General features: G+C 59.9%; 42 protein-coding genes (1 of these 42 running past the window's edge). 11 read left to right on the plus strand and 31 right to left on the minus strand.

The genetic code is table 11. The annotated features are described in order from the left end of the window. The first annotated feature begins 357 nt into the window (after positions 1-357). Together ilvC and pssA are read left to right on the plus strand one after the other, a co-directional pair. Positions 358-1374: a ketol-acid reductoisomerase gene (gene ilvC, locus GSF27_RS15355; RefSeq protein WP_160970749.1), complete on the plus strand. Its 1017-nt coding sequence runs from the start codon at positions 358-360 to the stop codon at positions 1372-1374. Positions 1375-1814: 440 nt separating this feature from the next. Next, complete coding sequence (pssA, locus tag GSF27_RS15360) at positions 1815-2651, plus strand: CDP-diacylglycerol--serine O-phosphatidyltransferase (RefSeq protein WP_160970751.1); 837 nt, start codon at positions 1815-1817, stop codon at positions 2649-2651. Positions 2652-3065: 414 nt separating this feature from the next. Here pssA and GSF27_RS15365 read toward each other — a convergent pair whose 3' ends face one another. The 5 genes from GSF27_RS15365 to GSF27_RS15385 all read right to left on the minus strand — a co-directional run bounded on the left by GSF27_RS15365 (position 3066) and on the right by GSF27_RS15385 (position 8795). Then, positions 3066-5642 (minus strand): TonB-dependent receptor, encoded by a 2577-nt coding sequence (locus tag GSF27_RS15365; RefSeq protein ID WP_160970753.1) that lies wholly within the window; start codon positions 5640-5642, stop codon positions 3066-3068. A gap of 151 nt (positions 5643-5793) precedes the next feature. Continuing rightward, a complete protein-coding gene (locus GSF27_RS15370) occupies positions 5794-7179 on the minus strand; it encodes an ATP-binding protein (protein WP_160970755.1) in 1386 nt (461 codons plus the stop codon). Further along, positions 7163-7837: a response regulator transcription factor gene (locus GSF27_RS15375; RefSeq protein WP_160970757.1), complete on the minus strand. Its 675-nt coding sequence runs from the start codon at positions 7835-7837 to the stop codon at positions 7163-7165. Before GSF27_RS15375 ends, GSF27_RS15370 begins: the two co-directional genes overlap by 17 nt. Before the next feature lie 32 nt (positions 7838-7869). Beyond that, on the minus strand, positions 7870-8145 hold the full coding sequence (locus GSF27_RS15380; RefSeq protein ID WP_160970759.1) for a PepSY domain-containing protein: 276 nt from the start codon (positions 8143-8145) through the stop codon (positions 7870-7872). Between the two features lie 59 nt (positions 8146-8204). Continuing rightward, positions 8205-8795 carry a glycine zipper 2TM domain-containing protein gene (locus GSF27_RS15385; protein WP_160970761.1) on the minus strand — a complete coding sequence of 197 codons (591 nt, stop codon included), beginning with the start codon at positions 8793-8795 and terminating at the stop codon, positions 8205-8207. A gap of 99 nt (positions 8796-8894) precedes the next feature. Between GSF27_RS15385 and GSF27_RS15390 the strand changes: the two genes are divergently transcribed. Beyond that, positions 8895-9485: an LON peptidase substrate-binding domain-containing protein gene (locus GSF27_RS15390; RefSeq protein WP_160970763.1), complete on the plus strand. Its 591-nt coding sequence runs from the start codon at positions 8895-8897 to the stop codon at positions 9483-9485. Between the two features lie 265 nt (positions 9486-9750). Here GSF27_RS15390 and GSF27_RS15395 read toward each other — a convergent pair whose 3' ends face one another. The 13 genes from GSF27_RS15395 to GSF27_RS15455 all read right to left on the minus strand — a co-directional run bounded on the left by GSF27_RS15395 (position 9751) and on the right by GSF27_RS15455 (position 28671). Beyond that, on the minus strand, positions 9751-10605 hold the full coding sequence (locus tag GSF27_RS15395; RefSeq protein WP_160970765.1) for a LysR family transcriptional regulator: 855 nt from the start codon (positions 10603-10605) through the stop codon (positions 9751-9753). A 298-nt stretch (positions 10606-10903) separates the two neighbouring features. Next, on the minus strand, positions 10904-13519 hold the full coding sequence (locus tag GSF27_RS15400) for a M4 family metallopeptidase (RefSeq protein WP_160970767.1): 2616 nt from the start codon (positions 13517-13519) through the stop codon (positions 10904-10906). Further along, positions 13516-15159 carry a PP2C family serine/threonine-protein phosphatase gene (locus GSF27_RS15405; RefSeq protein WP_160970769.1) on the minus strand — a complete coding sequence of 548 codons (1644 nt, stop codon included), beginning with the start codon at positions 15157-15159 and terminating at the stop codon, positions 13516-13518. The genes GSF27_RS15400 and GSF27_RS15405 overlap by 4 nt, the downstream gene beginning before the upstream one ends. Before the next feature lie 28 nt (positions 15160-15187). Continuing rightward, positions 15188-16096 (minus strand): serine/threonine-protein kinase, encoded by a 909-nt coding sequence (locus GSF27_RS15410; RefSeq protein WP_160970771.1) that lies wholly within the window; start codon positions 16094-16096, stop codon positions 15188-15190. An 8-nt stretch (positions 16097-16104) separates the two neighbouring features. Further along, the gene (locus tag GSF27_RS15415) at positions 16105-16926 is read right to left on the minus strand and encodes a VWA domain-containing protein (RefSeq protein ID WP_160970773.1); all 822 of its coding nucleotides are present in this window, start codon (positions 16924-16926) and stop codon (positions 16105-16107) included. 23 nt (positions 16927-16949) lie between these two features. Next, positions 16950-18440 (minus strand): FHA domain-containing protein, encoded by a 1491-nt coding sequence (locus tag GSF27_RS15420; RefSeq protein ID WP_160970775.1) that lies wholly within the window; start codon positions 18438-18440, stop codon positions 16950-16952. Positions 18441-18553: 113 nt separating this feature from the next. Continuing rightward, a complete protein-coding gene (locus tag GSF27_RS15425; protein ID WP_160970777.1) occupies positions 18554-19339 on the minus strand; it encodes a PP2C family serine/threonine-protein phosphatase in 786 nt (261 codons plus the stop codon). Between the two features lie 2 nt (positions 19340-19341). Further along, entirely contained in the window at positions 19342-20100 is a 759-nt protein-coding gene (locus GSF27_RS15430) for an FHA domain-containing protein (RefSeq protein ID WP_160970779.1), read from the minus strand. Between the two features lie 26 nt (positions 20101-20126). Beyond that, entirely contained in the window at positions 20127-20936 is an 810-nt protein-coding gene (locus tag GSF27_RS15435; protein ID WP_160970781.1) for a MotA/TolQ/ExbB proton channel family protein, read from the minus strand. A 60-nt stretch (positions 20937-20996) separates the two neighbouring features. Next, positions 20997-21287: an FHA domain-containing protein gene (locus GSF27_RS15440; RefSeq protein WP_160970783.1), complete on the minus strand. Its 291-nt coding sequence runs from the start codon at positions 21285-21287 to the stop codon at positions 20997-20999. Positions 21288-21306: 19 nt separating this feature from the next. Further along, positions 21307-23658 (minus strand): protein kinase, encoded by a 2352-nt coding sequence (locus GSF27_RS15445; RefSeq protein ID WP_160970785.1) that lies wholly within the window; start codon positions 23656-23658, stop codon positions 21307-21309. A 163-nt stretch (positions 23659-23821) separates the two neighbouring features. Continuing rightward, positions 23822-25498 (minus strand): serine/threonine-protein kinase, encoded by a 1677-nt coding sequence (locus GSF27_RS15450; protein ID WP_160970787.1) that lies wholly within the window; start codon positions 25496-25498, stop codon positions 23822-23824. A gap of 119 nt (positions 25499-25617) precedes the next feature. Next, positions 25618-28671 carry a protein kinase gene (locus GSF27_RS15455; RefSeq protein WP_160970789.1) on the minus strand — a complete coding sequence of 1018 codons (3054 nt, stop codon included), beginning with the start codon at positions 28669-28671 and terminating at the stop codon, positions 25618-25620. Positions 28672-29062: 391 nt separating this feature from the next. On the opposite strand from GSF27_RS15455, the gene gcvT reads away from it, so the two are divergent. From gcvT to GSF27_RS15470, 3 genes are all read left to right on the plus strand, one after another. Next, on the plus strand, positions 29063-30178 hold the full coding sequence (gcvT, locus tag GSF27_RS15460) for a glycine cleavage system aminomethyltransferase GcvT (RefSeq protein WP_160970791.1): 1116 nt from the start codon (positions 29063-29065) through the stop codon (positions 30176-30178). 183 nt (positions 30179-30361) lie between these two features. After that, entirely contained in the window at positions 30362-33181 is a 2820-nt protein-coding gene (gene gcvP / locus GSF27_RS15465; protein WP_160970793.1) for an aminomethyl-transferring glycine dehydrogenase, read from the plus strand. A 348-nt stretch (positions 33182-33529) separates the two neighbouring features. Next, positions 33530-34279 (plus strand): class I SAM-dependent methyltransferase, encoded by a 750-nt coding sequence (locus GSF27_RS15470; RefSeq protein ID WP_160970795.1) that lies wholly within the window; start codon positions 33530-33532, stop codon positions 34277-34279. A 7-nt stretch (positions 34280-34286) separates the two neighbouring features. Here GSF27_RS15470 and GSF27_RS15475 read toward each other — a convergent pair whose 3' ends face one another. Continuing rightward, a complete protein-coding gene (locus tag GSF27_RS15475; RefSeq protein WP_160970797.1) occupies positions 34287-35846 on the minus strand; it encodes an NAD(P)/FAD-dependent oxidoreductase in 1560 nt (519 codons plus the stop codon). 247 nt (positions 35847-36093) lie between these two features. Between GSF27_RS15475 and GSF27_RS15480 the strand changes: the two genes are divergently transcribed. From GSF27_RS15480 to GSF27_RS15500, 5 genes are all read left to right on the plus strand, one after another. Beyond that, positions 36094-37284: a phenylacetate--CoA ligase family protein gene (locus GSF27_RS15480; protein ID WP_160970799.1), complete on the plus strand. Its 1191-nt coding sequence runs from the start codon at positions 36094-36096 to the stop codon at positions 37282-37284. A gap of 225 nt (positions 37285-37509) precedes the next feature. Beyond that, entirely contained in the window at positions 37510-40695 is a 3186-nt protein-coding gene (locus GSF27_RS15485) for an autotransporter domain-containing protein (protein ID WP_160970801.1), read from the plus strand. A gap of 391 nt (positions 40696-41086) precedes the next feature. After that, positions 41087-42565 (plus strand): aldehyde dehydrogenase family protein, encoded by a 1479-nt coding sequence (locus tag GSF27_RS15490; RefSeq protein WP_160970803.1) that lies wholly within the window; start codon positions 41087-41089, stop codon positions 42563-42565. Positions 42566-42937: 372 nt separating this feature from the next. Further along, complete coding sequence (locus tag GSF27_RS15495) at positions 42938-44284, plus strand: MFS transporter (protein ID WP_160970805.1); 1347 nt, start codon at positions 42938-42940, stop codon at positions 44282-44284. Between the two features lie 142 nt (positions 44285-44426). Further along, positions 44427-44627, plus strand: a complete 201-nt coding sequence (locus tag GSF27_RS15500) for a hypothetical protein (RefSeq protein WP_160970807.1) — start codon at positions 44427-44429, stop codon at positions 44625-44627. Between the two features lie 22 nt (positions 44628-44649). Here the strand turns inward: GSF27_RS15500 and GSF27_RS15505 are convergent, their stop codons facing one another. The 12 genes from GSF27_RS15505 to glnT form a co-directional block, all read right to left on the minus strand. Continuing rightward, on the minus strand, positions 44650-45453 hold the full coding sequence (locus GSF27_RS15505) for a transporter (protein ID WP_160970809.1): 804 nt from the start codon (positions 45451-45453) through the stop codon (positions 44650-44652). A gap of 142 nt (positions 45454-45595) precedes the next feature. Then, positions 45596-46807 carry a cytochrome P450 gene (locus GSF27_RS15510; RefSeq protein ID WP_160970811.1) on the minus strand — a complete coding sequence of 404 codons (1212 nt, stop codon included), beginning with the start codon at positions 46805-46807 and terminating at the stop codon, positions 45596-45598. Positions 46808-47080: 273 nt separating this feature from the next. Then, positions 47081-47782, minus strand: coding sequence for a sarcosine oxidase (locus tag GSF27_RS15515; protein ID WP_160970813.1), 702 nt, complete (start codon positions 47780-47782; stop codon positions 47081-47083). A 3-nt stretch (positions 47783-47785) separates the two neighbouring features. Next, entirely contained in the window at positions 47786-50686 is a 2901-nt protein-coding gene (locus GSF27_RS18030; protein ID WP_202410489.1) for a 2Fe-2S iron-sulfur cluster-binding protein, read from the minus strand. Then, positions 50683-50985, minus strand: a complete 303-nt coding sequence (locus GSF27_RS15525; RefSeq protein WP_160970815.1) for a sarcosine oxidase subunit delta — start codon at positions 50983-50985, stop codon at positions 50683-50685. The genes GSF27_RS18030 and GSF27_RS15525 overlap by 4 nt, the downstream gene beginning before the upstream one ends. A 25-nt stretch (positions 50986-51010) precedes the next feature. Beyond that, on the minus strand, positions 51011-52258 hold the full coding sequence (locus tag GSF27_RS15530) for an FAD-dependent oxidoreductase (RefSeq protein WP_160970817.1): 1248 nt from the start codon (positions 52256-52258) through the stop codon (positions 51011-51013). Position 52259: 1 nt separating this feature from the next. Beyond that, entirely contained in the window at positions 52260-53129 is an 870-nt protein-coding gene (folD, locus tag GSF27_RS15535) for a bifunctional methylenetetrahydrofolate dehydrogenase/methenyltetrahydrofolate cyclohydrolase FolD (protein ID WP_160970819.1), read from the minus strand. A 10-nt stretch (positions 53130-53139) separates the two neighbouring features. After that, on the minus strand, positions 53140-54012 hold the full coding sequence (gene purU, locus GSF27_RS15540) for a formyltetrahydrofolate deformylase (protein WP_160970821.1): 873 nt from the start codon (positions 54010-54012) through the stop codon (positions 53140-53142). 349 nt (positions 54013-54361) lie between these two features. Continuing rightward, positions 54362-55690: an FMN-binding glutamate synthase family protein gene (locus tag GSF27_RS15545; RefSeq protein WP_160970823.1), complete on the minus strand. Its 1329-nt coding sequence runs from the start codon at positions 55688-55690 to the stop codon at positions 54362-54364. Positions 55691-55719: 29 nt separating this feature from the next. Then, entirely contained in the window at positions 55720-56403 is a 684-nt protein-coding gene (locus GSF27_RS15550) for a protein glxC (protein WP_160970825.1), read from the minus strand. Positions 56404-56421: 18 nt separating this feature from the next. Further along, positions 56422-57324 carry a glutamine amidotransferase family protein gene (locus GSF27_RS15555; protein WP_160970827.1) on the minus strand — a complete coding sequence of 301 codons (903 nt, stop codon included), beginning with the start codon at positions 57322-57324 and terminating at the stop codon, positions 56422-56424. Between the two features lie 36 nt (positions 57325-57360). Continuing rightward, positions 57361-57671: the end of a type III glutamate--ammonia ligase gene (glnT, locus tag GSF27_RS15560; RefSeq protein WP_160970829.1), read on the minus strand. Its footprint extends 1021 nt past the window's final position; 311 of the gene's 1332 nt are visible here — the last part of the coding sequence; its start codon lies off the right edge, out of view; its stop codon occupies positions 57361-57363.

Below are 57671 nucleotides of genomic sequence, written 5' to 3' on the forward strand. Positions count from 1 at the left end.
GCGCAGCGTGGCGACCCATGTCTGGCACAGCTTGGCTACATCGTGCTGTACATGGATGATCCACATCACCCTCTCTTGCCCGTTGGGCAATTCACCTTGTTGCTTCGGGGCAAACCCCGCCCCTCGCAATGACGGTTCAGGGGGTGTTAGCGCTCGTAATTATGCCGCTTACCGCTTCTGTGTTGCAAAATTGTAAACGTAGTATTGCAAATAGTTCATTTTACGCAACATGAAGGATGGCGTACACTGCGCGCCGTCAAACTGTCCCCTGGTGGCTCCTGAGCCATTCCCGGCGACAGTATCAGGCTTATAGAGCGGGCTGCACGGGCGGCCCGCGTTTACTCCGAGAGGTGCATCATGCAAGTTTATTACGATAAGGACTGTAACCTGTCCATTATCCAGGGCAAGAAAGTTGCCGTTATCGGCTACGGCTCCCAGGGCCACGCCCACGCCTGTAACCTGAAAGATTCCGGTGTTGACGTGACCGTTGGTCTGCGTCCTTCTTCCAGCTCTGTGCGCAAGGCTGAAGCTCACGGTCTGAAAGTTGCTGATGTACCTACCGCTGTTGCCCAGGCTGACCTGGTTATGATCCTGACTCCTGACGAGTTCCAGGGCCAGCTGTACCGCGAAGAGATCGAGCCAAACATCAAGCAGGGCGCTACCCTGGCTTTCGCTCACGGTTTCTCCATTTTCTACAACCAGGTTGTGCCACGCGCTGACCTGGACGTGATCATGATCGCTCCTAAAGCCCCAGGCCACACCGTACGTAACGAGTTCGTTAACGGCGGCGGTATCCCTGACCTGATCGCTATCTGGCAGGACGTTTCCGGCAAGGCTAAAGAAGTTGCCCTGTCTTACGCCATGGGCGTGGGCGGCGGCCGCTCCGGTATCATCGAAACCACTTTCAAAGACGAAACCGAAACTGACCTGTTTGGTGAGCAAGCGGTTCTGTGTGGCGGCTGTGTTGAGCTGGTTAAAGCGGGCTTCGAAACCCTGACTGAAGCCGGTTACGCCCCTGAAATGGCCTACTTCGAGTGTCTGCACGAGCTGAAGCTGATCGTTGACCTGATGTACGAAGGCGGTATCGCCAACATGAACTACTCCATCTCCAACAACGCGGAGTACGGTGAGTACGTGACTGGTCCAGAGGTAATCAACGAGCAGTCCAAGCAGGCTATGCGCAACGCCCTGAAGCGTATTCAGGACGGTGAGTACGCCAAGATGTTCATCGCTGAAGGTCAGACCAACTACCCATCCATGACCGCTCGTCGTCGCAACAACGCTGCGCACCCAATCGAGCAAGTGGGTGAGAAGCTGCGTGGCATGATGCCATGGATCGAAGCGAACAAAATCATCGACAAAACCAAGAACTAAGTTTTTCTTAAATTCGGTTTAAAACGATGCGAAACGCGGCCTCCGGGCCGCGTTTTTTGTTTATGGAGGGCAGGACGCTTCGCTACAGGACGCATTGCTACAGGGCTTGAGGACGCTTCGCTACAGGACACTGCGCCCCGCCCTGTAGGAGCGCAGTCCCCCGCGCGATCCTTTTTCGTAGGCGTGCAGTGGCCCAGACCATCTCATCTTCCGGTTGCACCGGAATTCACCTTATCCCCTGCGCGATCTTTTAACGCGGTCAATGATCGCCCGGAGGACCGGGCTCCTACGATAAATCACGCACCAGCGTTCGCAATCCTGTAGCGAAGCGTCCTGGCCCCTGTAGCGTAAGCGTCCTAATCTCCATAGCGGGCTGGGCTCCCCCGGTGAGAACAAGTATGATGCTGCCCCTGATATGCCAGTTCTGACCCAGAGGTTGTATGAGCGATCACAAGCAGGAAAACGATAAATCCACGCCGGAGGGCAAGCCACGCAGCAGCAGTCTGCTGGATGAGACGCTGTTGCCGGTGGATGAGCATGTGGAAGAGGTGCAGGAGAACGGTGAGAAGGTACGCCGCAAGGGCATTTACCTGCTGCCAAACCTGTTTACCACGGCGGCGCTGTTCAGTGGTTTCTACGCCATTATGTCTGCCATGCAGGGCCATTTTGAATTTGCGGCGCTGGCGATCTTTGCGGCGATGATTTTTGACGGTCTCGATGGCCGTGTGGCGCGTCTGACCAACACTACCAGTGAATTTGGTGTGCAGTATGACAGCCTCTCGGACATGGTCTCCTTTGGTGTGGCGCCTGCATTGGTGATGTACCAGTGGGCGCTGGTGGATCTGGGCAAGTTCGGTATCGGTGCGGCGTTTGTTTATGTGGCTGGCGCGGCCCTGCGGCTGGCTCGTTTTAACACCCAGGTGGGTACGGTGGACAGCCGTTACTTCGTTGGCCTGGCCAGCCCGGCTGCGGCTGCAGTGGTGGCGGGTATGGTTTGGGCCGGGTACGACGTGGGCATGTCCGGCCGGCCTTCCATTGTGGCGGGTGTTATCACCGCGCTGATGGGGCTGCTGATGGTCTCCAACGTCAAATACAGCAGTTTCAAGAAGCTGGACCTGCGTGGCCGGGTACCGTTTGTGATGATGCTGGTGGTGGTACTGGTGTTCGGCGTGGTGTCGATTGACCCACCGCGTATCCTGCTGGCACTGTTTGGTCTGTATGCGGCGTCCGGGCTGGTGATGTGGGGCTGGTCGCTGCGGAATAAAAAGAGCGGGTGATCAGAAGGTTGTTATCCGCCAATAAAAAACCGGCCATTGGCCGGTTTTTTATTGGCGGAACGCGGTGGTTGTCTGTGGGAGTCCATTCTTAGCGCTCTGTCATTCCCGCGCAGGCGGGAATCCAGTCTCTCTTGCATTGTCATTCCCGCGTAGGTAGGGATACCATCCCTCTTGTTATGTCATTCCCGCGCAGGCGGGAACCCAGTTGGCTGTATATTATTCCCGCTCGACCCAATGGATCCCCGCCTTCGCGGGGGTGACGGGGGGGAGGTCAATGGATCCCCGCCCACCCCAGAGTGCCCTCTCTTGCAGCCACACTGCAATTCACCTTGTGCGCGGGGATGACAAGGTATGGATCAGCGGAATCCCGTACTGCTTGGGGACGACAGGAGCTTTAGCGTCGTGCAACTGGCGTCAGAACCGCACGCTCAAATCCACCCCATACATCCTTGGAGGCATACGCCACACGGTATGCGAACCAATGGCGCTGGCGGGGCCGATATAACCGCCGATGATCTCTTCATCGGTGAGGTTGTTGACCCAGGCGGACAGGGCCCAGCGGTTGCCGGTGGGGGTGAAGGTGGCGCGGGCGTTCCACAGTTGGTAGTCATCCACCGCCTGGTAGCTCACCTGCGAAAGGCGCTCGTCGGTCCAGTTGCCATCCACCCGTGTCACCAGCTCGCCCAGGTCGCTGAGCGGCAGGGTGTACTGCGCCACCAGGTTGATCTTGTGTTGCGGGGTGTCCGCCAACGGCTGGCCGCTGCGGTCCTGGGCGGTGATGGCGGCGCTGTGGTCGTTGGTGATCTCGGTGTCCAGGTAGCTGTAGTTGGCACCCAACAGCCAGCGGTCGGTGGCGCTCCACATCAGCTCCAGTTCGGCGCCGCTGCCCCTGGCGTCCACCAGTGCTACGTAATAAGTGGCTACCGGCTCGCCGGCCAGGATCAGGTCCTGTTTGTTGTCGTACTCGTAGAAGTAGGTGGCGGCGTTGAGGCGCAGCTGGCCATCCAGCCAGTCACTCTTCACGCCCAGTTCGTAGCTGATAACGGTCTCTTCATCGAAGGAGGGGTCGATACCGCTGCCGATGTTGAGGCTGTTAAAACCGCCGGACTTGAAGCCGCTGGCCACCGAACCGTAGACCATAGCGTCATCGGACAGCGCGTAATCCAGCACCAGTCGGCCGGAGACCGCATCCCAGTTGTCCTTGTACTTCACCGGCACAAAGTTGTGGTTGATGCCGTCGGCGTAGAAGGAGAAGCCCACCAGCAGCGGATCGCCATTGATGTCGTTGAAGAAGTAGTTGTTGGGGTTGTAGCCGGTGGCGATGGTGAACTCTTTGCGATCGTAGGTATAGCGGGCACCGGCGCTGAGGTTGAGTTTCTTCGTCAGCGCGTAAGTGAAGTCGCCGTAGAGGGCACTGCTCTCAAAGGTGCCGGTGTTGCGAACCGTCTCCTGCCAGGGATCTTCCGTCAGGCGCGCCTGGATCATGGGCAGCACCGCACAGCCGACTGCGGTGCTGGGGCTGGTGGCTCCCATCACGGCCAGCAGGTTGGTGTCGCTGGCGGGCAGGCCGCAACCACTGGCCACCGCTGCGGGTACCAGGATGTTGTTCAGCTGGAAGTTCTGCGGATTGCCGTAGTAGCTGCTGCCCACCAGGAAGCTGCTGATAAACAGGCCGTCGATGTTGTAGCCGTTTGGAAACAGTGTGCCGTTGAAGCCGGGGTTGGCACCGGCCTGGTTGAGGGAGCGGATCAGGTTGGTGCGCTCGGCAATGTCGAAGGGCTCTGCGTCCGGCCCCAGTCCCACCAGCGCCGGGTTCGCCAGTGCACCCTGGTAGAGGGCGAAGGTTTCAAAGGTGGTGTAGTTGTATTCGGTAAGGGTGGTGTGATCCACATGCTCACGGTTGTAGACCGCACCCAGTGTCCACTTCAGACGCTCGGTCTCGCCGCTGAAACGAAACTCCTGCGACAGCTGGTCCTGGTCGTCGGTGTTGTTGGAGTGGAAGCGGTGCTGGATATCGGCAGAGCCATCCTCGTCGTTGATAAAACCGGCGTTCATGGTGCGATAGCCGGTGAGGGAGGTGAGGCGGAAGTGTTCAAAGTCGTGCTGGATTTCCAGCGAGGTGCCGAACAGTTCGCGCTGCTCCACCGAGTCCAGGTCGACGGCGATATCACCGAAGGGATCGAACGGTTCATTCACGCCGCCGGCGTCATACACACTCCCGGTGGTGGTGTAGACGGCGCCGGAGTTCTGGTCCATGTGGCTGTAGTCCGCCCGCCAGGTGACATCGGTGCGGTCGTTGGGCTGCCAGCGCAGTGACAGGCGCAGGTTCTGGTCGTCGACGCTGTTCATGTCGGCGCCGGTGAGGTTGTTGAGGTAGCCATTGCGACGGTTGATGGCACCGCTGACCCGCATGGCGATGGTGTCTGTCAGGGGCGTGTTGTAGACGAAGTCGACATTGCGCTGCTGGTAGTTGCCGATAGACAGGGTGGCGCTGCCGCTGGTCTCCTGCACCGGTTTGTTGGTGATCAGGTGGATGGCGCCGCCGGTGGCGTTGCGGCCAAACAGGGTGCCCTGCGGTCCCTTGAGGATTTCCACCCGTTCCAGGTCGTTGAAGATCAGCTCGGCACCGGCACCGCGGGCGGAGTAGATGCCGTCCACATAGACCGCTACCGCCGGTTCGGAGCCAACGGTGAAGTCGGTGGTGTGAATACCACGGATGCTGTATTCGGGCTGGGTGGAGGAGTCGTTGTGCATCTCCGCCCCGGGGGTGAACTTGCCCAGGTCAGTTAGGCTGCGGGCACCGAGGTCGCGGATGGTACTGGTGCTGAACGCCGAGATGGCAATGGGCACCTGCTGCAGGTTCTCGTCGCGCTTCTGGGCGCTGACGGTGATCTCTTCCAGCAGGGCAGCCGGGTGTGCCGCCTGTGCAAAAATCAGTGGCACAGCGAAGGCCACCACCCGCACAGGGGCGTGTATTTGTCGAAACTTCATTGGGTGTGCTCGGCTCTTATGTCCCCGTTGTGGGGAGCGGCTCTTTGTGCAGCGGCCCTGCTGGCTATTCGTGTCCCGTTAGTGACGTTAATCCTAAACTTTCGTCGTAGTTAAGAAAAGGAGAATCAGTTCACGCTGGTGGCACTTTACATTACTGGTGGTTGGTGAGAGGCAGGCGCACCTGAAATTCGGCCCCGCCAAGGCTTTTACTGCGGGTGATATCAAGGCTGCCGCGATAGGCGCTGATGATGTCGGTGGCCACCGCCAGGCCAATGCCCTGGCCGGGTTGGGCGGTGTCGGCGCGGGCGCCGCGCTGGAGGATGGTGTGACGCTGCTCGCTGGCCACCCCGGGACCGTTGTCCGCCACGGTGATCAGCAGGCTCTCCGCCAGGGTGGCGGCACGGATGGTGACCTGGTCCTGACCGTACTTGCAGGCGTTCTCGATGAGGTTGCCGAGCATTTCGAACAGGTCCTGGCTTTCGATGGGGTAACGGGTGTTGGCCAGTATGTCGATGTCGAAGTGGATGTTCTTGTCCCGGTAGACCTTGCTCATGGCGGCACACAGGCGCTCCGCTATCGGGGCGATGTCGATGTCGCTGTGGCGCTTCTGGTCGGTCTGCAGCACCGCGCGCTGCAGTTGGTGGCGGATGATGGCGCCCATCCGTTCCAGCTGCTCACGCATCAGGGGCAGGTTTTGCTGTTGCTGCTGTACCTCGCCCTGGAGGATGGCCAGAGGGGTCTTGAGGCTGTGGGCCAGGTCGCCCAGGGTGTTCTTGTAGCGCTCGCGCTGCTGCTGTTCACTGCCGAGCAGGTCGTTGAGACTGTCGGTGAGGGGGCGGATCTCATCCGGGTAGCGGCCGCTGAGGCGTTGCCGGGGGGTGCCGGGCAGGCGCCGTATCTGCCGGGTCAGGCGCCGCAATGGGCGCAGGCCCCAGGCGAGGATCGCCAGCTGGATCAGCAACAACCCCATGGAGAGCAGTGCCAGTCCGTACCAGAGTTGCTGGCGGTAGGTTTTCAGTTGCTGCTTGTAGCTGTCGCGGCTGTGGAATATCTCCACCCGCAATGAGATGGGGCGATCATCAGCGTCCAGCCACTGCAGGTCGCGGGTAAAGCGGAACAGCTTCTTGTCGGAGCTCAGGCGTTTGTAATTGAGCCGGTAGGGGGCCTTGCTCACTGGCAGGGGCTGGTCCAGCAGGCGGGCAGAGCCGGATTGCCACTGCACTTGCCAGACCGGCTCGCCGCCGGTGGCTATGGCGATCTGTCCGTAGAGTCCGGAGTTGATATTGCTGTAGCGGGGATCCGGCAATTGCTCGGGCATATAGAGCTCGCCGTCCTGCAGCTCGGCGGCCCCCAGCAGCACATAAAACTGGCTCTGCAGCTGTTCCAGCTCGCCGGCAATCAGGCTGTCCTTGAAGGCCCGCTCCAGCAGCAGGCCGCTGGCACCGGTAAACAGTGGCAGGGTCAGCAGGCTGGCGGCAATCAGGCGGCCGCGCAGCGAGTTGAGAAAGCCGAAAGGCGAATCAGGCCTGCGGCTCAAAACGGTAGCCCTGACCGCGAATGGTGTGGATAAAGCCCATGCCTTCGCCGTTCTCCAGTTTCTTGCGCAGGCGGCCGATAAAGACCTCAATGGTGTTGCTGTCGCGCTCGAAATCCTGGGCGTAGATGTACTCGGTAAGTTCCGATTTGGAGATCACCTTGCCCTGGTTGCGGGCCAGGTACTCCAGCACATTGAATTCGTAGCTGGTGAGGTCGACGGTCTGCCCCTGCAGTTGCACCAGTTTCTTGTCGTAATTGATGGTCAGCGGGCCGAACTGCCAGCTGTTGCTGGCCTGGCCGGCGGAGCGGCGTACCAGCGCCTGCACCCGTGCGCGCAGCTCCTCCTGGTGAAAGGGCTTGGTGAGGTAGTCGTCGGCACCGGCCTCCAGACCCTCCACCTTGTCCTGCCAGTCACCGCGGGCGGTGAGAATGAGGATGGGCATCTCCTTGCCGCTCTCGCGCAGCTGGCGAATCAGCTCGATGCCGTTTATGTGTGGCAGACCCAGGTCAATGATGGCCAGGTCGTAGCGGTACTCTTCGCCAAAGTAGAGGCCTTCGCGGCCGTCGCTGGCGCTGTCTACGGTAAAGCCCAGCGCCTCCATCTGGCGGCGGATCTGCAGTTGCAACTGGGTTTCGTCTTCAACAATCAGCAGGTGCATGGCGGTTCCTGTTATTCGGGGTGGCGGTCGGCTTACTTGCGGGCACTGATGGTGACGACGCGCACCTGGCCTTCGTGCAGCAGCTTGACCTTGTAGCTGCCATTGTTGCGCTTCACGCTCACCACCTTGCCGGGGTAGCGTTGCTGGGCAATGGCCGCTGCCTGTGAGGGGCTGATCTCGGCACCCTTGTTGGACTGAGCCTGAACACTGCCGGCACACAATGTCAGCAGAAGTAAAAGCGCCAAAACACGACCGCTGTGGCGGCGGATGGCGCTGAAGCTGCTGAACAATTTATCGACTGCCGTCATGGCTCACTCCGTTACGGGTATTGCTTGTGGGGTATTGAATTCGGGTGAGCGGTGCTGATTCAGCGCATCGGTCTCACGTTTACCGCCACCTTGATTCTCTTGCCGGGATCGTAGTCCGTCTGTGTGCGGTAGTCATGACCCTGGTAGCGGTAGTCGACATTGTAACCAACAATACGCTGCTCGTGCTCGGTACGGTATTGGGTTTCACACACTTCCTCTTCCACAACCCGGGTGTGACCGCTGTCGCGATTGCGTGAGTTGCCTATATCACGACCAATGCTGCCGCCGAGGATACCGCCTACCGCGGCGCCCACTTTTTTGTTGCTGCTGTTGTGGCCCAGTTCATTACCCAGGGCGCCGCCGATGATGGCGCCGAGGATCATGGGGGTGTGGGAGCGGGACTGCTCGACTGGCACGTAGCGGGTCTCGATGTAGCAGCTCTGCTCCGGAATACGGTGGGCGATGGTTTCGTAAATGGGCTCGACGTGAGTCACGCGGGCGAAGTCTTCGCGATGATTGCTGTAACCCTTGTCCTTGTAGTGGCCATAGGCGTGTCCGGGAGGAGTTGCCAGTGCCGGGGTCGCCATTGCCAGGCTCAGCAGTGAGGCGCTGACGGCGGTTGCAATGCGGGATTTCAGTTGGCTTTTCATAACAGGGCTCCTTGCGGTGCTGTTCTCTGACTGTTGGTGACAGCTTAAGCCCGTTAAACTGAACCTTGTCTGAAGCAAACCACCGAAGCCGGAAAACTCATGTCTGCCACCACCGACTACCCATTGTTTCCCCTGTCACAGCCGCTGTTCCCGCAGCAGGTCATCCCGCTGAAGATCTTTGAGCCGCGCTACCTGGACCTCATCAGCCGCTGTTTGAAGGAAGACAGTACCTTCGGTGTGGTGCAGATCCGCGAGGGCAAAGAGGTGGGCAACGTGCCGCTGATCTTCCAGGTGGGGGTGGAGGCCCGTATCGTCGACTGGAGCCAGATGCCCAACGGCCTGCTGGGTATCCAGATCCGCGGCGAGCGCAAGTTCTCCGTCACCGGCACCCGCATCGGTGAGCGCAACCTCACCCTGGCGGAAGTGGAGTGGTTGCCCGATGAGCCGGAGCTGCCCATTCCCCCACACTTCGACGGTCTGGTGGAGCTGCAGCAACAACTGACCCAACACCCGGTTGTACAGGCCATGAACCTGCCGTCACTCACCGATTCCCGCACCCTCGGCTGGCAACTGGCCATGCTGCTGCCCATGAGCATGCCCGAGCGGGTCAACCTGCTCTCGCTCAGTGACCCGTTACTGCGGCTGGAGAAGCTGGCGGTGATTGTGGAAAGGTTGGGGGAGGGGGAGTAGGGGCAGGACGCTTCGCTACAGGACGCTGGCGCTACAGGCTTTAGGACGCTTCGCTACAGGACGCGTTGCTACAGGATTCAGGACGCTTCGCTACAGGGGGGGCCTACAAGGGCGGCGCTTCGTTAAAGGTTCCATTTTTTTCCTGTAGCGAAGCGTCCTGTAGCGTCAGCGTCCTCCCCCACTGTAGCGAAGCGTCCTGAATCCTGTAGCAACGCGTCCTGTAGCGAAGCGTCCTGAATCCTGTAGCGCAGCGTCCTTTCCCCTATCAATTCAAAGAAGCCGACAAATACTCCGCCAACCGATCCACTGCCTGGCTGGAGGCTGGCTGCGGTTTCACCAGGCTGATGGCCATCTGTCCCAGCTTGGGGTAGCGGTCGCTGACGGGCAGTACGCGGAGGTTGGCAGGTACGGTGCTCTTGGCCAGCACGGTTACTCCCAGCCCCTCTTCGATGGCGGAGCGGATGCCGGCCAGGTCGGGGTTGGTGTAGACCAGTCGCCAGGGGATGTGGCTGTGGCGCAGGGTGTCGATGGCTCGCGCCCGGTAGATGCAGCCGTCCGGGGCGACGATCAACGGGGTGGGGGTCTGCAGGTAGGTGTCGTGGCTGGCGCTGGTGACCCATACCAGCTCGTCCAGCTTGACCCGGTCTTCTGCGGCAATTTGTTCCGGGTCGCGGTGCAGTCCGAGGATCAGGTCGAAATCCAGTCGTCGCCGCTCGTGCAGCAGGTTTTTGCTCAGGTCGCTGGTCACCTCCAGGGTGACGTTAGGGTAGGAGTGGGAAAACAGGCCGACGATCTTGGGCAGCAGGGTGGAGGCGAACTCGCTGGGAATGCCCAGCCGCACCTTGCCCGCCAGCAACTCCTCGTTAAACAGGTCGATGGCCTCATCGTTGAGGTTGAGGATCTGTCGCGCGTAGGGTTTGAACGACTGCCCTGCCTTGGTCAGGGTGACGGAACTGCCGCGGCGCACCAGCAGGGTCTGCCCCAGCAACTGTTCCAGTTTTTTGATCTGCTGGCTGATGGCGGGCTGGGTGCGACCCAGCACTTCGCCGGCCTGGGTAAAGCCGCCCAGTTCGCTGACGGTGATAAAGGCGCGCAGGGCGTCGATGGATAGGTTTTTCATGGTAGGGGTGAGTAAGGACGCTTCGCTACAGGGTTGAGGACGCTGGCGCTACAGGACGCTTCGCTTCTAGGAGCTAGGACGCTTCGCTACAGGGTCGAGGACGCTGGCGCTACAGGGGGGGCTCCTACAAGGGCGGCGCTTCGTTAAAGGTTTTGGTTTTCCCCTGTAGCGAAGCGTCCTGAATCCTGTAGCAACGCGTCCTGTAGCGCAGCGTCCTATTAAAATTCCTAATCCCGGAAGCATACCCATTAGATTCGGTAATCTCCAGACCCGGATGCCCAGCGCCGGTCTCCGCCCCTCACCCCACCTCCTCAACCGTGATCAGGTAATCCGACAGGTGCAGCCTGGTGCCCGGAGCGATACGAATCGGCTTGCCCTCGACGACCGGGACCTGGGTGGAGGATTCACCGCCAGTCTGGGCGCTGGAGCCGTAGGAGGAGCCCAGGTCCTCGTAGTACCAGTGACCCAGCCGGAAGGTGATCTTGCCGTGGGTTGAGGATACCGACGGGTGTTGCACCACCAGGTCGGCGTTGGCGCCGCGTCCCAGGGTGTAGCCACCGCCCACGTTGGCGGAGCTGAGTTTGGCCCGCAGGCCTTCTCCGGTTAACAGAATCTTGCGGGTGTCGCCGGTGGGTTTCTGACGGCTGGGAGCATCGCTGGAGTGGCTGGCATCGCCCTGCTGTGGGCCGGAGACCTTGAACCGGTGATCAGACAGGCTGAATTCACAGGGGAGGGCGATAGACAGCGGTTGGCCGCTGGGGATCTTACTGCCGTTAATGGAGGTGCCGTAGCTGGAACCGAGATCCTCCAGGTAGCAGCTGGAGCCATTGGTGGTCAGGCGCGCGTGCATGCTGGAGACCGACGGGTTGTCGATAACGATATCGCAGCGATCTGAGCGACCGATCACCACGCCCTTGCCGGACAGTTTGGCCGCGTCGAGCTTGTGTGTGCGGCCGGACTCTTCCAGTAGCAGCGCGATGCCCGCCGGACGCTTGTCGGCGGCGGGAGTGGCTGGTTGATGGAAAGGCGCTGCCGATGCTGGTTGGGAATGATCATAAGCCGTGTTGGTGGCTGCTTCGGGGCGTGCCCGGCGGATGATGGTAACAATCCCCAGGATCATCAGACCGGCGGCAATGGCGGCGGCCAGCGCCAGCGTCGGGGAGGGGCCGGTAGGCTCCGGCTCCGGCTTGGGTTCCTTCACCGGCGGCTTGGGCGCGGGTGGCTTGACCTCCGGCTCAGGCTTCACTTCCGGAGCAGGTTTCACTTCAGGGGCCGGTTTAACCGGCGGTTTGGCCACGGGTGGTTTAGGCGGCAGGCTCCAGTTGCCGGGCACACCGACGGCATCCATGGCTTCATGCACGGCTTGCCACTCGGTGCCGTGCTTGCCATAGAGGCGCTCGGCGGCCTTGGCAAACATCATGCGGGCATTGGCAAAGTTGGTGGTGGGGGTGAAGTGTTCAGTAACCGCCAGAAACCAGATGTTGAGGGCTTTCTCTACACCGATACCGGTGACGGCCTTGCCGCCCAGGCGCCTGTGTGGGCCCCCTTCGGCCAGCAGGTAGTAGGCGTGGTTAATAATGGAGGAATTGATGTGCACGCCGCCATGATCCTCCCGCCCCTGATAACGCTCCCGGTAGTGATCCGGGTAAGGTCTGGGAGAGCGGAGGTCGGGCAGGCGGTAGGTCAGTCTGGCGGGCTCCTTGAAATCCCGGGAGGTCCCCTTGCGCCAATCCCCGCGAGCCGGGCTGCTTTCACGACCGTTCAGCCAGATTTTGAACGACACTCCCACCGCATCGGAAAAGGCCTCGTTCAGGGCTCCGGATTCCTTGCGGTAGATCAGCCCGGAAGAGTAATCCACTACCCCATGGGAATACTCGTGCATGATGGTGTCAGGGTGATCAAGCTGTGCGTGGGGGATGTGCATGTAGCCATAGGCGCGGCCATTGATCTTGATGTTGGTCCACATGGCATTAAAGCCGTTGCCCGAGCAATTGACGCCGGTTGCCTCAGGGTGGCTGCTCCACCAACTGCCCGATGCCACGGCGAAGGGAACCGGACCTCCGGCAGACAAGCCCTGATGAAACTTCGTATTCAGGAAAGCATCGATCTTTTCAAACAGGTCGGCAAGTTTGCGGGGCTTGGGATTGGTCGTGCCGCTGGTGGAGGTGATCGCGCGTTTACCGAGGATCTGTTTCTCCACCAGGAATGCCAGTTCCTCGAACAGGATCAGGCCACCGGTACGGTTGTATTGCTGGCAGAGTTTATCCACGTCGACAATATGGTATTGGTCGCTGTACTCGCGGGTAAATTCGTCCAGCTGCTCGCCGTTGGTGTCGATGACATATTCCGTAATCAACCCGGACTGCGGTGATTTTAATTCGCCGCTGACGCGAATGGCTGCGAGAAGCTTTTCACCCTGACGCCAATAGATCTTTTCCGCCTGCCACTGGCCGTTACTGTTGATATCGTGTTGTTGCAGGAAACGTCCCGCTATGGAATGGTAATCGATACTGTCGCTGTAACTTTCAAAATCGGCATCACTGGCATTCAGGTAAAAACTGTCCGGTTGCCCCTGTCGGGTCACCAGCACCGATTGCTGCAGGTAGACGGGAATGCCCTGCAGCGTTTGCTGGATGCGGAAGCTGCGGTAACCGCCGGCGTCTGTTTGACCACTGCTGTTGGCCGGGGTAACCACCAGCTCCGAATCCGGGTGAAAACCGTACTCCTGTTTATTGTCCTGTAACCAGCGCGCTACGGCCTGCTTGTCATGCAGTGGCGTGGAAGCCGCTGGCAGATCGTTCAGAGTCAGGGGAGCCTTTAGCGCAGTGGACTGGCCTTCGCCATCGTCTGCGGCGTAGAGGCTGCCGCTGGCCAGCAAGCCCAGTCCGAGCAGTGGGTACAGCCAGGGTTTCATGGAGTCTCTCCGCCTGAGATTGTGAGAGGTTCGGTCAACTCCACGGAGCAATCGGCGGCCAGCAGGTAGTAGCGGGCCGGCTCATTGTTAATGACCAGCTCATCCACCCACAGAAAATCCTGGTGGGCGGCGCTCACAAGCAGGGTGGGCTCCGGTGTCTGGCGCTGGCCAGCCGGCACGGCATTGTGTTGTTGCAGACAGTCGGCAAAGGAGTGGGCCGGCGCTTCGGGCAGCTGCTGCAGTTGCGGGATCTGACCGGATAACACTTCCACCTCGGTTACGGTAGTGCCGTCCACCAGCAGGCGTACCTTGAGTTCACCGCCCAGTACCGGCGCCAGTTTGTATAAAAATTTAACCGTGGCGATCCACTCGCCGGTGAGCTCAGACGGGGAGCCTTTGCCCAGCCACAACTTGTCCTGCTGGCGCATATAGCCATGGCTGACCAGGTAATCCTTGATGGCATCCACCACATCCGGTTCGCCGGCGGGAACCGGAATACGAATACCCTCCACATACAGCAGTCCCTGGTTGAGACCCTCTTCGCCTTCGAAGCCCGGGGCGGTTGCAGGGCTGTCTTCGCTATTACTGTCGTTGCCGGGCTGGGTGGCAGGGCTGCCTTCGCCTGCCTGTTCGCTGTTGCCTTGATTGTCATCGCCGCCGTTTTCTTCCCCGGCTGCAGTGCTGGCGGTGGAGGGCGCAGTGGCTGCGTTTCCACTATTGTCCGGGGAGAGGCTGCGCCAGGCGCTGTAGCCCAGTAGGAGGGCGGTCATGATCAACACTCCCGCCAGCAAGGCGCGGTGTTTTGGGGGAGTCTTGCGCACGACCACCACCTGATTCCGGGTCCCGGTGTCGGTAGCGGAGATGGCGGCAGGCTCTGTGGTGACCGGCTCTGTGGCGACTGGTTCTGCGACGGCGGGCATCAACAGCAGGGCACTGGTGTTGTCGTGGCCGGGATGGGCGGCAATATAGTCATCAACGCGATTAAGAATCTGCGCTTCGCAATTGCGCTCGCGCACCAAAGCAGGCAGTTCGGCATCGGTAAAAATGTCCCAGAAACCATCGCTGCAAACCAGGTAGCCAGCGTCGCTGTCAGCGTCCCAGTGATGAACGTCGAACATACTCTCGGCGCGGCCATCAATGCAGTTCAGTAACTGGTTGCGGGCCGGGTGGGTGGCCAGCTCTTCCTGCTTCAGTGCACCCAACAGGAACTGCGCGTAGACCCAGGAGTGGTCGCGACTGTGTTCTGCAGTGTCGCTGCGCAGTTGATAGATACGGCTGTCCCCGGCGTGTACGGACCAGGCCTGGCCGTCGCTCAGGTAGAGGGCAGCGAGGGTGGATTGGCTGCGGTGGCCGCTGGAGGACTGCACCTCGCCAACACGATCGTTGCAGCGTTGGGCAAAGGCTTGCAGCCAGGCTTCAGTGTTGGCTGTCGGTGCCCCCTCTGCCCACACCTCCGCCGCCACATCAACAATTGCCTGCGCTGCCAGCTCGCCCCGGTCGGAGCCTCCGACGCCGTCGGCTACCACAAGCAACCATTGGTCACCGGCGGCGTTGGCGAAGTGAGCCACCCGGTCCTGGTTGCTTTTACGGCCGCCAATGTCGTTCAGTTCGAAAGTGAGAGAGTAGGGGGTGCTGGGCATAATGGTTCCTTGGGCTCGGGCGGCGGCATCAGCGATACCGGCTAACCTGCCGTAGTCGTTGCTGCAATTCCGGGATGGTCTGTATGCGGGATTTCACCGATGGCTTCAGGGCCGACCAGAGCACTTCCGCCAGTGCGACGTTTTCGTTCATGGCCACTACGTCGATCAGCTGTGACATGGGGTCCTGTTCTGCAGGGCCGTCCGTCGCGGGCCTCTCTTCTGTGTAGGGCAGCATGTGCGCACTTAGCAATCGCACGATGGTGGCCGCGATGCCGTGTACGTCAGTCCAGGGGCCGATGTAATCGTCACCTCCCATCTGTTCCGGCGCTGCGTAGCCTTCGGTGCGGGGGGCATAGCGGCTGAGTCTGCCGCTGCTGAGCTTGACGGCGCCGAAGTCCAGCAACAGCGGTTGCTGGGAGGGTTGGCGAATAAAAATATTTTGCGGTTTAACGTCGCGGTGGAAGATGCTGCGCTCATGGATAAACGCCAGCGCATCCATAATGCAAAACATCGGCTCCTGAATCTCGTCCCAGTAACAGCCCCGCTGGTGTTGATTTATGAAGCGGGAAAAGTAGTGATCCAGTGTCGTGCCCTGTTCATAGTGCATCACCATGTAGGCGGTGTTGTTGGCGTAGAAACTGTCGTACACATAGACCACGTTGGGGTGATCCAGGTTGAGCAGGGTCTGGCACTCCAGCTCGAAGCGATGCAGGGCGTTCTGGTAGAACTCGATCTCCTCGGAGAACAGTGGCAGGACTTCGCCATTTTGGCGACACACCGCTTTATTCGGGAAATACTCCTTGATCACCACCTCGTAGCCCAGCCAGCGATGCTCGGCCAGGTAGACGATGCCAAAGCCGCCCTCGCCGAGGACGGATTTGACGATGTAGCGCTGGATGCGGTCGCCGGGGTTGAGGGCGTTGGACGATACAGACATGGACGCTGTTACTTGGGGAACAACGACAGGATCAGGGAGGACGTCAGTGTCGTCATGCCCTTGGACTGAACTATCAGGTCGCCGTTACCCCGCTGGCTAACCGTCTTGTAAAACGTCTCCTGGTCTGCATCTGTGCCGGTATAAATCACCGAGACTTTATTGCCCTTATTCCGGGCGGCAAACGTGTCGACCGCGCTCAGCAGGCGTTGGTTGTCTCCCGGGTGAGGCTTGTCGTCAGTCATGATGACAATAACCTTGTTTTTGGAACCGCTGCGCCAGCCGGTATCAAGAGCTTCGGCAAAGCCCGGGTAGACCGACTCACCGTTGCCGGAAATATTGCGGCCGCTGCCCATACCCATATCGATCTTCACCTGATTAAGTACCTTCTGCACGGCTGCCAAGTCTTTGGTGGGGGTGAGGGGAAACTGATTGGATACCGGCACATCAAATCCCGCGTCTCCAAATGGCACAATGCGGATGTAGGAGCTCTCCGCCAGTTTATCCAGCAGCGCTGCCACACCGCCGATCTCAGCCCTCAATCCGTTCAGCTCATCGTCCATACTGCCGGAGATATCGAGAACCACCACAAAGTCGAGATCCGGCAATTTTTTAAAGCCGGGCTCCGGTGGCGGGCAGGTCATGCACACCACAGGCTTTGGACACACAATGGGCTCGGGACAGACCTGGGGGCCTGCCGCCGGCACCTTGGAGATGTTGGTGAAAAAGGGCAGCGCAATCACCGCCAGCAGAATGAAAGCACCCATGCCTGAGGCGAACAGGTCGAGTGCCGACATGCTGAAGATATTGATTTCGCGGTTTTTCAGTTTCATGGCCGTGTTCCGTTACCGCTCCCTCAGTTGTAGGAGACATCCAGTTCAATGGTGCTCAGGGCCAGCTTGCTGCCGCTGGGCAGGGCCACATCCTGGTTGGGCTCCAGACGATTGCGATTGAGGTAGGTGCCGTTAAAGCTGCCCAGGTCGCGCACGTAGAGGGTGTCGTCCCTGAGGATCAGTTTCAGGTGCTGGCGGGAGATCTCCTCGGAGGTGAGTACACAATCCACCTGTTTGGCTTCGCGACCGATGGACTGTTCGCCGTTCATGGCCAGTGCCTTGCCACTCACCTTGAGCTTGACCGGATTGCCGTCGCCATCGACGCCGTTGAGCAGAATGTCACTGAAGGTTTTGGCGGACGCGACCTTGGCGGATTCCAGCTCCTGGTTGAGTTGCTGGTTGGCATTGGAGAGCATTTCCGCCTGTGAACGCTGCTGGGCCACTTCCAGTTCCTTGGCGGCGATAGCTTTCTTGCGACGGGCGAGTACGAACAGGAAAATCAGCAACAACAGCACAATGACGGCCGCGGCGACAGCTACCAGAATCAATTTCTGTTGCTGTTCCTGCTCGGCTTTCTTGTCGCTCTCTTCCTTGACCTTTTTCGCCAGGGCTTCGGCTTTCTCTTTCTCAAGACGGTTCTGTTCGGCCTCAATGCGGGTCTGCTCTGCCTGTTCCTGCAGCTCCTTCAGGCGCTGCTGCTCTTTCTCCATGGCGGCTTTGGCATCGGCCAGGGCCTTCTCCTTGTCCTTCAGCCGTTGTTCTGCGGCAGCGGCATCACTGGCGGCCTGGCTGGCGGCGGCTTTAACGGCAGCCTCGGCTTTGGCTTTCTCCTCTTCGGCTTTCTGCAGATCCAGCGCGGCCTGATCCTCCTTGCTGAGACAGACGTCGGCCTCGGTGGTGTAAGCCACCGAGTGCTTGTCCAGCAGCGCTTTCAGTTCATCGGTACCCAGGGCGTAAGCCAGCTGTTCGGGGGCTTTCATGGAGTTCAGGAAGGAACCTTCCGCCAGGCTGATCCCGGCCAGTGCCTGGCAGTTGTTGAGCAGGGGAGCGCCCCATTCGCCTTTGCTGTAGAGGGCGTGATGCACATAAACCGTGTTGTCGCCCACGGACTTGACCGGCTCCAGCCGCAGTACCACACCGGGGCGTGATTCTGTGGTGGTGGCGAGAAACACTTCCCGACCTGCCTGCAGCGGCTCCCTGGCCAGCTGCATGGCATCGCCACTGATACCGGTAGCGGAGATCACGGCAACCGGAGTGTCGTCGTCATTGACCTTGATGTCGGCAATCACCCGGGTGGCGGGAGTGCGGCTGGCGTCCAGAAGAACCACCTGGGCGGCGGAGGAGAGCAGCTTGTGGTCCACCACAAAATCGGTGTCGTTCACCTTGGTGGCCAGGCCGGATTTCTGCTTGCCGTCGCGGTCGGTCACTTCCACCTTGTAAGCGCTGCTGGCCATGGCCTGTGCCGACAGCAGCAGGCCGGTAAAAGATGCCGCTACCAGTGCGGTCTTTGACAAAAACTTAATCACCCCAATCCCCTTCAGTTCTTTCCTGTTATGCGTTTGTCGGGACGCCGTTGTGGCGTCCGTTCTGTATACCTGCGACGAGGTCGTGTCGCTATTTCGTGCCGCTATTTGGTGACCTCGGCCTCGTTGCTTTCTTCTGTGTCGCCGTCAAACTGACCCACTTTCAGCACCGCCAGTGTGGCGTTGTCCTGATAGGGACGATCCAGTTGGTCGACGTACTGAATCACCTGCTCCGCCAGAGCCTGGGCCTCGGCGTCAGCGCATTGCTGGCAAATCTGCAGCAGTTCGGTCTCGGAAACAGACTCGATGCCGTCTGAAGCCAGCAGGAACAGATCACCGGGGCGGGCCTCGATGCTGTTCATGTCCAGCAGGGCCACTTCGTAGCCCATGACCGCTGAGGTCACCTGATTGCGCTCCGGATGGTTGGCCGCCTCCTCGGCAGTCATCTGGCCCTGCTGCACCAGTGCCTGGATCTGCGCCTTGCGGGAGTGGTCTTCGTTGATGCGCATGATCTCTCCGTTGCGCACCAGCCAGAGAGGGCTGTCCCCCACACTGACCCACTCGAGGCGGTCGCCGGTGTAGAGTGTGGCCAGCAGGGTGCCGCCCATGCCGTCGCACTCCGGGTACTGGCCGATGTAGGCGTTGAGATGACGGTTGGCATGGTCTACCCCGGTGTAGAGGCGCGCCGCCAGGTCGTCGTTATCACTGTTGCGAAAGCTGTCGAGAAACGCGGCGAGGATTTCGCGGCTGGCAATCTCGCCGTGCACCGCGCCACCCATGCCATCCGACAGCACACTCAGGGTCAGGCCGCTGCTGTAGATCAGGTTATTGACGGCGTCTTCCTGATAACCGCGCTTGCCCTGGGTTTGGGCTACTCCGATATCCAGCATGGTTACTCCCAGCAGAAGCTCTTGTCACAGAAGGCGACAAAACGCAGGGTGGTCTTGCCCACTTTCAGGGTGTCGCCGGAATTCAGAAGCATCTGGCTACCCACTACCTGGCCGTTGAGACGGTTGAGGCTGGAACCGTTGCCCGGACTGATAAAGAACTCCCGCTCTTCATCGTCAAAAATGATGCGTAACTGCTCCTTGCTGGTGATGGTGTCATCACCAAAGTTGAGGCAAATACGCTGCTCTGGTGAGCGGGACACAATACTTTGGCCCGGACCTACCACCAGTGAGCTCCCCTTGCCGGGGCCATCAATAATGACCAGCCAGCCACACACCAGCTCTGCGGTGTTGCCTGCTGATTGCATGCGGCTGCCCATGGCGATCTGGGTGCGGGGCTCTCCCGGCAAGGGGGCTGGAGCAGGGGGCGGATTACCCTGCACATGGTCGAACAAGCCACTCTTCCTTGCCGGTCTGGTCTCGGGTTCCTCGCCGCCCGAGATGTTTTTAGGGCGTACATCCGCAGTAGCCTTCCTGGGGGCGGTCTTGTGATTGGTGCCGTCGTCGACATGGGCAAACAGCCCGGCACCGCCGCTGCGATTGGGCGGCTGTGTATCCGGCTCCTGGGAAGCCTGCTTGTTACGAGGTGGCGGGATGGTGGCCTCCTCATTGCGCGGGCGCGGTGGCTGGGTGCCAACATCATCCTTGTTGTAGCTGCTTTTGACTTCTTGCGGTTTGCCGTCGGGGCCTAAACGATAAGCCATGTTCAATTCCTCACAGGTTGTGCAGATCAGGGTTCTTCAATCAGTCGGTTGACCAGCCGGTCGAGACAGTACTGGCCCACCATGTTCAGGGTGGCTTCTTCCCGGCCCTGGGCCAGGTGCATCATAAATACCAGAATCGCCGACAGGATCAGCGACAGCAGGGTGGTGTTAAAGGCGACCCCCAGCTTGGTGGTCAGCACCGCAACCCACTCCTTGATGGCGGCGCTATTGGTGAGATCCGGCATGTCGCCAGCGGCAGAGAGCGCCAGCGCAATACCGACCACGGTGCCGATAAAGCCCAGGGTCGGGATCAGCCACACCATGTAGCGGATCATGTTGTACTTCAGGTCCACCTCATGCTGCATCAGCTCCAGCGACGAATTCATCAGGCTGTTGGCCTGGTCGGTACTGTTGGTGAGCTGGAATTGCAATGACACACGACCCACCAGCCGCTGCAGGAAGAAGTGACGGCTGCTTTTGTCGGCCGTCAGCGTCTGGTAGATCTTGCCCACTTCCTTGGTGCGATAGAGCATGCCGTCGTCGTCGCTTAGCAGGCCGCGGCGCAGCTGCTGCTTCTCTTCGGTGGCGCGGTGCCAGCGACACCAGAGCTCGCCGGCGCAGACAAAGAAGAAGACCCACATGGCGTTCTGGATGGTGAACGGGTAGATGGGCGAGCTGCGATCATAGAGCACATCGCTCAGGCGCAACTCGGTACTGGTGGCCTCCTGGGGGGAGGTGACAAACGAGGCAATCACCACCCATAAGAAGCCGATAAATGCCGCCCCCAGGGCTACCAGCAAGCGAAAATAGAGATCTTCTTGATCCTTGTTGTTCATACCTTTATCTCATACCTGTAACGGTTGGTTGTTCTTTGCCTGCCATCGCTCCGTCGTCGATTAAACCCGTTGGTTACGCCGCTGCACCTGATAGGCGATAAGCAGCTCCATGACCCGCAATTTGGCATTGCCGATCATGATGTAACTGTTGACGGACAGATCGATGCTTTGGAACGGCAGCCAGGCCTGTTGCTGCTCATGCCAGTAAAAAGACCCGTAACTGCTGTTCTGGTCCTGCAGCGTAATGGCCTGCGAGCTGTATGCCTCAACCTGCAGGTGCACGCGGGAGACGCTGTCGTCATTGACGATAACGTCACACTGTTGCGCACTGCGGCCGACGTAAAACTTCACTGCTCATCGTCTCCCGGGTTTAGCCTGCCGCTTCCAGCAGCGCGATAAACAGGAACACAGCAAGGGCTGCGGTGCTGAGCCCCAGGTAGACCTTGACCAGGGTCTTGAGGCCGGATTTCAGGCGCGCGGCGCCGCTTGTCTCTGCGGCCGCGGGTGTTGGTGCCGGCTTGGCTTCTGGTTTGGGCGCCGATTGCGGCCGCATTTGATGGCGGGTGGGCTCCGGGGTGGCCGTCTCCCGTGCAATCTCCCGGGCTGCCGAACCTGCCGGCTTGTGTTGTTCTTCCGCTGCATAGAGGCCGCCCAGCAACTTGCCCGAATAGTCGTTCTTGCCCGGTACCACACTCTTCGGACCTGCGGCTTTTTGCAGGTGGCGCCGGCACTCCTGCATGGCATCGGCAATATCCAGGCGCATTCCGCGACGGTTGGCGATGCCGTCATAAGGTGATTTTGGTGTGCCGGCCTTGATCAATACCGGCTCACTGGCCGGCGTAAGGTACAGGGCTTGCTCAACCACGGTGGCGAGTTCTGCCCAGCTGCCAATGCGCTTGCCTGCGTCCAGCTCCCAGCAGGCGGCGATTAATTTAGCCAGAACCTCACTGTAACCGGGGCGCAGCTGCCGGAGGACGCTGTCGGCGGGAATGTTGTCCCGCTGGCGGGCACTGAAGTTGGGGGCTTCGAAACCACAGGCCAGACGGTAGAGAATGGCGCCCATGGAGTAGATACCGCCGCGCTCAAACTCGAGGTTGCGTGTCTGCTGGTCGGTATCGGTGCCGGACTCGGGAAAATCGTAAGCGGTAAAGCCGGAACGGCTGCGGCCGGGCTCCTCCAGCCATCCGGGCTGACGCAGCTGGCCAAAGTGCAGCCAGCGATCCGGCATCAGCATCAGCTCCGGGTGGATACTGTTGTTGACCCGTGGCCCGCTCTGGCAAGGCAACTTGTCGAGAAAGCCCTTCACCATTTTCAGCAGGGCGTGCTCGCTGTAGCGAAAGCCTTCGGCTTCCAGATACTCCATGTGCTCCAGCAGTGTCTCTTCGCCGCCAATGGCTGCGGTAAAGGTCATACTGCCCGGATCAAACTGCCCAATTTCAACCTGATGCTGCTCAATGTCATGGGCGTATTCATCCCAATAATATTCGGTCTCTTCTTCGACGAATTCCCGCAGGGCCTCATCCTTCAGTGCCGGGTACCACTGCAGCAGCAGTTGCGGCGCTTGCATGGCGTTGGCTGCGGGACGGGCAAAATAGAGACGCCAGCCGGAACGCTGCTCTCCGGAATCGTTTTTGGAGATGGGCTTCAGGTAGTAAGTGTCGCCGTGGTGTTGGATCTCTGCGCCGTAGGGAAATTGTAATGGTTTGAGGGGCGCGACTTTCTGGCTGCTCTTCCTGGCCCTGGGGGATTTTTTGGCGGCGCTGGTCTTGTTGCTTGAAGGCTTTTCCGCTGCCGCACTATCCCCGGTCTGTTGTTGCAGGGCGACCAGTCGCTGCAGTACTTCTTCCATGGTTTGTGGCCGGTCTGTGGCCTTCAGGGCCAGACACTGGTCGATCAGTTGCAGCAGGGTGTTGCTGTAGTGTCCTTGCGCCCGGGCAGAGGCGGGTTGCAGCGGGTCTTCCTTGCCAAATGACACTTCCATCAGGCGCTTCTGGGCATCGGGACCGGTGGTGCCACAAGCCATGCGGTACATCAGGCCACCAAAAGCGTGGATGTCCAGCGTCGGCAGGGGTTTAGCCTGGGTGTCCATCTGTTCAATGGGGGCGTAAAACGGCGTGAAGGGGGCGTGGGTCTGGGTAACACTGAGGTAGTTCTGGCGGGCGGCGCCGAAGTCGATAATCACCGGACTCTCATCACTGCGACGCATAAAGATGTTATCGGGTTTGATGTCCCGGTGCAGGACGTCCCGCGAGTGCACGTAGGCCAGACCTCCGGCCAGCGGTACCAGGATCGCCAGCAGTTGCTGCTCGCTGTAACGGGTGCCCCGGGACTCGTGGATTTCGATCAGCTGGTTCAGCGGCAGGCCGTCCTCGAAGTCCATGATCAGGTAGGAGGTGTTATTGCCGTCAAACAGATCCTGGCAGTGGACGACGTTGTTGTGCTGCAACGCCGCCAGTGTGCGCCCCTCATTCCTGAAGCGTTGCAGGTTGTCACTGTAGAGGGGCTGGTCGGAGCTGGTGTGCGGCACCACGGTGCTGCCCTGGCGGCCGGCCATCTCCCGCGGCAGGAACTCCTTGATCGCCACCACCCGGTCGTCGAGGAATTCGTGCCGGGCCTTGTAGACAATGCCAAAGCCGCCCATGCCGAGGACAGACTCGATCCTGTAGTGGCTGATATTGCTGCCAATGGGCAGGGCCAGATTGTTCTCTTCTCTATCGGTCATGGTGTGTCTTGCGTGTCCGTGTCCTGCGAATGTCCATGTTCTGACTGGTTCATACCCTGCCCCGTTAAGAGCGCCGGCTGACATTTGGTACCGGTTGTCAGTCCGGAACAGTGTGTTTTCCACTCAGCTGTCACTGTCCCGGGACAGTATCCTGTTCAGGGTTTTACTGAATCTTCTGCTCTTCTTCTGCCAATATTTCGTCGATAGTGACGTCCAATTCCAGCTTGAATAACTCTTCGAGGTTAACTTGCTTGCCATACCACCAGTACTGCCTTTCCGTGCGTCCGTTGGCCGCAATGAAATCACCTTCGCCGTGGCGCTTATTCCCTTGCCACTCTCCGCTATAGGAGCTGCCATCCTTCCAGAAGTACTTGCCTTTGCCGTGTCGTTCGCTGTTTTGCCAAAGGCCGCTGTATTTGCCGTTGGTATATTTCCAGGTGCCATAGCCGTTGGTGCAATTGCCGTCGCAGCCAAGATCCGGCGGCATGTACACATCGAGCTCGTACTTCGTTCGGAAATCGTCAATGGTGATAGTCTTCAGACGATCCTTGTACCCATCGGCTGATAGCTTGAGTTGGTAAGTTCCGGGAGGCAGCTCAATGCCCTGATAAAAATCGGTGCCGTAATTGAGGAGCTGGATCCGGGCAACCGCCTGCTCAGGCTGAGTCGTCACATAAAGGGGAATGGTTTTGACTGCCGCTGGTGGCGTCGGCGGTGCAGTGATCTGTGGTGGGGCTGGTTGCGGGCTATTGGACACCTTGAGCCATACAGTGAGTGGTGCCGCCACAAAAATTCCGAAGATGACCAGCGTGGCCAGTTTGCGAATAGTGCTTTTGGAGCCGGCCGATGATGGAGCTGTAGCTTCCGAGCCTTGCGGCACGGAATTGGTTTGCTGTGAATCCGGCGCTGAATATTGTTCGGCTTTATTCGCTGCGAGCTGTTCCAGCTTCTCCCGCACCTCGGTCATGGTTTGTGGACGCTGCCCGGCTTTCAGCGCCAGGCACTGGTCGATCATGGCCAGGAAGTCGTCACTGTAAACACCGGCCATGCGTACCTGTGCTGGCTCCAGTGGATCCTTCTGGCCGAAGGAGAAGTCCATCAGCCGCTTCTGGGCATCGGGTCCTGCGGCGCCGCACACCATGCGGTACATCAGGCCGCCAAAGGCGTGTATGTCCAGCGTGGGCAGGGGTTTGGCGTTGGCGTCCATCTGCTCAATGGGCGCGTAAAAGGGGGTGAAGGGCGACTGGGTCCGGGTGGCGCTGAGGTAGTTTTGCCGGGCTGCACCAAAATCGATGATGACCGGACTTTCATCGGCACGGCGCAGGAAAATATTGTCCGGCTTGATATCCCGGTGCAGTACACCCTGTGCATGAACATATTCGAGCCCTTTGGCCACAGGGATCAGGATGGCCAGCAACTGCTGCTCGGTGTAGCGGGTGCCCTGGGCTTCGTGTTTCCTGATCAACTCATCCAGCGGGGCACCGTCTTCAAAGTGCATGATCAGGTAGGCGGTGTCGTTAGCGTCAAACAGGTCCTGGCAGTAGACCACATTGGGGTGGCTGAGGGCTGACAGTGTGCGGCCTTCGTTTCTGAAACGTTGCAGGCTGTTGTTGTAGAGATCCTGATCCGAAGTGCTGTGAGGCACTACGGTAGTGCCACGACGTCCCGCCAGATCCCGCGGCAGGAACTCCTTGATGGCCACTACCCGGTCGTAGAGAAACTGGTGCCTGGCCTTGTACACAATGCCGAAGCCGCCCATGCCCAGTACCGACTCAATCCGGTACTGGCTGATGCTGCTGCCGATGGGCAGGGCCAGGTTGTGTGTTTCTCTATCGGTCATAGTGTGTCTTGGTGGCCAGTCTGTCGTGGATTTCCGGAATCCATTGGTTCATATGGGTGTCCTTATGAGACGGACAACCCGTTGGTTTGGCGCGCTGCCGTTGGCCTGGGGGAATCGGGTTAGCGGTTGATCTGCTCGCCGTTCTGCCACTGTTGCTCAACCTTGCTGCCATTGGTACGGGTGTACACACCGGAACCGTGCCGTTTGCTCTGCTTCCAGCCTCCGGTGTAGGAACTGCCATCGCCCCAGGTGTAGATACCGCGGCCCTGCCTGTTGCCGTTGTCGAAGCCGCCGATGTAGGAATCACCATTGGTCCATTGATAGAAACCTTGCCCGGTACGCACATCCGCTCGCCAGTCGCCGTCGTAGGACTGGCCGTTGTTCCAGTCGAACCGGCCCTCGCCGTGTCTTTTACCGTTCATCCACTGGCCGCGATAGACCCCGTCGGAGTATGTGCTGACGCCATTGCCGTTCCAGCAATCCCCGTCGCAGTTATCGAGCCCCGGTATTTTCTGCAGGACGATATTGGCTGTATAACCGCTGGTGTTGTCGAGGGTTACTGTCTGAAAGTGGTCGCGATAGCCGTCCGCGGTGACCTGCAGGTTGTAGTCGCCGGGTTCCAGCCGCATGCCCTGTTTAAATTTGGGCTTGATATTGAGGACGTAAACCCGGGCGTTGGCGGGTGTGGTCTTCACGTACAGGGGAGCATCGGTTGTGGCGCTTGCAGGCGCGGGGGCAGCTGTGACCTCGGGGGGGAAGCTCAATGACGAGCTGGACCCGCTGCGGTGATAGCTTTTGGATTCGTTGAGCCAGACGAAGAACGGGATCGCCATAAAGATCACCACAACCCCCAGAACCGCCAGTTTCTGCTGGCGTTTGCCGGTGCTGGCACTGCTGGCGGCAGCAGGGTCCGGATCAGGTTCGGCCGCAGGCTTGTTGTTTGTGGGGTTGGCGGATTGTTGCGACCGGGGCTGTTCTGCTCGCGAATGTGCGGCAGAGGAGGGTTGCGCGTGCTCCGCGGATGTTTCGGCAGTGCTCTTCTGGCGCGGCTGTTCCCGGCGGCTGCCGTCAGAACCACTGGCGGTGTTGTTGCTGCCCTGTTCGCCGATTTTATCCAGCAGCCAGCTGGAGTAGGGGTGATCCAGCCGCAGCGCTTCCCCGGCAATGTTGTCTGTGCCATGACGGCGACAGCGCTTATAGGCCTCCACCATGCCGAAGCTCATGCCCGGGCCATTGTGTACCCCGACAAAAGGAGAGCGGTTGGGGGTGGCCTTTACCAGTACCGGTTCACTGGTGCTCGCCTCTTTAGCCAGCGCCTTGACTCTGGACTCGAGGGTCATCAGGTTGTCCGGGCGATCTGCGGCATTGAGGGAGATACACTGGTCAATCAGTTGCCCCAGGGCGCTGCTGTAGCCGGCGCGTTTCAGTTGGCTGGCGGAGAAACGGATATTCTCCGGGCGTGCGCGGTCGACAAAATTTGGGGGCTCATAACCGCATACCATGCGGAACATAATGGCGCCAAAGGCGTAGACATCACCGCGTTGCAGCTCCAGGTCGGCCAGGGCTTTGTGCTCCGGGTTGCTAAAGAACTGCTCGGTCTGGGGGAAGTCGTAGGGGGTAAAGCCGGCCTGTTGCCTGCCGGGTTCCCTGAACCAGCCTGGTTGGCGGACGTTGCCGAAGTACATCCAGCGGACGCTGTTGGCACCCTCCAGCAGGATCAGTTCCGGGTGTACCAGATGGCCCGGCTCAAAGGAGCGTATCCCCGGCGCGGCATCCAGGATGTTTTCCATCAGACGCAGTAAGCCGGCTTCACTGTAGCGATAGCCCTGTTGCTCAAGGTATTGCAGGTGCTCCTGCAGGCTTTCGCTGCAGGCGTCTTCAATCGAGATGCAATGGCTGAAGGTGTCATTGGGAAAGTTGCAGCACGGGGTGTATTCGAGCCGGTAATCTGTCCAGTCGTCGTCGTGCTCGCGGAACTGCCCTATAAAGGTGGCAGTATCGACCTCGTTGGGGTTCGGGAACCACTGAAACAGCAGCTGTGGAAGCTCCTCCGTATCCTCCGGCTCGCCAAAGTAGAGGCGCCAGCCGGAGCGCCCGGGGACCTGGTCGTCGCGCCCGATCAACTGCAGCCGGCAGTCGGCATAGGCGTTGTTCAGGGTGCCGTCCGCGAAGGGCACGGATGGCGTACGCTTTGGCTCGCTCGCTGAAGCTTGCGCGCCCTTGCCGGCACCGGCCCGGCGCTTTTTGCGCGGTGGTTCAGCGGATGCCAGTTGCTCCAGGCGTTCACGCACTTCCGTCATGGTTTGCGGGCGCTTCTCCGGCCGCAGGGCCAGGCACTGGTCGATCAACGCCAGGAACTGATCGCTGTAGTCACCGGCCATGCGCACCCTGGACCACTCCAGCGGGTCATCCTTGCCAAAGGTGATCTCCATCATGCGCTTCTGCGCGTCCGGCCCCACAGCCCCACAGACCATGCGGTACATCAGGCCGCCAAAGGCGTGTATGTCCAGCGTTGGTCGCGGGCTGCGGTCGGTGTCCATCTGCTCCGCAGGGGCGTAAAACGGGGTAAAGGGGGCCTGGGTCTGGGTGACGCTGAGGTAGTTCTGGCGCGCGGCACCAAAGTCGATGATGACCGGGCTCTCGTCGGCACGGCGCAGGAAGATATTATCCGGTTTGATGTCCCGGTGGATGACCTCCCGGGAGTGGATAAACTCCAGTCCTTCGGCCAGAGGGATCAGGATGGCGAGCAGCTGTTCTTCGGTGTAGCGGGAGCCCTGGCTTTCATGGGCTTTGATCAGCACGTCCAGCGGCGCGCCATCTTCATAATCCATGAACAGGTAGGCGGTGCCGTTGGCCTTGAACAGGTCGATGCAGTGCACAACGTTGGGATGCTGGAGCTTGACCAGGGTCTGGCCTTCTTTAACAAAGCGCTCCAGGTTGTCGTCATAGAGTGTCTGGTCCGAAGTGGTGTGGGGTACCACGGTGCTGCCGTGGCGCCCGGCCATATCCCGGGGCAGGAACTCCTTGATGGCCACCAGCCTGTCTTCGAAGAGGGTGTGACGCGCCTTGTAGACGATGCCAAAGCCGCCCATCCCCAGCACCGCTTCGATGCGGTAGCTGCCGATTTCTGTACCTTGGGGGAGGGCGAGGTGATTCTGCTGCTGCTCTGACATTCCAATCCAGCCGGAGGCTATCCATACGAGTTTTTGACACAAGTCAGAGAATGTAAACGACGTCACATTATTAGGCAATTATGCGATCAAAATTACGAGTTTTTATAGCCAAATGGTCTGGAAGCCTCGAAAAGCACGGTTTTTGTTTATAGTTTTTGTGAGTTTTGAGGGGCAGCGGGTTTCTCTGGAGGGGCGACCCCGGTGATTCAGGGCTATAACGTTTTCTAATCCAAAAATAATAACTATTAATTTAACTAATCCATTAGCGAGCCTTATCATGCCCGCTTATTCTGTAGTACACGGGCGGGTCTTCTGTTGCTGTTGCAAACGCCCGGGTCTGGCAGAACATTCCTCCAGCAGCGTCATCAGCCAATTAACGTCGGGAAACGTCATGACTGAACTTCTGCAAACTCCCCTGCACGCCATGCATCTGGCAGCGGGTGCCAAGATGGTGCCTTTCGCCGGTTACGATATGCCCGTCCAGTACCCGGACGGCATCAAGACAGAACACCTGCACACCCGCGACGCCGCGGGCCTGTTCGACGTCTCGCACATGGGGCAGGCTGTGCTCAGCGGCCCACAGGTGCGTGCCGACCTGGAAAAACTGTTGCCGCTGGACCTGGATCTGCTGCAGCCGGGCCAGCAGGTCTATACTTTCCTGCCCAACGCCGATGGCGGCATCGTTGACGACCTGATTGTCACTTGCTGGGACGACGCGACCTATTTCGTGGTCTTCAATGCGGGCTGTAAAGCCAAGGACGAGGCGCACTTCCGCGCTCACCTCTCCGCCGACACCACGCTGGAGCTGCTGGACGATCGCGCGCTGCTGGCCCTGCAGGGGCCCAAAGCGGTGGAAGTACTGGCGGCGTTGGCTCCCGAGGTGCAGCAGCTGGTGTTTATGACCGGCAAGCATGTCTCACTGGTTGGCGCTGAGTGCTTTGTCACCCGTTCCGGTTATACCGGTGAAGATGGCTTCGAAATCTCCGTACCGGCTACCGCTGCCGGGCAGCTGGCCGAGGCGCTGATGCAGTCGCCGCTGGTGAAGTGGATTGGCCTCGGTGCCCGTGATTCCCTGCGCCTTGAGGCGGGCCTCTGCCTGTACAGCCACGACATGAACGACGACACTTCACCGGTGGCGGCCAGCCTTATGTGGGCGGTGGCAAAGAGCCGTCGTGTAGGCGGCAGCAAAGAGGGTGGCTTTATCGGTGCCGAGAAGATCTTTGCGGTGCAGAAAAACGGTGTGGCAGAGATGCGCGTCGGTTTCCTGATCGACGGCAAGGCGCCGGTGCGGGAAGACGCCGACATCGTTGATGAAGATGGTGAAGTGATTGGTCGCGTCACCAGCGGCGGTTTCTCACCGAGCCTGAATGCCCCCATCGCCATGGGCTACGTCAAGGCGGGTTATGCCATTCTCGGTACGCCAGTGGCGGCCATGGTGCGCGACAAGCCGCGTCCTATGACGGTGAGCAAGATGCCGTTTGTGCCGCAGCGCTATTACCGGGGATAAGTACCCATCCGGCACTCGCGGTTAAGAATAGAGGTTAAGAGCAGAGGCTGATGCAGCCGCCGGCGCCGGTTCACACTGGCGCAGGTCCCACGCCGCAGGAGCGCACTCCTGTGCGCGATGGGTATGAACAGATCGCGCACAGGAGTGCGCTCCTACAACATATTTTTCAACCCGGAACCCATCATGATTCACGCAGATTTTCAGTCCCGTCACATCGGTCCCGACGCCAGCGAGCAACAGCAGATGGTGGAGTCGCTGGGCTACAGCAGCCTGGCCGAATTTATCAGTGCCGTAATCCCCGGCAATATCCGCCTGCCGGCAGCGCTGGACCTGGCGGAGGCCAGCAGTGAAACCCAGGCGCTGAAACTGATGCGCGAGCTGGCCGACAAGAATCAGGTGCTGCGCTCCTTTATCGGCCAGGGGTATTACAACACCCATACCCCGCTGGTGATCCTGCGTAACGTGATGGAAAACCCCGCCTGGTACACCGCCTACACGCCGTACCAGCCAGAGATCTCCCAGGGGCGCCTGGAAGCACTGCTGAACTACCAGACCATGATCTGCGACCTCACCGGTATGGAGCTGGCCAATGCCTCCATGCTGGACGAGGCCACCGCTGCGGCGGAAGCCATGACCCTGTGTCAGCGCATGTCCAAATCCAAATCGCTGAACTTCTTTGTCGACGCCGACTGCCTGCCACAGACCATCGACGTGGTGATGACCCGCGCCGAGCCGCTGGATATCAATGTCATCATCGGCAACCCGGCCACCGACCTGGATGTGGATGATGTGTTCGGTGTGCTGCTGCAGTACCCCGGCGCCAGCGGCCAGATCAACGACTACCGCGCCCTGATTGAAAGAATTCACGCCGGCAAGGCGCTGGTGGCTATGGCGGCTGATCTTCTGGCGCTGACCCTGCTGACCTCGCCCGGTGAGCTGGGTGCAGATGTGGCTATCGGCTCTGCCCAGCGCTTTGGTGTGCCGCTGGGCTTCGGGGGTCCACACGCGGCTTATATGGCCACTCGTGAACAGTACAAGCGTTCACTGCCCGGTCGTCTGGTGGGGCGCTCCAAAGACTCCCAGGGCAACGACGCCCTGCGCCTGGCACTGCAGACTCGCGAGCAACATATCCGCCGCGAGAAGGCGACTTCCAACATCTGTACCGCCCAGGTGCTGCTGGCGGTGATGGCGAGCATGTACGGTGTCTACCATGGCCCGCACGGCTTGCGCGCTATCGCCAATACCATTCACGCCAAAACCTCAGTGCTGGCCGCCGAGCTGAAGGGTGCCGGATTTACTGTTGAGAACAGCAGCTGGTTCGACACGCTTACCATTGCCACCGGTGACAAGACCGCAGACATTCACACCGCTGCCCGCGCGCTGGGTATCAACCTGCGTGAAATCGACGACAGCAAACTGGGTGTGTCGCTGGACGAAACCGTGGAGGCGGAAGACCTGCACACCATCCTCGCGGCGTTCGGCATCGACTCCCTTGCCGCCGGCGAGGCGGAGCTGCTGATTCCGGAAGCCCTGCGTCGCAGCAGCGAGTTTATGATCCATCCGGTGTTCAACAGCTACCACTCCGAAACCGAAATGCTGCGCTACCTGCGTGGCCTGGCGGACAAGGACCTGGCGCTGGATCGTGCCATGATCCCCCTCGGTTCCTGCACCATGAAGCTCAATGCCACCGCCGAAATGATTCCGGTGACCTGGCCGGAGTTTGGTGCCCTGCATCCGTTTATTCCGGCCGCGCAGGCACAGGGTTACGCCGAGCTGGACAAGCAGCTACAGGTGGCACTGTGTGAGGCCACCGGTTACGACAATATCTCATTCCAGCCCAACGCCGGCTCCCAGGGTGAGTACGCCGGTCTGCTGGCGATCCGCGGTTACCACCACTCCCGCGGCGACAGCCACCGCAACATCTGCCTGATCCCCAGCTCTGCCCACGGCACCAACCCGGCGTCGGCGCAGATGTGTGGCATGAAGGTGGTGGTGACTGCCTGTAACGCCAACGGCGAAGTGGATATGGAAGACCTGCGCGCGAAGGCAGAGCAGCACAGTGATAACCTCGCGGCCATCATGATCACCTACCCCTCCACCCACGGCGTGTTCGAAGAGAACGTGCGTGAGATCTGTGAGCTGATCCACGGTCACGGCGGTCAGGTCTATGTGGATGGCGCCAACTTCAATGCGATGGTGGGCCTGTGCAAACCGGGCGAGTTTGGTGGCGACGTGTCGCACCTAAACCTGCACAAGACGTTCTGTATTCCTCACGGCGGCGGTGGCCCCGGTGTAGGTCCTGTGGCGGTGAAGTCACACCTGGCGCCTTTCCTGCCGGGTCACCGCGTAATGGAAAATAAAACGTCTGCTGTGTCTGCGGCACAACTGGGCAGCGCCAGCATTCTGCCGATTACCTGGATGTACATCACCATGATGGGTGCGGCTGGCCTGCAGCGCGCGACTGAGGTGGCGATCCTCAACGCCAACTACATTGCCAAACGCCTGTCGGTGGCTTTCCCGATTCTCTACACCGGCAGCCGCGGCCTGGTGGCCCACGAGTGCATCGTCGACCTGCGTCCTATAAAGGAAGAAACCGGCGTGGATGTCGAGGACGTGGCCAAGCGCCTGATCGACTACGGTTTCCACGCGCCCACCATGTCCTTCCCGGTGGCGGGTACGCTGATGATCGAGCCTACCGAATCGGAAAGCCTGTATGAGCTGGATCGCTTCTGCGACGCCATGCTGAAAATCGGTGAGGAGATCGAAGCGGTGCGCAACGGTTCCATGCCGCTGGAAGCCAGCCCGCTGGTGAATGCGCCGCACACCGTGGAGATGGTTTCCGCCGACAGCTGGGACAAGGCATACCCCCGTTCCCAGGGCGGCTTCCCGCTGGAGTCCCTGCGCAAAAACAAGTACTGGCCACCGGTGGGTCGCATCGACAACGTCTACGGCGATCGCAACCTGGCGTGTTCCTGTGCGCCGATTGAGAGCTACATGGAGTAAGTTGCTCAGCTGGCATTGCGCGCACAGAAAAAACGGGCCCCTGGGCCCGTTTTTTCGTTGGAATGCCCTTACCATTGCCTGGAAAGCCCACTGTCTTCAGGGCGTTTGCTTTTAATATCTGGCAGGATAAATATGTTTTGTTTTTACCGGGCGTCGGATAATGCACTGGTTTAATTTTTTCAGGTTTTGCGGGGCAGTCCCGTTTCGGAAGGCCTTATGACAGATCAACACGAAACGCAGCCACAGGCCTCTGCCGGTGCTGTGCATTGGCAGACCTTTGCTTCGCATTGGAGCAGTCTGGGGCCGCCTCTGCGCCCGGTAGATACCGATATCCAGCTGATAGATCAGTTGCTGAAAGAGCAGTTGCTGAAAGGTACCGCCGTGCCCCGGTCGTCACCTGCAGACATACTGGTTTTGGGTGTGACGCCGGAGTACTACCATTTCTTTTCTGCGCAAGGTGATCGCGTCAGGGCTCTGGATAAATCCCCGCAGATGATTGCCAGCGTATGGCCGGGCAGCCGGGAGGATGCGGTGGAGGGGAGCTGGTTGGCCATGCCCTATGCAGACAATAGCTTCGACCTGATCCTCTGTGATGGCGGCCTGCAGCTATTGCCTTTCCCTAAGGGCCTGGGCCAGTTACAGCAAGAACTGCTGCGCTGCCTGCGGCCCGGCGGTCGCTTTTGCGTGAGGTTGTTTGCGCGTCCCGCAGAGCCTCTCTCCATAAGGTCTGTGTTGGATCAGGTGGTCGATGGTCGCCTGAACAATCTCCACGCGTTAAAAATTCTGGCCGGTATGGGTTTGCAGGAGACGACGGAGCAGGGCGTGGTATTGGACGCTATCTGGCATTCACTCCAGCAGCGTTTCAGTGATTGGGGGCAGTTGGCTGGGTTATTGGCTATGGATGCGCGCGAGGTGGCGATGCTTGATGCGTATCGGGGCAACAGCGCGGTCTACCATTTTCTCAGTGAGGCTGAGGTCATTGACGTCTTTTCACAGCAGAAGGATGGATTTGGGCTTGAGCACAGTGTCACCCGTTACCCGGATTATCGCTATGGCGAATTCTGTCCGACCCTGCTTTTTGAAAAACAGGCCGGCTGATCGTTTTCTAGCTGATTTTCTCTGGCTTGGTGAGGCCTGGAATGTCACCTTTGAGCAGGTGGCGGAGACGCCCCTCAAGGCCGATTTTGACCAGGTGGTTAAAGCGGCTGACCGGCATTTTTGCCAGTATTTCCCTGGCGAGTTGGGGTTTGGCATTGGGTCCGGTGAGACGAAATTGCGTGCTCTGGGTTGGCCCGTAGACCATGCGCAGCCACAGGCGGGGGTGGCGCCACAAATAGCGCCATAGCGGTGGCAGGCAGCCCATCAGTCCGGCCAGATCGTCCAGGTAGTGATGGAAATCCACCAGTGCGCGCACCCGTTCGGCGCTGTGGCCCAGTTGTGCAGTATAGCGTTCCCGATCCGCGTGAATGCTTTGCTGCATAGGTGCCAGCTCGGGCAGACTCAGGCGTTTGGCAAACACCAGTGCGGTATACCGGGCTTGCATCTCCATTAACGGAAACTGGCTGCCAAAGCAGGGTCTGGCCGTACCGACAAAACTGAGCCGGTCGCCATAGGCCGGGTGAAACATCTGTTTATACAAATCTCTCGGGTTGCTGCCGGCCGCCTGCAGTGCCGGTGGCAGAAAGCCGGCTTCGTTGCGATAACCTGTGCAGAAGAGCACGTAATCGACATCCTCTAATGCCTGACCACAATGGTCGATAAGCTGCCTGCCGCCATTTGATACCTGAACAATATCGCCGACCAGTTCTGCGTCGTATTCAGCGATGGCTTCGGCCAGCGCGGTAGTCTTGGTGCCAAAGTTGCCAAACGGCCCCTTGCTGTCGATAAGGCTGCTGTTCAGATCGGCAATGACATCGAATACCGGATGTTTCAGGCTGCGATCGAAGGCGACAATGCGCGAGGCTGCTGTGCGACCAAAGGCTCTGGGTAGTCCCCAGAAACCGCGGTGAGTGGATAGGTCGGCGGGCTCTTCGCCGCGTCGGCGCGGTGTGATCCAGCCGGGGGAATGGCGCAGGCTGATCCAGGTTTTACTGGCCACCCTGGCCACTTCCAGCGCGATATCGGCGGCGGATTCGCCACCGCCGACAACCAATACGCGCTTGCCTGCCAGTGCCTCGGCGCTCTTGTAGCTGGAGGAGTGCTGATAGCTGATACCGCTCAGTGCACTATGCCAGTCGGGCAGTGCGGGAATACGGCTGGCCCCCGTTGCCACTATCAGGCGTTTTGCACTGAACTGACGCCCGGATTGCAATTGGACTTGCCAGTGTTGCCGGGCGTCTTCAGATACGTTGGTGACGGTTTCATTGAGTAAAAACTTATCGCCGATCTGGTAGTGCGCGATATAGCGCTGCCAGTAATCCAGTACCTGCGCCTTGGTCCAGAAGGATTTTTCAAAACCGTCGCCGATCCAGAAGTCGGAGAACATGCTGACGGTGCAGGAGGAGGTGAGTAGCAGGCTGTCGTAGGCCTTGGCAAAGTTACCGCCGATAGCGGCGCTGGCGTCTATGGCCAGCACCTTGCCGAGCTGGTTCTCAGTGCATTCCTTAACGGCTACAATCCCTGCCGGGCCGGCGCCAATCACAATACAGTCGTAGTCGGTGTTCATGCGTTGCAGATCATCTGATTGATCGTGTTGTTGCTTGGCGACAGGCGGTGTGACAAGGCGAAAACCAAATTCATAGAGTGAGAAGGCGCGTTTTGTGGGCAGCATTATAGAGGTCGAGGGTATTCTCTGGCCACCAATAGAGGATCCGCGAGGTCAGCCGTTACGGCATTTGCTGGATTTTCTGGCGGTCAGCGAGAGGGCTGATCCTGCCGCAATACGCGCCGGGCAAGCGCAGCAGTTTGCTGCTTTGAATGAGTGGTGTTGGCAGCACTCGGCTGTTTATCGTGAGCGTCTGCAGAGGGCTGGATTTCACGGGGGCGATGCGCTGAGCCTCGATACGCTGGTCAAACTCCCCCTGTTAACACGTCGCGATCTGCAACAGCAGGCACAGGCACTGTACTGCCAGCCGCCGGCTTCCCACCTGCCGGTGGCCGAGACCTTTACCTCCGGCTCTACCGGCGAGCCGGTTACACTGCATCGCAGCGCCGTGTCGCAGCTGTTCTGGCAGGCCCTGACCATGCGCGAGCACCAGTGGTGGCAGCGCGACCTCAGTGGCAGGCTGGCCGCGATCAAGGCCAGTTTTAACCAGCCGCGGGTAGATACCCCGAGTTGGGGGGCTCCGGCCAGTCTGTTTGCCAGCACCGGACCGGCGGTGGCACTGAGTATGTCCATGGGCTCAGAGGCACTCGCCGATGCCCTGATCGATATCGATCCGGATTATCTGCTGGTCTTTCCCAGTCAGCTGCAGGCGATCCAGCAGTGTTATCGCGAGCAGGGCAGGCGCCCGGCCAGGCTGAAACAGATCCGCTGTATGAGCGAGGTGGTGACGCCGGAATTGCGTGCAACCGTTGCGGAAGATTTTTCCCTGCCTTTGTGCGATGTCTACAGCTCGCAGGAGGCGGGCGTTATCGCGATCCAGTGCCCGCACAGCGGCCTCTATCACATCATGGCAGAGAGTCTGTTGGTCGAAGTGGTGAATGATCAGCTGCAACCCTGTGCCGAAGGTGAAGTGGGCAGGGTGGTGATTACCGACCTGCACAACTTTGCCACCCCGCTGGTGCGATACGAGATCGGCGATTACGCCGAGGTTGGCCCGCCCTGTGGCTGCGGTCGTCAGCTGCCCACGCTCAAGCGCATTCTGGGGCGGCAGAGAAACATGGCCATCTACCCCGATGGGCACCACTACTGGCCGCGGCTGGGCTTTTACCGTTTTCGCGACATCGCACCGATCCTGCAGTTTCAAGTGGCTCAGTTGTCGGTGGACACGCTGGAATGCCGGCTGTATTCAGAGCGCCCCTTAAACAGCGCCGAAGAGGGTGCTATTGCCGAGGTCATCCGCTCGGCCATGGGCTACCCGTTTGCGATTGGCTTTCGCTATTTTGACCAACCCATACCAGCCAGCGGCGGCAAGTATGAGGAGTTTGTGCGGTTGTTCTGATGGTGGGCTGCGAGGCCTGTGTCGTGGCGCGTATTTCTACGTGTGACACAGCTCGCATTTAGTGTTTTTCCATCTAATCAATTTCTTATTTATTACCTTTTGAACTGATATCCTGATCGGGATCATTTCCCCACGCGCAGATGTTTTAGCGGAGCCTGTCCCTTCCGCGCTATCCCTCATTCACTTGGCGTGGTCACCTGCCCAGCTACTCAGGATTCTGGCTTCATGCAACTTCGTGCTCGTCCTCCGGCATTGTCCGGCATTTCCCGTAACTCCCTGCGCCTGCGTCGCACGCCTCTGAGCCTCGCTATTCTGGCGGCACTCAGTGCGACCGATGGTCTGGTGCCCCAGGCGCAAGCGGTGGCCTGTCCTGCGCCGTCTGGCGGCCAGGTGCTGGTGGCCGACGGAGTGACGGTTACCGAGACGGGACTGGCGGGCTGCGAGCTCTCCGGTGGCGATGCCCTGATCGTTGAGAACGCAGGCGCCATTGAGTTTGAGCTGGATAGCCCTTACGCGGCAGTTGGTGTACTTGTTGATGCGGGTAATACCGCAGTGGACATAGAAAATCGCGGCACCATTGATATCGCCAATGCCTCCAGTAGTGCTATCGGGATCGGCATATACCGCACCGCCAACGCCACCGGTGCGATCCTTAACAGCGGCACGATCACTGTCATTGGGTCGAATACCCCAGCTGGCATCTTAGTGGATGGACAGGTCGATGGTGGTATCAGCAATACCGGCACTATTACCGCTGCCGGTGGGGCCGCTGTGAGTGTCTGGGGGGTGGTGACTGGTGGCATCAGCAATGTCGGAACTATGACAGGTCTCGGTGCGCTCCGTATCAACGGTAGCGGTAGCGTCGATGAGATCATCAACAGCGGCACTCTTGCTGGTACCGGTGTCGATGCGGGAGGGCTGGTGCTATCATCTGCTGCTGACGTTGAAACTGTCGTCAACTTAAGCACCGGTGACATCACCTCAGACTTTGGTTCGGCCATGTATCTACGCGGCACCGTGGGCACTATCGACAACCAGGGCCGTATCGATGGCGCCATCAGTGGTGTACATATCACCGGAGGCGCTACTGTTACTGATGCGTTCAGCAACAGCGGCACGATCCAGGGGAATGACCAGGCGATACGGGTGACGACCGCCGACTTCGTGGCCCCCACAGTGGTTGCTCTGCAAAACAGCGGTCTGATCAATCTTGGCGACGCGGATGGCGATGCGATTGTCGTCGATGGGGCCGAGGGCAATGTGGGTTTTGGTCTCAATAACAGCGGCACTGTTGCGAGCGGTACCGACAGCGGCAGCGCTTTTGTGATACGGAACGATGGCATGACCGGCGATATCGTTAACGCCGAGGGCGGCATCATCACTGCCGCCGATTACGGGCTGTATATCATCGCCAGCAGTCTGACCGGAGATTTCACCAACAGCGGTAGCCTCACTGCCAGCAGTGGCGTGGTATTGACGTCGGCGACCATGACCGGTGATCTCGATAATCTGGGCAGTATCACCGCCAGCGACCGCGCCATCGATCTCAGCAACAGCAGCGTGACCGGCAATATCAGCAACAGCGGCAGCTTGAGTGGCAGCGAAGGAATTTATCTGGCCGCGGGCACCGTCAATGGCAGTATCAGCAACAGCGGCACTATCACCGGTTCCAACTATGCCATACAGCTTGATGCAGCGAGCAGCGTGACCGGTGGTATCAGTAACAGCGGGCTGTTGGATGGCGCGGTGGAGCTGGCCGATGCCACGCTGACCCTGACCGGCAGCAGTGGCCGCATAACCGGTGCGGTCACCGGTTCGGTCAATTCCACCGTGATGCTCAACGGGGATTTCACCACAGAAAATACCTTTAATATCGGGCATTTCGAAATCGCCGACGGCGCTTCGCTGGATATGCGCCACAGCATCAGTGCCAGCAGCCCCACGACTTTCGTTAACGCCGGCACGCTGATTGTTAATGCCGACCAGGCGCCAACGATTACCGGTAATTTCAGTCAATTGGCCAGTGGTATCTTGCAGATTGGTGCCGTGAGCAGCAGCGAGTACGGCCAGTTGACGATCGACGGTACGGCCACCTTACCCAGCGATGCCAAAATCTTCGTCGATGTGGCATCGGTGAATACCCTGGCTGGCAACGAAACACTGGCAGATGTGCTGTCGGCCACCAGCCTGATCTCGGACGGCAGTTTTGTGGTGACCGATAACTCGGCCATGCTGGGTTTTACCGCTGTACTGGATGGCAATACTGTCGACCTGGTCAGCGAGGTTGTTCTGTCGGCCACTCAGGCCGTGACTGCCCAGAGTAATTCTCCAGCCTATGCCGCCGCCGCGGTTCTCGATGATCTGATGGACGCCGGTGGCGGTTCTGCCGATATGGCGGCAGTGATCACTACACTGGCCATGCAGCCCAGCCTGCAGGCGGTATCGCAGGCGGTGACAGAAACATTGCCGTTGCTTAATGGTGACGCGGGCATGGCAACACGCTATGCCCTGGCGGCCACCAACCAGATTGTCCAGCAGCGCATGGCGTCTTACAGTGATCGCCAGATCGGTGATGAGCTGATGGTGGATCGCTATCTGTGGGCGCGGCCCTTTGGTGGCTGGGGCGATCAGGATGGCAGTGGCCACGTTGCAGGGTTTGAGTCCGACTCGCAGGGGGTGATTATCGGTGCGGATGGCGCCCTCTCGGCGAGCACCCGTCTGGGGGTGGCGGTTTCCTACGCCGAAACCGATGTCGATAGCGATTCCACTATGGCGCCGCATCGACTGGATATCGAATCCTGGCAGCTGTATGCCTATGGTAATCACGCGCTGGGCGTTGCCACCGAACTGAATGTGCAGCTGGATATCGGCCATCACAATCTGGATGGTCTGCGCAGTATGCCTACCTTCAGTCGCGAGGCGCATGCTGATTACGATAGTTTGTCCTACCACTTCAGTGTTGGCGCCGCGCAGCTGTTCACTCTCAATACCAATAATGTGCTGAGCGCATCGCTGCGCGCCGAGTATCTGCTGGTCGACAGTGACAGCTATACCGAAAGCGGTGCCGGGGCGCTGAATCTGGTGGCCTCCGGTCAAGACAGCGAAGAGTTGGTGCTGTGGCTGGGTGCCACTCATAACTATCAGCTCAATAATTCCACGCAGTTCAGCATGGGGCTGGAGGCGGGTTACGACACGCTCGCCGAGCAGCAGTCGATCCGGGTGCGTTATGCCGGGGGTGGCAGTTCGTTTGTCAGCCACGGTCTGGATCCGGACCCGTGGCTGGGGCGTGCCAGTGTGCAGTTACTGCACCAGGTATCGGATGCCACCGATTTTAGTGTCACGGTCGAGGGCGCGATGCGCGACGACTATGTTTATGGCTCGCTGTCTGCCCGGGTACGCTGGGTATTTTAACGTCACTACATGAGCGCTTGATGGCCCTCCTGGGAGTTAAAGTTTAGTATCGCCGCTTTAGTGCCACAGGACATAGGCTCGCAATGCCTGCCCCTCGGTGGATGGTATCCCGTGGGGCTGACCAACTGGTGTTGCGCACACAGAAAAGAACGGGCCATTAGGCCCGTTTTTTTTGCCCGCTGCGGATGTGTCCGCGGCGTTCTCTGATGGTGCTGCCGGTGTCTTTTTGCCCTGATTTCAGGCAGGTGTGGTCAGTGCTCCAATGGCCATAGCCACTGGCATCAATCGGTGCCTGATCCCTGTTGTATGGCACAAAACCTGCTCCCTGAAACCCTGAGACGGATCGGGTGGTTTTCCTCCCGCAACAGCAAAGACAGGGTTTACATAGATTATGGTTAAGCAGCTTTATATCAACGGTGAGTGGCGTAATGCTCAGTCTGGCCACACCTTTGACGTTATCAATCCCGCCGATGAGTCGGTTATCGCCACCGTCGCTGCAGCGCAGCCGGAAGATGTCAGTGCTGCAGTGGCGGCTGCACGACAGGCGTTTGATGAGGGGCCGTGGCCACAGTTAAGTGGTGCTGAGCGCGCGCACTATTTGCGTGGAATCGCCAATGTCATCCGGCAGCGCCTGCCGGAGATAGCGCGGTTGGAGGTGGCGGACAATGGTAAGCCGCTGCCGGAAGCCGAGTGGGATATCGAAGACACCGCCGGCACGTTTGATTTCTATGCCGATCTGGCTGAAGCGATGGATCAGGCAGAGGAAGAGGTGGTTGAGCTTCCGGACGATCGCTTCACCTCCCGGGTGGAGAAGGAGCCGGTGGGTGTGGTGGGGGCGATTATTCCCTGGAACTTCCCCATGCTGATGGCGTCCTGGAAGGTGGCGCCGGCGCTGGCGGCGGGCTGTACGGTGGTTCTGAAGCCGTCAGAGGTGACGCCACTGACGGCGCTGATCCTCGCGGAGATTGCCGATGAGGTGCAGCTGCCCGCTGGCGTGCTGAATGTGATTACGGGCACAGGGCCGGAGGCGGGGGCGCCACTATCGGATCATCCCGATGTGGATAAGCTGGCCTTTACCGGTTCTGTAGCCACCGGCTCTGCGGTGATGCAGGCAGCGGCGAAAAACATCAAGGCGGTCAGCCTGGAGCTGGGCGGCAAGTCGCCCTTTATTATCTTTGACGATGCCTCAGTGGATGCCGCCGTTGAGTGGATTCTGTTTGGTATTTTCTGGAATCAGGGCGAAGTCTGTTCTGCTACGTCGCGGGTGCTGGTGCATGAAAACCTCTATGAGCGCTTGTTGGCCCGGCTGTTGGAAGAGACGGCGAAGATCACTATTGGTCCCGGACTGGAGCCGGGGGTCTTGCTCGGGCCGCTGGTCAATCGCACCCAGTACGAGAAGGTACTGGCCGCCATTGGGCGGGGCGTGGAGGAGGGGGCGACTCTGCTCTGTGGTGGCAAGCGTCCGGCGGCCTTTGCCAAAGGCTATTACCTGGAGCCGACCATCTTTGCGGATGTGGATGAATCCAGCTGGATCTGGAAGGAAGAGATTTTTGGCCCGGTGGTATGCATCAAATCCTTTTTCGATGAGGCGGAAGCCGTGCGCCTCGCCAACGATTCCCGCTTTGGCCTGGCGGCGGCGGTGATGTCGAACGACAAGGCCCGCTGCCAGCGGGTGTCGCGCAGACTGCGGGCGGGTATCGTCTGGGTCAACTGTTCCCAGCCCACCTTTACCCAGGCACCTTGGGGCGGCTTCAAGCAGTCCGGTATCGGCCGGGAGTTGGGTCGCTGGGGGTTGGAGAGCTATCGGGAAGTGAAACAGATTACCGAGTATGTCAGTGATGAGCCCTGGGGCTGGTACCTGAAACCCTGATTGAAACAGTCTCGCCGCCCGCAAGCGGTACCGTGTCCATACTGATGGACTGAGGAGGCAGTCTCTCTCAAAGATTGGTAAAGCTGGTTGTGCCTGCTGAAGATTTTGGATTTTATAGAGGTATAGTGTAAAAGTGCTTCGGTAACTGAGCGCTTTTCTCGTTCCTGTTTCCGCTCTGTCTCTGTTGTGATGCGGATATAACGATAATAATTTGCAAGCTCTTCAGGGTCAGTGGCGCATAAGGTGTAGTCCGAAGTGCCGGGCCAGAATCAGCTCTGTCATCCTGACGCGGCTTTCGGCGCCCCAGTCGCTTGCTGTGGCAGGCTGTGGACTGCCCTGAATGGCCTTTGCCTTTGAGTGGGGACTCATCTCATGCGCGCTGAAGTAAATTCTTCGGGAGCCGCTGCCTCCATTAGTCATTCCTATGGTGTCGCCTGGTACACCACCATCCTCATGGCCGTGTTGTATTGGCTGTCCATTCTTGACCGCTTCATCATCTCCCTGTTGGTGGACCCTATCAAACAGGACCTCGGTATCAGTGATGTGCAGTTCGGGATGTTGCACGGGCTGGCGTTTGCGGTGACCTTTTCAATCTTCGGTTTGTTGGCGGGTATTCTGGCGGATCGCTATTCGCGGCGGGTCATTATCTGGTGCAGCGTTACTGTCTGGTCCCTGAGTACGGCGTTGTGCGGGGCAGCCCACAGTTTCTGGCAGTTGATGCTGGCGCGAGTGGGGGTGGGCGCTGGTGAAGCGGGCCTGAACCCGGCGGCCACCTCCATGATCACGGACCTGTTTCCCAAAGAGCGGCTGACCAGTGCCATGGCGGTCTACTCGCTGGGGGCATCGGTGGGCAGTGGTTGCGCCTATCTGTTTGGTGGCTTGCTGATTACCAGTGTGGCCGCCGCGGAGTCTGTGGCGTTACCCCTGATCGGTGAAGTGAAACCCTGGCAGATGGTGTTTTTCATTATTGGATTGCCCGGCGTATTGATTGCGCTGTTGAGTTTTACGGTGCCTGAGCCCGTGCGCACCGGTGAGGTCCGCGCCGTGAAGGCCGGAGAGAAACTCAATATCCTCAGCGGTTATGGTGAGCTGATTCGCTTTATGAAAAGCAAGCGGGCATTTTTCATTACCCATTACCTGGGCTTTGGCCTGGCTTCCATTGTATTCTCGGGCTGCGGTGCCTGGTACCCGGCCCATATCGGCAGAACCTTTGGCTGGGATGCGGCGCAGATCGGGCTGGCGCTGGGCGTTATGCTGGTGGGGGCGGGTATCATCGGCAAGTTACTGTGCGGTTTTTGTGTGGACTGGCTCTATCGGCGCGGCTACCGCGATGCACAGTTCCGCTGGTATGCCGGTTGCCTGTTGGTAGCCATGCCGGCCGGTGCCCTGGCCACCAGCAGCAACAACCCCTGGGTGTTTTTTGCCGGGATGACGCTGTTCCTGATGCTCCTGTCGCCACTGGCGGCCGTGTATATTTCGTCGCTCAACCTGGTGACACCCAATAAACTGCGGGGTGCCGGTGTTGCGTTTTATTCCACGACGGTGGGCCTGGTGGCGCTGAGCCTGGGCCCCTTTCTGGTGGCGGCGATTTCCGATTATGTCTTCGGCGGGAATGCCATCGGTCTCGGTATGGCCTCCATGATGCTGTTGTTCTGTCCTGTGGCTGCGGTACTGTTGTTCCTCGGTATGAAAGCGATGCGGGCCTCGGTTCTGGAGTAGATGGCTGCTGGAGTGGGGTGACAGCGGATAAAACCAGGGGTGCTATCCGCTGCCTCTATTAAGCCCAACAGGTTTAACTGTGGGATTGCGGCGCCACTATACTGGGGTTAACAGTCCTGGTTGCGAAAACGGGGAGGTGGTTATGTTGCACCCTGACTTCAAAAATGGCGAACAGCTGGACCTGCACTACGCCTTGTCACTGTTTGTCATGGTGATGGGCTTTCTGTTCTATATCGATGCGACGCCAGGTACCCACGCACTGGTGGCGGAGCTGACTATGTTGGCGGGTCTTTTCTGGTTCGCTGGTCATTACCTGTGGAGACACTGGCGGCCGTCGCACTAGTTGGCGACGGCGCCGGGTAAGCTTAACGCGGGAACAGCAGGATCACGTTGAACCGCAATCCCCAGTCAGGCGCATTGGATGGCGCCTCTGCGTAGTACCTCAGCCCCCCACCGAGCTGCACCATCTGGCTGCCGATGGTGGTCACTTTATTGACCTGGAAATTGATCGGCACGGTCCATTGATCGGCTTCGTGATCGTAGGTGGATTCGGTGTTAAGCGCATAGGTCCAGCCGCCGCCCGCGCCATAGACCAGGAAAGGTTGCAGGAAGGTAGAGCGGACATCAGCGCGATTGTCTTCACCGGCGACATCACGGATATGGTTCGCCAGTGCGCCATAGGTCCATGGGCCGGCCTGCATCAGGGCGACTGCGGTGGCGCCGGCTCCCCACTTCTCCGCGCTGAGGCTGTCGTTGGAGCCTGTCGGCAACAGGAATGCCGGGCCTACGCCCCAGATCATGCCGCTGGACGTGGGAGCCTTGGGAGAGAAGAAAAAGCTCTGTACCGTGTCGCCGGTACCCGTCTGGGACATTCCCCCGTCATTAACAAAATCATCCTGGTAGACCAGCGGCAGAATGGTGCGTGAAATCAGGTTCCAGTCTTCGCTGAGGTCGAAAGGGATCACCGGCTGGACATTGAGGGTGTAGCGGAAGCCGTCGTCGTCGACGCCACCACCAAAATCAAAGTTATTCTGAAACGGTACGCTGATGAGGGCGGCCACCGGGTTGGCCAGCTGTTTGGCAATATCGTCCGGGTTTTTGGCCTGTGCCAGTGAGAAGGGCAGGCTGGTGGTTACCGCCAGCAGAAGGTAGGTATAGATTGAACGCATTGCATCGCATCCTGTGTGGCTGTCCTGGGTCCTTGGGCGACAGCGCCAGCGTGGGGATGTCGCGCGGGCAAGCATAGCACGCCCGCTCCAGGGACCGCACGATTTGTGCGGACCGCTACCGACAGGACCGTCAGCCCCGGGGTCAGCGACTTACGGTGCAACTGATATCGGCGTTGCGCAGTTCGTAGCTTTTCAGCTGCGGGTTCCAGCTCATGTCGGGCTCGTGTTCCAGCTTGAGCCCGGGGATGCGGAACAGCAGATCGAGAAAGATGCGGGTTTCGTGCAGCGCCACCTGCCAGCCCGGGCAGCTGTGGGGGCCATCACCGAAGCTCATGTAGCGGCCGGTGGCCTGCAGCCGCTGAGCGCGATCCGGGTCTACGGAGAAGGGGCATTCGCCGGCCATCTCTTCGCTGACGTTAATGCGGCGTATATCGATACCGTAGGTTTCACCGGCGGGTTGCGCTCCTTCTTCCAGCCCCGTGACCTCCTCATCCACCTTGCGGTGAATCATGGCGGCGACGGGTTCCAGACGCAGTATCTCCAGCAGAATATCCAGCTGGCCCTTGTTGTCGCTTGCGAGGTAGCGCTGGCGCAGCTCTTCATCTTCAAACAGGTACCAGGAACACATGGTGATGAACTCCCTGGTAGTGAGCATGCCGGCAGTGCCGTAGGTCAGGCACTCAACGATAATGGCTTTGGTGGGGTAGCCCTCTTCGAGGTAGAAGGAGATCGCGTCGTTGCGTGGATGCGTCTTGCGAGCCTCGATGGCGGGTTTCACATCACGCCAGAAGAAGTTCATGGTATGGAAGGTCTGTTTTGCCCGCAGCAGCAAGCGCGGCAAGCCGGGTTTGGATTGCGCCAGGGAGCTGTGCAGCACCCGCTGGATGCGCTTGGCTCGAGCCGCCTGGTCACTGTTGGTGAGCCCCAGGATCTCTCCTACGACTTCTATCGCCAGTTGAAAACTGATGTTCTCCAGCTTGGCCTGTCCCTCCTTCTGAAATCCCTGCAGCAGCTCTGTGGCGATACGCTGCATGATTTCCGTGTGCTGTTCCGCGACCGCCTTGGGAGAGAGAAAACGACCGGTCTTCTGGCGTTTGTTGAAATGCTCTTTACCGTCGAGAAAAAACACCGGCGCGTGCTGGGGATCGTCAAAGTGCAGCTGGTCTGCTCCGGCGCCAGCCTGCAGAGCGTACTTGCTGCGCAGCACTTTGCGGGCAATGGACGCCGATTTTACCCAATGGGCACCGGCATCCGGTTCGGTATTGCGGGTTGCCAGGGCAGCTGATTTGCGGCGGTCCACATTTTGGTGGCCATCGCCATCCGGGCGGTGCACGGGGCAGGTGGATTCAGTCATCAGGGATCTCGTTATGGTTATGATCGCAATGAGCTAATCATCCTGCCAAACCTGCATTGGTGTCAATGTTATGACATCAATATAAGTGGGGGATCTAACAGCAAGTCTGCAAAGAGCCGTTGGTTCAGGGGGCGGGACAATACGAATCCCCTGTCGTCGAGAGCGCAGCGCGGCGACCCATGTCCGGAACAGGTCTGGAAACTGTGCCACACATGGATCACCACGGCGTCAAAAGATGCGCCGGGCGATGACGGGTTGGGAGTAACAGCGCTTTCAATTTGCAGGTAACAGCGACGCAATACCGGCGTCGCTGCCACCAAACTCCTGCAGTGCGTCCAGCAGTGCCTGCCACATATAGGTAGCAGAGGTGCAGTCGCTGAGAATGGAAAACACGGGTACGCCCTGCAGTTCGTGACTCACTACAATGGCGCTGACCCGGGCCACGGAAGTCATGGCCAGGGCGCCGGGGCCAAACACCGATTCGCGCATATCCACACCGCAGAGCTTGGCCATCACCGCACTGCGGCATTCTCCGCTGAGCACAAACCAGCTGTGGCTGTGCTGACAGCTGAGGGGGTAACAGCCGGCACTGGCGGGGGCGCTTTGCAACTGTTTTGCCAGTGTACTGTTGTCCCGCAGCGGGTTGCCCAGAATCCAGAGCTCGCTGTTGCCCAGGCGCAGGACCAGTTCGCCGTCGCGGGTGGTCACAGATTGGTTGGCCTGTGCTGGCAGCGGCAGCTGCTGCTGCCCCAGCCACTGGCTGGCGGTGCGTCCCCGCACGCCGCTACGGAAAGTGGCAGAGAGGTCCAGCAGCGCGCTCTGTTGCAGTTGCGCCCTGCTTTCCGTGTCTGTCACCTGCAGGGCAATGGCAGCGCCGTCCCGCTCGGCAAACAGTGCACCCGCCTGTTGCCGGTAGATGGGGCTGCGTTTGCTGAACACGACCGGGCTTGGGGTATCGATTTTCAACTGGCTCATGACTCAGAGCTCCTGTCTGGCGTTATCGGCGTCGTAGAAGGGCAGGCTTACCACTTCGGCGGTAACACTCTTGCCGCCATCAACGCGGATATGAATGTGACTGCCGGGGGTGGCATCCTGCACGGCGGCGTAGGCCATGCCGATAATGCCGCCCATGGTGCTGGAGTATTCACAGGAGGTGACGTTGCCGGTGACGTCATCGCCGCGCAGCACCAGGTGCCCCTCCTTCGGCCGTGGGCTGTCAGCGGGCAGGCGGAAGCCCACCAGCTGACGCTTCTGCGGCAGCGACATCATGATGTCCACCGAGCGGCAGCCAACAAAGAAAGGTTTCTTGCGGTTTACTGCCCACTCCAGTCCCACTTCTCCCGGGTGGCTCATGCCATCAGTATCCTGGCTGACAATGATGTGACCTTTTTCCAGTCGCAGCAGGCGCTGGCTCTCCACGCCGAAGGGACGGATCTGCCAGGGCTTGCCCGCTTCCAGCAACAGGTCCCACAGGGCTTCGCCGTAACTGCTGGGGACGTGAATTTCATAACCCAGCTCACCCACAAAACCGACCCGCATCATGCGCGCCGGGATGCCACTGATGGTGCCTTCGCGGTAGGCCAGGTAGGGGAAGCCCTCGGGACTCAGGTCCACATCCTCTACCAGCTGTTCCATCACCTTGCGGGCATCGGGACCGGCGACGTTAACAGCCGCATAGGCGGAGGTGACGTTGTAGATGTCCACGTCCAGACGCCACTGGGCGTTCCAGCGGGTCATCTCGCGATAGACCGCGTCGGCGCCACTGGTGGTGGTGGAGACGTAGAAGTGATCTTCGGCCAGGCGGCTGGCGACACCGTCGTCCACCACCACGCCCTGTTCATTGGTGAACACTGCGTATCTGGTACGACCCACCGGCTGCTTGAGAAAGGCAAAGGTGTAGATGCGGTTCATAAACTCCGCCGCATCCGGGCCGCGCACCTCGATGCCGCCGAGGGTGCTGACATCAATGACGCCCACCTTGCTGCGTACGTGCTGCGCCTCTTCCTGTACCCTGCGGTCTCGCTCAACGGCGGGGCCATAGTAGGCGGGACGCTGCCAGCTGCCGGCGGGCATCATCTGCGCGCCCATCTCCAGGTGCCGGTGATGCATGGCGGTCTGGCGGTAGGGGCTGAAAATACGGCCCGCCACGTGGGCGAGTTTTTCTGCATGAAACGGTGGTCGTGCAGTGGTGACACCGGTTTCGGTCACCGTGCGGTCGGTGGCGTCGGCCACCAGGCGCGCGGTGGGCAGTGCCGAGTGGCGGCCCTGTGAGGGACCCATACCGACGGTAGAAAAACGTTTTACCAGCTGGATATCGCGGTAGCCCAGTTTGGTGGCATTGACGATATCTTTGGCCTGCAGGTCCTCGTCGAAGTCGACAAACTCCTTGCCTTTCGGGTGGGGGAAGATGGGCCACTCGGGGTTGACCACGCGGTCGCAAGTCACGGGTTCAGCAACGCTGTCACTGAGGCCCAGATTGACCAGCGCCTGCGTCGCCGCGCGCACGCCATCGGCCAGTACCTTGTCGAGGCTGTGCATGCCGTTGACCGAGCCGGCGATGTGCAGGTGATCCGGCAGCTTCGACAGCGAGAAGGCGCAGCGCTCGTCGCTGTAACTCAGTTGCGCACCGGCCTGACACAGCAGCTGATAGGCAGGCATATAACCGCCGGACATGCACAGCAGGTCGCAGTCGATCAGGGTGCTGTGGCTGTCCACCTGGCCACGACCGCTGATGCGCCGGATGTCGACGCCGCGGATGTGTTTGTTGCCTTTTGTGGCCAGTGCTTCGAAAACGGTCGAATGCTGCATAAGCGGAATCTGCTGCCCGGCCAGTGCCTGTGCCAACACCGGATTGTGCAACTCGGGACGCAGGTCTACTACGGCGGCCACGTCCACACCCTGGGCGTGCAGCATCAGGGCGGTGCTGTAGCCTTCGTCGTTGCCGGTAAGTACCACGGCACGCTGGCCCGGTTTTACCGCGTGCCAGCTCATCAGGCGCTCGGCGGCGCTGCACAGCAGGATGCCGGGCAGGTCGTTGTTGCGGAACACCACGTGCTGCTCATAGGCACCGCTGGCGACGATGCACTCGCGGGCGCGCACCTTGTGCATGCGGTTGCCCTGGATCACCGGCAGGTAGTTGTCAGTAAACCAGCCGTTGCAGGTGGCGTTGAGCATAACGTCAATATTGGGCGCGTTTTCCACCTGGGTGATCAGGGCTTCCCTCTGCGCGCGAGTGCTCTCACCATCGGCCTCAAACTGGTGATAGGAGAGGGCGCCGCCCAGCAGGGATTGTTCTTCCACCAGCAGTACCGATACCCCGGCCGCGGCAGCGGTCAATGCGGCCTGCATACCCGCAGGGCCGGCGCCCACAACCACAACATCGTAGAAGCGATACTCCTTGTCGTGGTATTGCGGTTTGAAATTGAGATCGGCGTGACCGAGGCCGGCGGTTTTACGGATAAACTTTTCCCACTGGTCCCAAACGCCCAGCGGGCGGAAAAAGGTGCGGTAGTAAAAGCCCACTGGCAGGAAGCGCCCCAGCAGGCCCAGCGCGGCACCGCGGTCGTTGTCGAGCGAACCGGAGTAGTTCTGTCCCTCCACCCGCAGGCCTGCGGTGAGCGGGAAACGATCCGCCAGCGCGTTGGGCTCGTCCGGCAGCTGCACCAGGGTGTTGGCGTCCTGACCTGCCATGGTCAACGGGCCGCGGGGGCGATGGTATTTGAACGAGCGCGACAGCAGCCAGCGCTGGTTGGCGAGCAGGGCACTGGCAACCGAGTCGCCGGCCAGGCCTTGATAACGCTGCCCGGCAAATTCAAACCCGAGCGGTTGGTCGCGGTCGATCAGCAGCCCCATCGGGGCGGGTAAACGTGTGCTGGTCATGCGGCGGACACCTCCGGGTTGGGGGCGAATTCGACACGCTCCTTAAAGAGTTCGGAGGGATCAAAGGTGCGTACAATATCGTCTGTGGCGGTATGGCGTTCGGCGATAAACCAGTAGCCGGAAGGGGCGTGCAACCACCACTCCTGCACCAGGCCGATCTGGTTGTCGTGAAAGAAAACGTATTCTGCCCACTCTTCATCACTGCACAGATTAGGCTCGGGCATCTGACGCACTTCACCACCGTAGACAAATTCGCTGATGTTGCGTGGACCGTTTAACGGACACTGCATAATTTTCATAATCGTCTCCTCGCAGCGGGCACTGTTAGTGGCTGGCCGCGGTTGCACCCATTTCGTTGACCTGACGGAAACTGCGGAAGCGCTCCATGGCAAAGGGCTCAATCAGCTCCGGCACCTTGCCGCCGCTGGCCACCAGTTGCGCCATGGTCCAGCCGCAGATGGGAGTGGCCTTGAAGCCCCATGTACCCCAGCCGGCGTCGAGGTAGTAGTTGTCCACCGGGCTCAGTCCCATGATGGGACTGTAGTCGGAGGTCATGTCGGTGAGACCGGTCCACTGCCGCATCAGCCGCAGGTTGGCCATAAACGGAAACAGCTCCACCGCATGCGCCAGCAAACTCTCTTTCAGGTCCAGTGTGGATCGCGTGTTGTAGAGCGGGTAGGGATCGGAGCCGCCGCCAAACACCAGCTCGCCGCGACCGGTTTGCTGCACGTAGCAGTGCAGTGCCGGGGAGCTCACCAGCGGGTTGAGAAACGGTTTTACCGGCTGGGTCACCATCGCCTGCAGTGGGTAGGTGAGGATCGGCATGCGGAAGCCCGCCTTGGCCGCCAGCAACGAACTGTGACCTGCAACCGCCTGTACCACGCAACCGCACTGCACGGTGCCGCGATTGGTCTTCACGGCGCGTACGGTGTTGTTCTCCACTTCGAAGCCGGTGACTTCGGTGAGCTGGTGCAGCTCCACGCCGCGCTGGGTGGCGCCCTTGGCGTAGCCCCAGGCCACGGCATCGTGACGGGCGGTGGCGCCGTCTTTGTGCCAGAGACCGGCCAGCACCGGAAGGTCACCGGGGTTCATGTTGAGTGTGGGTACCAGCTCGCGAATCTGTTGCGGGTCGATCAGTTCGGTATCGCCGCCGAAGTGGCGATTGATCTCGGCGCGCTGGCGGAAGGCGCGAATGGCCGAGTCAGTGTGCGCCAGGGTCAGCTGACCGCGGCGCGAGTACATGATGTTGAAGTCAAACTCGTTGGAGAGTCCCTTGAACAGTTTCACCGACTCGGTGTAGAACTTCACCCCTTCCGGCGTCAGGTAGTTGGAGCGGATGACTGCGGTGTTGCGCGCGGTGTTGCCGCCCCCCAGGTAACCTTTTTCCAGAATGGCCACGTTGGTGATGCCGTGGTACTTGGCCAGGTAGTAGGCCGTGGCGACACCATGGCCTCCGCCGCCCACGATCACCACATCGTAATGACGCTTGAGGTCTGTGGGCTTGGGCAGGTCCGCGTCCTTTTCGAACGGGTAGTCGTCGCGCAAACCGTATTTCAGCAGTGAAAAGGGCATATCAACTCCGCTGTGCTGTTTGGGCAATGGCCGCTGTCAGGGTGTTCTGCATCAGGCAGGCGATAGTCATGGGGCCCACGCCACCGGGGACCGGGGTAATGGCGCCGGCTTTGGCTTCCACATCCGCATAGTGCACATCGCCCACCAGTTTGCGCTGGCCGCCCAGCTCAATGGCGTTGATGCCCACGTCGATCACCGTGGCACCGGGTTTGATCCAGCTGCGGTTGACGAACTCCGGCACACCGATGGCAGCCACCACAATATCCGCTTCTGCACAGAGTGCAGGTGCGTCGACGGTTTTCGAATGCACGATGGTGACCGTGCAGTTGGCCTGCAGCAGCAGCGCGGCCATGGGTTTGCCCACAATATTGGAGCGTCCGATCACCACCGCGCGCTTGCCGCTCAGGTCGCCCAGGGTTTGCCTGAGCATGATCATGCAGCCCAGCGGTGTGCAGGGCACCAGTTGCGGTTGGCCGGAGGCCAGCGCGCCGACGTTGAGCGGATGGAAGCCATCCACGTCCTTGTCGGCACGGATACGGGCAATCACTGAACTCTCATCCAGTTGTGGCGGCAGCGGCAGCTGCACCAGTATGCCGTGCACACTGTCGTCACTGTTGAGCTCGTCGATGACAGCGTCCAATTCCGCCTGGGTGGTGTCGGCGGGCAGGCGCCGTTCGATGGAGTGGATACCCACCTCGCCGGCACGCTTCACCTTGTTGCGCACGTAGACGTGGCTGGCGGGGTCGTCGCCCACCAGTACCACCGCCAGCGCCGGCGCAAAACCGTGTTGCGTCATAAACTGATCGACACCGGCGGCTACGTCGTCAATGACTTGCTGTGAGATGACTTTTCCGTCTATTCGCGTCGCCATGACGGTACTCCTATTTGAAGACCACAGTGCGGGCGCCGTTGAGGAACACACGGTGCTCAACGTGCATCTTCACGGCTTTTGCCAGCGCCACGGTTTCGGTATCGCGACCCACGGCCACCAGCGCATCGGCGCTGTAGGTGTGATCCACCGGCTGCACTGACTGCTCGATGATCGGACCCTCGTCCAGGTCGGAAGTGACGTAGTGGGCCGTGGCTCCAATCAGTTTGACGCCGCGCTCATGGGCTTGGTGGTAGGGCTTGGCGCCCTTGAAACCGGGAAGGAAAGAGTGGTGAATATTGATGGCGCGGCCGCTCAGCTCCTTGCACAGCGAGTCGGAGAGAATCTGCATGTAGCGCGCCAGTACCACCAGCTCGGTGCCGGTGTCGTTAACGATATCCAGCAGCGCTTTCTCCTGCTCCGGCTTGTTCTCCTTGGTCACCGGCAGGTAGATGAAGCGGATGCCTTCGCGCTCCGCCAGCGGACGCAGGTCCTTGTGGTTGGAGACAATGGCGGTGATCTCCATGTTCAGTTCGCCCTTGTGCAGGCGATAGAGCAGGTCCACCAGACAGTGGTCAAACTTGCTCACCATGATCAGGGTTTTGGTGGGCGCACTGGCGGGCATCATCTCCCACTGCATGTCAAAACCCGCGGCAACCTCGCTGAACTCGCCCTGGAAATCTTCCACGGTGTAGGCGCCGTCTACGGCGTGAAAGCGGCAGCGGGTAAAAAACTGCTCACTGTCGGGATCGTCGTACTGACTCATCTCGCTGATAAAGCAGCTGCGTTGCGCCAGGAAGGTGGTTATGGCGGCAACAATGCCGACGCCGGCGGGGCAGCTGGCTTTGAGAATAAACTCCTGCTTGATTGTGTTATCACTGGCCATCACTAAAACCTCGTAATCTTTCTTCAATCGTGTCGTTGAATGAAATTGGTTGCCGTTCTGAAAATGCCTGGCGCTGGTTCGCCCCGGTTGGGTTGTTACTCCCTGGCTGGAAGCGGCTCGCCATTGGTCTTGCTAATCAACCTGAACTCCGTCATCGCGAGCGCAGCGCGGCGATCTATGCGTGTTGCTGCCCAATCCAAATTCCGTCATCGCGAGCGTAGCGCGGCGATCCATGTCTGCCACCGGGTGCTCAACACGGTGCCAAACATGGGTTGCTTCGGCGCTGAAAGGCGCGCCTCGCAATGACGGGGGCAGTAATTACTGCCTGGTACGGGCTCGCAGCTGTCTCTTAAAAAGATTGCCCCGGAATCCAGCTGGTACCCGCCAGTGGCACCCGCGCCATGGCGGCGGACTCCACAGTCAGGGCCACCAGGTCTTCCGGTTCCAGGTTGCGCAGGTCGTTCTTGCCGCAGGCGCGGGCCAGAGTCTGCGCTTCCAGGGTCAGCACGTTCAGGTAGTTGGCCAGTTTACGGCCGGCCACTACCGGATCGAGACGCTGCATCAGGTCCGGGTTCTGGGTGGAGATACCGGTGGGGTCCTTGCCCTCGTGGTAGTCGTCGTAGTAGCCGGCGGCGGAACCGATCTTGCGGAATTCCTCGTCGTATTTGGGATCGTTACAGCCCAGCGCGATCAGTGCTGCGGTACCGATGGCCACCGCGTCGGCACCCAGTGCCATGCACTTGGCCACGTCGGCGCCGTTGCGGATGCCGCCGGAGACAATCAGCTGCACCTTGCGGTGCATGCCCATCTCCTGCAGCGCCTGCACCGCCTGCGGAATGGCCGCCAGGGTGGGGATGCCCACGTGTTCGATAAACACATCCTGGGTGGCGGCGGTACCGCCCTGCATGCCGTCCACCACGATCACATCGGCACCGGCTTTCACCGCCAGCTTGACGTCGTAGTAGGTGCGGGTAGCGCCTACCTTGATGTAGATCGGTACCTGCCAGTCGGTGATCTCGCGCAGCTCCAGAATCTTGATGGCGAGATCGTCAGGGCCGGTCCAGTCGGGGTGGCGACAGGCGGAGCGCTGGTCCACGCCCATGGGCAGGGTGCGCATCTTCGCCACGCGATCGGTAATCTTCTGCCCCAGCAGCATGCCACCGCCGCCGGGTTTGGCGCCCTGGCCCAGTACCACTTCGATGGCGTCGGCCTTGCGCAGGTCGTCCGGGTTCATGCCGTAGCGCGACGGCAGGTACTGGTACACCAGCTTGCTGGACTGGCCGCGCTCTTCCGGGGTCATGCCGCCGTCACCGGTGGTGGTGGAGGTGCCCATCAGGGAGGCGCCGCGACCCAGGGCTTCCTTGGCGTTGGCCGACAGGGCGCCGAAGCTCATGCCGGCGATGGTCACCGGAATATCCAGCTCAATGGGCTTCTTGGCGAAGCGGGTGCCGAGGGTGACTTTGGTGTTGCACTTCTCGCGGTAACCTTCCAGCGGGTAGCGGGACATGCTCGCGCCCAGGAACAGCAGGTCGTCGAAGTGGGGCAGCTTGCGCTTGGCGCCGAAGCCGCGAATGTCGTAGATGCCAGTGTCGGCAGCGCGACGGATTTCGGCCATGGTGGTGCGGTCAAATGTGGCTGATTCCCGCAGGCCGGCGTTTACGTCGATATCTTTGCTCATGTTGCTATCCTCAGAAATTCAGTGCGGGATCAGTAGGCCGACGCGTTGTCGACTTTGAAGTTGTAGAGCTGGCGCGCGGAGCCGTAGCGTTTGAAGGCGGCGGGGTCTTCCTCCACTCCAGCGCGGTTCAGCAGTTCGCTCAGCTCACTGATGTGCTCGGGGCGCATCTCTTTTTCCACACAGTCGGCACCGAGGGATTTGACGCTGCCCTTCACATAGATGTGCACTTCGTAGAGGGAGTCGCCCAGAGCATCACCGGCATCGCCGCACACCACCAGGTTGCCCGCCTGTCCCATAAAGCAGCTCATGTGGCCGACGTTGCCTTTCACCACAATGTCCACGCCTTTCATGGAGATGCCGCAGCGGGCACCGGCATTGCCTTCGATCACCAGCAGGCCGCCGTGGGCGGTGGCACCGGCGGCCTGGGAGGCATCGCCCTTGATGCGTACCACGCCGGACATCATGTTTTCCGCCACACCTTGACCGACGTTGCCGTGCACGGTGATGTGGGCTTTCTTGTTCATGCCAGCGCAGTAGTAGCCGGCGTGGCCCTGGATATCCACGGTCAGGTTCTGGTCGAGGCCGCAGGCGATGTTGTGGGCGCCTTTGGGATCGGTGACTACCCATTCACGCTCGGTGCATTCAGCCACCTGGTCGTGCAGGGCCTGGTTCAGTTCGCGCACGCTTTGTTTTTGCAGATCAACGGTTTTCATAATCTTTTCCTGGCTGAATTACTGATCGCGTTCCCACACATAGAGGGTGGCGGGTTCCGGTTCCCAGACCTTGGCGTTTTCAATGCCGGGCAGGGTGGTCAGTGCCTGATACTCCGAGGCCATGGCGACGTAGTCGTCGGTCTCGGCCAGCACCGCGGGCTTACAGGCGATGGGGTCGCGCATCACGGCAAAGCCGTTGCGGGTGCCGATGGCGAAGGTGAAGAAGCCGTCCAGGTCCTTGAGCGCGTGCTCCAGCGCTTCCCCCAGGGTGTCGCCCTGCTTCAGGCGCCAGGTGAGGTAGCCGGCAGCCACTTCGGAGTCGTTTTCGGTTTCAAAACGGATGCCTTCACGTTGCAGTTCCAGCCGCAGGCGGTTGTGGTTGGAGAGGGAGCCGTTGTGCACCAGGCAGAGGTCTTCCCCGGTGGAGAAGGGGTGGCTGCCCTCCATGGTCACAGCGGACTCGGTGGCCATGCGGGTGTGACCGATGATGTGGCTGCCTTGCATGCCCGGCAGGTTGAAGGTTTTGGCGATGTCGGCAGGCAGCCCCACCTCTTTCAGGATTTCGATGGAGCGGCCGGCACTCAGTACCAGTACCTCCGGCGCCTGTTCGGCAATGAATGGCTCCAGCTGCTCGGCACTGGTCTGCACCTTGAACACGGCCACCTTGTTGTTGCTGAACCACTCCACTGGTGCGGCAAAGGCTTCCTTGATACGACCGGCCAGAATCTCCCAATCGTAGTTGATGTCGGGGTGACGCAGGGTCAGCTTGACCCAGTCAGCGGCTACTTCATCGCCGTAGATGGCAAAGCCGGCGCTGTCGGGACCACGATCGGTCATGGCGATCAGCATGGGGGTAAACAGGGCGCCGAGCTCGCTCTCCAGCGCCTTGTTTTTCAGGTAGAGACCAACAATTCCACACATAATTTTCTACTCTCAAAAAACGGGTCAGCGACGGGATCAGAAAAACTCGGCGTACTGCTTCAGTTCCCAGTCGGAAACGTGGCGGCTGTACTCGATCCACTCGGCGCGTTTCACCTTGATGAATTCGCCCACTACTTCCTTACCCAGGCGCTCGGTGAAGAGGGTGTCGGCTTCCAGCGCGTCCAGTGCTTCATTGAGGTTCTGCGGCAGGATGTCGATACCCATGGTTTCGCGCTCGGCGGCGGTCAATGAGTAGAGATTGATGTTTTGCGCGGCGCCCGGATCCAGTTCGCGTTCGATGCCGTCCATACCGGCGGCCAACAGGGCGGCGTGTACCAGATAAGGGT

It is taken from the genome of Pseudomaricurvus sp. HS19, from assembly GCF_009857815.1.
GTDB lineage: Bacteria > Pseudomonadota > Gammaproteobacteria > Pseudomonadales > Cellvibrionaceae > Pseudomaricurvus.

Bases quoted from the DNA above. Each gene is read 5' to 3' on its own strand.
- GSF27_RS15425 (WP_160970777.1), bottom strand. From the start codon at position 19,339: ATGCTGGATATCGGAGTAGCCCAAACCCAGGGCAAGCGCGGTTATCAG.
- GSF27_RS15445 (WP_160970785.1), bottom strand. From the start codon at position 23,658: ATGACCGATAGAGAAGAGAACAATCTGGCCCTGCCCATTGGCAGCAAT.
- ilvC (WP_160970749.1), top strand. From the start codon at position 358: ATGCAAGTTTATTACGATAAGGACTGTAACCTGTCCATTATCCAGGGC.
- GSF27_RS15430 (WP_160970779.1), bottom strand. From the start codon at position 20,100: ATGGCTTATCGTTTAGGCCCCGACGGCAAACCGCAAGAAGTCAAAAGC.
- GSF27_RS15505 (WP_160970809.1), bottom strand. From the start codon at position 45,453: ATGCGTTCAATCTATACCTACCTTCTGCTGGCGGTAACCACCAGCCTG.
- GSF27_RS15410 (WP_160970771.1), bottom strand. From the start codon at position 16,096: ATGTCTGTATCGTCCAACGCCCTCAACCCCGGCGACCGCATCCAGCGC.
- GSF27_RS15380 (WP_160970759.1), bottom strand. From the start codon at position 8,145: ATGACGGCAGTCGATAAATTGTTCAGCAGCTTCAGCGCCATCCGCCGC.
- GSF27_RS15415 (WP_160970773.1), bottom strand. From the start codon at position 16,926: ATGAAACTGAAAAACCGCGAAATCAATATCTTCAGCATGTCGGCACTC.
- GSF27_RS15500 (WP_160970807.1), top strand. From the start codon at position 44,427: ATGTTGCACCCTGACTTCAAAAATGGCGAACAGCTGGACCTGCACTAC.
- GSF27_RS15375 (WP_160970757.1), bottom strand. From the start codon at position 7,837: ATGCACCTGCTGATTGTTGAAGACGAAACCCAGTTGCAACTGCAGATC.
- purU (WP_160970821.1), bottom strand. From the start codon at position 54,012: ATGGCCAGTGATAACACAATCAAGCAGGAGTTTATTCTCAAAGCCAGC.
- folD (WP_160970819.1), bottom strand. From the start codon at position 53,129: ATGGCGACGCGAATAGACGGAAAAGTCATCTCACAGCAAGTCATTGAC.
- GSF27_RS15495 (WP_160970805.1), top strand. From the start codon at position 42,938: ATGCGCGCTGAAGTAAATTCTTCGGGAGCCGCTGCCTCCATTAGTCAT.
- GSF27_RS15475 (WP_160970797.1), bottom strand. From the start codon at position 35,846: ATGAACACCGACTACGACTGTATTGTGATTGGCGCCGGCCCGGCAGGG.
- GSF27_RS15545 (WP_160970823.1), bottom strand. From the start codon at position 55,690: ATGAGCAAAGATATCGACGTAAACGCCGGCCTGCGGGAATCAGCCACA.
- GSF27_RS15510 (WP_160970811.1), bottom strand. From the start codon at position 46,807: ATGACTGAATCCACCTGCCCCGTGCACCGCCCGGATGGCGATGGCCAC.
- GSF27_RS15455 (WP_160970789.1), bottom strand. From the start codon at position 28,671: ATGTCAGAGCAGCAGCAGAATCACCTCGCCCTCCCCCAAGGTACAGAA.
- GSF27_RS15555 (WP_160970827.1), bottom strand. From the start codon at position 57,324: ATGTGTGGAATTGTTGGTCTCTACCTGAAAAACAAGGCGCTGGAGAGC.
- GSF27_RS15515 (WP_160970813.1), bottom strand. From the start codon at position 47,782: ATGAGCCAGTTGAAAATCGATACCCCAAGCCCGGTCGTGTTCAGCAAA.
- GSF27_RS15525 (WP_160970815.1), bottom strand. From the start codon at position 50,985: ATGAAAATTATGCAGTGTCCGTTAAACGGTCCACGCAACATCAGCGAA.
- GSF27_RS15485 (WP_160970801.1), top strand. From the start codon at position 37,510: ATGCAACTTCGTGCTCGTCCTCCGGCATTGTCCGGCATTTCCCGTAAC.
- GSF27_RS15450 (WP_160970787.1), bottom strand. From the start codon at position 25,498: ATGACCGATAGAGAAACACACAACCTGGCCCTGCCCATCGGCAGCAGC.
- gcvP (WP_160970793.1), top strand. From the start codon at position 30,362: ATGATTCACGCAGATTTTCAGTCCCGTCACATCGGTCCCGACGCCAGC.
- GSF27_RS15365 (WP_160970753.1), bottom strand. From the start codon at position 5,642: ATGAAGTTTCGACAAATACACGCCCCTGTGCGGGTGGTGGCCTTCGCT.
- GSF27_RS15400 (WP_160970767.1), bottom strand. From the start codon at position 13,519: ATGAAACCCTGGCTGTACCCACTGCTCGGACTGGGCTTGCTGGCCAGC.
- GSF27_RS15435 (WP_160970781.1), bottom strand. From the start codon at position 20,936: ATGAACAACAAGGATCAAGAAGATCTCTATTTTCGCTTGCTGGTAGCC.
- GSF27_RS15530 (WP_160970817.1), bottom strand. From the start codon at position 52,258: ATGCCCTTTTCACTGCTGAAATACGGTTTGCGCGACGACTACCCGTTC.
- GSF27_RS15395 (WP_160970765.1), bottom strand. From the start codon at position 10,605: ATGAAAAACCTATCCATCGACGCCCTGCGCGCCTTTATCACCGTCAGC.
- GSF27_RS15550 (WP_160970825.1), bottom strand. From the start codon at position 56,403: ATGAAAACCGTTGATCTGCAAAAACAAAGCGTGCGCGAACTGAACCAG.
- gcvT (WP_160970791.1), top strand. From the start codon at position 29,063: ATGACTGAACTTCTGCAAACTCCCCTGCACGCCATGCATCTGGCAGCG.
- GSF27_RS18030 (WP_202410489.1), bottom strand. From the start codon at position 50,686: ATGACCAGCACACGTTTACCCGCCCCGATGGGGCTGCTGATCGACCGC.
- pssA (WP_160970751.1), top strand. From the start codon at position 1,815: ATGAGCGATCACAAGCAGGAAAACGATAAATCCACGCCGGAGGGCAAG.
- GSF27_RS15385 (WP_160970761.1), bottom strand. From the start codon at position 8,795: ATGAAAAGCCAACTGAAATCCCGCATTGCAACCGCCGTCAGCGCCTCA.
- GSF27_RS15405 (WP_160970769.1), bottom strand. From the start codon at position 15,159: ATGCCCAGCACCCCCTACTCTCTCACTTTCGAACTGAACGACATTGGC.
- GSF27_RS15490 (WP_160970803.1), top strand. From the start codon at position 41,087: ATGGTTAAGCAGCTTTATATCAACGGTGAGTGGCGTAATGCTCAGTCT.
- GSF27_RS15390 (WP_160970763.1), top strand. From the start codon at position 8,895: ATGTCTGCCACCACCGACTACCCATTGTTTCCCCTGTCACAGCCGCTG.